We start from the raw sequence: 57671 nt of genomic DNA, 5'->3' as shown, positions 1-57671 counted from the left end.
GAACTTTGTTCACTGATACTGGGCTCTAAAAAGGTAGACAGTGAAGTAGAAAAGCCTCCCGCTATTTTCCACAAGGTGGCAATAGTAGGGCTAGATTCCCCACGTTCTATTTGGCCTAGCATAGCCTTACTCACGCCAGTTTGTTTGGCTGCGGTGTCTAAGCTCCACTTTTTTTGTTGACGTTGTGTTTTTAAGGCTTGAGCGAGGTATTGGTTGAGCGCGTGCAATTAGCCACCTAATGAATTCAAAAAATAATTTGTACGTTATAACGCACAAGTGCTAGGCTTGTCCACGCTGTGCGCTATAGCGCACGCAAGGTTAACTAGCAAAAGGAGTGCTTAACAATGCGTGACTGGTTTGTTGCTTCCCGTGTTTCAGCGGGTTTTATTGTGGTGTTGGTTGGCTATACCAGTTCGGCGGTGATTGTGTTTCAAGCTGCTGCTGCGGCAGGAGCCAGTGAGCAGCAAATAAGCTCTTGGTTATGGGCCCTGGGTGTGGGCATGGGGCTGAGCAGCATTGGCTTATCTTGGTATAGCAAAAAGCCAATTCTTACTGCCTGGTCCACGCCTGGAGCAGCCTTGCTGGTAACTAGTTTACAAGGATTGTCGATTAACGAAGCGATTGGCGCATTTTTGTTTAGTTCTTTGCTGATCACTCTGAGTGGATTGAGTGGCTTTATCGATAAGTTGATTCGCTGGATCCCCCAGTCTTTAGCTTCGGCCATGCTAGCCGGGGTGTTACTGCAGTTTAGTTTGCAATTGTTTAGTGCTTTAGAGAGCCAGTTAATCTTGGTAGTGGCTATGATTGCGTGTTATCTCATTGGTCGCCATATTGCTCAGCGTTATGTCATGTTGCTAACTTTGTTGGTGGGATGCGGCGTAGCTTATCAACTAGGTTTGTTAGATTTATCGTCAGTGAGTTTTCAGCTTGCTAAGCCCGAATGGGTAAGCCCAGATTTTTCTTGGCAGGCGCTGATTGGCGTTGGTTTACCTTTGTTTGTTGTGACCATGGCTTCACAAAATATGCCGGGAATAGCCGCTTTGCACGGTAATGGCTATCGCCCTGCCATTTCACCTATCATCACTTGGACTGGCGTTACTGGCTTGATTCTGGCCCCGTTTGGAGGCTTCGCGTTTAACCTTTCAGCCATTACTGCGTCTATTTGCATGGGTAAGGAGGCCGATAGTGATCCAAGTAAGCGTTACCTAGCGTCTATTTGGGCTGGTATTTTCTATATCGCTATTGGCTTGTTAGGAGCAACGGTGGTGAGTTTATTTGCGGCATTTCCTCAAGAGCTAGTAGCAGCAGTAGCTGGTTTAGCGCTATTAAGCACTATTGCCAATAGTTTGGCTGGTGCACTGGCTGATGTAGAGGGTAGGGAAGCGGCGATATGCACCTTTTTATTAACTGCTTCTTCGGTGAGTTTCTTTGGTATTGGCAGCGCATTTTGGGGGTTAAGCTTAGGCATGTTGGTGCATTATTTCACGCAAGCTGTTAGTAAGAAAAAGCAGTTAATGAAGACTGAAACAGGTGGAACCTAAGACCATTTAGGTATACTAGGGTGATGAGTTGACTCAAGACTATATGTAAACAATATGCTGATAAAAATAGCGGCTAAGATTGGCTACGGTTTGCTTATATTCATGGTGACTGCTGAACTAATGGTATTGAGCTTACGCTGGATCGATCCCCCGATGTGGTCTTGGCGATTGCATAGAAGCGTATACCCACCCAGCAGTTATCCGGAGGATGTTGCTCATCAATGGCGAAATCTGAATGCGATTTCGCCGAGTATGGTGTTAGCTGTGGTGGCGGCAGAGGATCAGCGTTTCCCCCAGCATTGGGGAGTGGATTATTCCGCTATCTTGACGGCGTTTAAGAATAATCAGCAAGGTGGCAAGTTGCGTGGCGCGAGTACCATAACCCAACAAACCGCTAAGAACCTTTGGTTGTGGCCTGCTCAGAGCTATTGGCGAAAAGCTTTTGAAGCTGGCTTTAGTCTGCTGCTTGAGTTGAATTTACCCAAACAACGAATACTCGAAATTTATCTCAATGTGGCCGAGTTTGGACCAGGTATCTACGGAGTAGAAGCTGCCAGCAAGCATTATTTTAAGCAGCCTGCTGCCAGATTAAGCCATTATCAATCTGCTAGTTTGGCAGCCTTATTACCAAGTCCCTATCGTTACAGTTTGTGGCCAAAAACGCCATACATGCAAAAGCGAGTTACCTGGATTCAACAGCAAATGCGCCAGCTAGGTGGCGCATACCTCAGTTTTATAAAGTAACGTTATAAGGCTGCTTGGTACAAACCTATCGCGAACTGCGACGACAACTTAAGCGCCAGCAAAATTAAGAAAATTGATAAAGAAATGAGAGTAGCTTTAGACAGCGTTTTTAGGAATCCGATGAACATAATGACCTCACTTGTGTTTAGCCATCCTTGGAAATAATTCACTAATAATTATACTTAAGCGCCAGTGAATACTGAACTTATCAACTTGTCTTAGATCAATTTTTTCTGCTGTTTTTTTGTACGATTAATAACACTGTGATCGTTAACTCATAAGGGGTTAAATACGACACGATTACTTATTGTGATTTAAATCTAAATGATAACGCTTGTTATTACTTTTATCGTAAGTTAATGAAATGTAAATATAATATGCGAAATTTTTTGGATAGGTGTATACTTTTTCGATAGCTTAAATGGCAGTATGGAGTGAAAAAATGAAAGCCGATCCGAGCATAATAGCCTTACTAAATAAGGTGTTAACTACCGAACTCACATCAATTAATCAGTACTTTTTACACGCCAGAATGTACCGCAATTGGGGCTTAGAAGCGCTCAATGAGAAGAACTATAAAAAGTCGATTAAAGATATGAAACAAGCCGACAAAATCATGGAACGCATATTGTTCCTAGAAGGCTTACCTCATGCTCATATGTTGGGTACATTGCGGATTGGTGAATCAACGGAAGAGATGTTGCAATGCGATATGGACTTTCAGCTTGAGCAGCTTCCGGTACTAAAAGATGCTATTGCCAGTTGTGAAGCTGCCAAAGATTTTGTAAGTCGTGATTTATTAGAAGAAATTCTAGATTACGAAGAAGATCATGTTGATTGGATTGAAACTCAGCAATATCAAATTGATAAGATGGGCATTGAAAATTACTTAGCTGCTCAAATTACTGAAGGAGACGACTAATGAAGGGTAATAGTGAAGTAATTGACGCGTTAAATCGCCTGTTAATGAATGAGCTAACAGCAATGGATCAGTACTTTATCCACTCTCGTATGTACGAAGATTGGGGACTAAATAAACTTTATGAGCGAATCGACCATGAGTTTGATGATGAGAAAGGTCATGCTTCGTTGTTGATCCAGAGAATTTTGTTTTTGGAAGGTACTCCTGATTTAAGTCAGCGTGAGCCTTTACGCATTGGTAAAGATGTACCAAGTATGCTTGAGAACGACCTTAAAGTTGAATATGAGGTTGATGCCTTACTTAAAGAAACGATGGCCTTGTGCGAAACTAAACAAGACTACGTAACGCGTAACATGCTACAAACCTTAATTGACGATACAGAAATGGACCATGCTTACTGGCTGGAACAACAGCTTGGTTTAATTAACAAGATTGGATTACAAAATTATATGCAAAGCCAGCTGTAAAGTTACTGGTTTTATTTAGAAGCCGAAAGCAGATGCTTTCGGCTTTTTTGTATGTTTCACTACTATGTTTTCTATAGTTGCCAACTCAACATTGACCACGATTTCTCCATAGCAAGTTGTTTTAGTTTAGGGCAGGGGTTTACCACATAGGCCTTGTCTACATGTTCCAATAACGCTCGGTCGTTAATAGAATCAGAATAAAAGTAGCTTAGCTGGTAAGCTTGTGGCTTGTTTTTCTGCCATTCGAGTAAACGAATTACCTTACCTTCTCTAAAGCTGGCAACACCGTCTATATGTTCGCTATAGCTGCCATTTTTGAGCTTTAAATCTACCCCTAGAAAGTCTTTTACGCCTAGCTGCTTGGCGACTTGTTTGACAATAAAGCTTACCGTTGCAGAGATAATAAGCACCTGATGTTGCTGGTAAAGGAGAGCATCGATTAGCTTTTGACCTTCAGGGTAAATAATTTGTTGAATGTGTTGCTGTACAAAGTCTTCGACTAACCGATCTATTTGACTACAGCTAAGTGATTGAATAGGACTGAGGCTAAAACGGATGTATTCTTCAAGTGCCAGCTCTCCCTGGGCGTACTGCTCCATCATTGCGGCATCCTGCGCTAAGAAGCCGGCTTGAGTGACAATACCTTGTTCTACTAGGTACTGATGCCACAACGCTCCACTATCACCCGCTATAAGGGTATCGTCTAAATCAAATATATGTAGGTCCACTCAAACATCTTCCATTTTCAAGGCTGCTAATTGCCATGCTAGATAAATTGTTGGGGGAGGCTCAATGATATTGGGTGAAGCAGATAAAGAAAAGGCCAGCTAAGCTGGCCTTGGTTGATTATGCAGAGTCTTTCTTGAGATTCTCTGGCAAGCTGTCGGGTAACGGTGACCAACTGCGTTGCTGAGCTTCTCCATGCAATACCTTACGAAGTTTTTCGTTAGCGGCAGCTGCGTAGATTTTCTCTGTTTTAATTTCTTCTTCTTTACGTTTTAACGCATCTTCCATATCTAACTGAAGATCTTTATGGCGTTTGCTTGTGGCAAAGAATACTAAACCTATAAGTGCTACCAATACCGCAACCACAGCTCCAAATAACCACCAAGCAATGCCTGATTGTTCTGGTTGACCTGCATCTTCGGTACGTTGCACCAACTCAACAATATGAGCACTTAGCTTATTGTTTTGGTCACGTAACTCGTCACGCTGAGTCTGCATTTGGTTGAATTGGTCTTGTAACTGTTTCTGTTGTTCTGAACTACCAGTATTCTCAGAAATTGTTTTTTGAAGACCTAATATTTGCTCGTTTACACCAGCTAGTTGATTCTCTAGCTGTTGGTTACGCTCAAGTAGTTGAGCTTCAGCATTACTGCTACCAGCTTGCTCTACTTGGCTGTACAAACTTTGGTTAGATGCAGTTAAAGTACGGTTCTCATTACTGATCTTATCGTTTAGCTGTAACAAAGCTTGGTAATCAATTAGTTTGCTATTTAAGTCATTCTGCAAACGTTGGTTGATTTTTTGGGTATCGTTAAGTGCCGATTGCAACTTATTAATACTACGATTCTTTTTCGTTAAATCGTCTTTTAATACCGCTAACGTGCGCTTCATTTCAGGGCTTGGACCAGAACTCTTAGCTACTGATTTTGCTTTCGGTTTTGGTTTTGGCGCTACTTTAGCTTTAGCGGTAGTTGTTGTTGCTTTTACTTTAGGTACCGGTGGCGGCAACACAGTTTTAGCTTTAGGTGGGGTAGCGGTCTTTTTCGCTGTCGCTGTTTTAGCACTATTAGCGAATTGTCTAGGAAGACCCGTGTAGATTTTTGGATCTTTTTCTACAATCCAAATATCCATACCATGTTTGCTTTTAATCCACTTCCACTCTTCAACTTTCATATGGTGAAGTTCACCATTAGTTAAAGTGTAAGAAAACTGTTTCGCATCAGGGCGAACAGGGATAGTAAATGCCACACCAAAGTCGTCAAACTTGCTTGGCATTAGTGGATCGGCAGGGGTTGTACCTTTACGCAAGCGAAAATCGGTTCTGGCACCTACTTCTTTGCCATTAACCATTTCTTCGCCAGCCCAGATGTGAAGACCCCAACCATCATAGTTGTTAGTGATACTTTTATAATGCACTGTGACGTTGGCCGCAGTGGCAACTGTACTCACACACCAGAAAAGTAATATAAATATTGATGCTCTTTGCACAATTACTCCATTAACTTGTTAAGTCGCATAACGCCATAGTAACTAAAAAAACAGTAAAGAAGTAGCAACTAGATCACCAATATGGTGTTAAATTTTAAAGAAAAATAGACCTAGCTCCAATTGCAGTCGATTTTTGTATAAAAAAACGTCATTTTTTGCTGTTGATAAAAATTACAAGAAAGCAATGAGTAAGATCTTTAGAGGAACAAACTATGAAATATCGTCAACTCGGCGACTCAAATTTAAATGTGAGTGAAATATGCCTAGGAACTATGACTTGGGGTGAGCAAAATTCTCAAGCTGATGCCTTTGCTCAGTTGGATTACGCCTTAGCAAATGGTGTCAACTTTATCGATACTGCTGAAATGTATCCGGTTCCTCCGCAGCAAAGCACTCAAGGTGCTACGGAAATCATGATTGGCAACTACTTCGCTCAACGGGATTGCCGAGATGAGGTTATTTTGGCATCTAAAGTTGCTGCACCCTCTAAGAGTGACCGCGGTGGCTACATTCGCAACGATATGAGCTTAACTTGGAATGGTATTCATCAAGCGGTAGAAGATTCATTAAACCGACTACAGACAGATTATTTGGATTTATATCAGGTGCATTGGCCAGATCGAGCGACTAACTTTTTTGGTCAACTGAATTATCAACACCAAGAAGACGCCGCTCAAACACCTATCATCGAAACCTTAGAGGCTTTGGCTGATCTCGTTAAAACCGGTAAAGTAAGATATTTGGGGATCTCAAACGAAACGCCTTGGGGAGCAATGCGGTATGTTCAGCTAGCTGAGAAGCATAACCTGCCTAAGATCGTGTCGATCCAGAACCCTTATAATTTGCTAAATCGTAGTTTCGAAATCAACTTGGCTGAAGTCTCTCACCGTGAAAACTTGCCCCTGTTGGCTTATTCGCCATTAGCATTTGGCGCACTAAGCGGAAAATATTTAAATAATCAATGGCCTGAGGGGGCGCGTTTAACTATTTATAAACGTTTTGCCCGTTACGGGAGCGATATCGCCGAAGGGGCTATTCAGCGTTATGTAGATGTGGCACGTGAGTTTGATTTAAGCCCTGTTCAACTCGCACTGGCATTTGTTAATCAGCGCAGCTTTGTTGGTTCTAATATTATTGGTGCTACTTCTTTAGCGCAGTTAAAAGAAAACTTATCGAGCACTCAAGTGGTGATCTCTGATGAACTCGAGCGGCGTCTTCAGGAAATTGGCGACGAGTTTCGTATTCCTTGTCCTTAAATAGGTGAGTGAGATGATCAGCGCTGATCGAAAAAATAACTTGGTACCTTTACTTGAACAAGTAAGGGCGTGCACCTTGTGTAACGCTCAGCTTGATCCTCGACCTGTTATTCAAGCGAGTCCTGAAGCGCGTTTGTTGATCATTGGTCAGGCACCAGGCAGTAAGGTTCATAAAAGTGGCATACCTTGGGATGATGTGAGTGGTGATCGACTACGCCAGTGGCTTAACCTAGATAAAGAGATATTCTACAACCCCAAAAAGGTGGCTATTGTGCCGGCTGCATTTTGTTATCCAGGGAAAGGAAAACAAGGTGATTTACCGCCACCTAAACTGTGTTTTGACACTTGGCATAAACGGGTATTGGCTGAGCTGCCTAATATAGAACTTACCTTATTAATTGGCCAATATGCGCAAGCCTTGTATTTGAACACGCCCAATAAAACCTCGTTAACCGAAAATGTCGCTAATTTTGCATATTACAGTGAGCAGGCCTTATGGCCTTTGCCCCATCCTTCACCACGCAACCGCCATTGGATAGCGAACAACCCTTGGTTTGAGCAGTCTTTAGTTCCGCAGTTACAAAATGCACTAGCAAAGCTGGCGCTTAGCTAGCAGCATGCTTGAGATTTTGGCCGTCTAACCATTGTTTAGGTGACATTTGGGTTTTACTGCGAAAAGCTCGGTTAAATCCCGATAGGCTTTGGTAGCCAACAGACGATGCTACCCACGCTATGCTTTTACCTTGTTTTAGTAGTTGTTGAGCGTGGTGAATCTTCCAATCTACCAGGTAATCCCCCGGTGAGCTGCCAATTACTTTGGTAAAGGTTTCAATGAAGCTAGTGCGAGACATGGCTGCTGCGTGGGCTAGAGTCTCTAAGGGATACGTTTTACTTGGGTCTTCATGTAATAAAGCCAAAGCTAGGCTGAGCTTAGGATGTATTAAACCGGCTAATAGGCCAGTATCAAGGTTTTGCTTATTAACGCTGTAGCGCAACAATAAGCTAATTAGCACCTCTACTAAGCGGTCCATAATCACTAATGAGCCATCGGCAGGCTGAAAGGCTTCACTAAATAGTAAATCGATTGTTTTTGAAAACTGTGGGTGTTCAGCTAGCGGCAATACTATTTGCTTTGGGAGGGCGTTGGCTAAAGGGCTACTGTTAACATTCCCATATCTTATGGTTGCGCACACTAGTTCTGCGGGTTGTTCTGAATCAACCACTAAACGATGTGCAAGGGGTTTAGGAAAAAACACCAAACTGGGCTGAGTCACTTCGATTTTTTTATTGGCTTGCAGAATGCTTAATTTACCTTGGTTCAACACATGAATATGACCCACTAAGTCATCACCGGTTTCCACATCAGATAAGCCACATAATTGGCCTGAATAAAAAACACCAGCAGTAACAGAGAACTGCCTTAGCAAGCCAGATAATTGGTCCATCAATAACACTCCGTACTTTTCGCACCAACAAGCGGACGATTGTATCCCAACAGACCGGACTAAGCGGTTAAATTTTCACTATCGCAGTTAGCGGTTAATTTATGGAGAAATAAAATGAACAGTTTGAAAGCCCTAATCAGAAATACCACCTTAGTTACAGCATTGGCATTTAGTGGCGTAAGCGCAGCTGCAGATATTGGAATGAGCGTAGATAGCAACGATTTAGCGATACAAGGTTACGACCCAGTTGCATACTTTGTTAGTGGCCAACCAACTCAAGGTTCTGGTGATTTTACTGCGAGTCATAACAACGCTATTTACCATTTTGCTAGCGCTAGCAATCGTGATGCATTTAAAGAAGACCCTGCTAAGTTCGCGCCTCAGTATGGTGGTTACTGTGCCTTTGGTGTAGCCATGGAGAAAAAGTTTGAAACTGACCCTACGGCCTGGAAAATTGTTGATGGAAAGCTTTATCTAAACTTAGATAAAAAAGTGCAACAACGTTGGTTAGAAAACACTAACGAGCTGATTGTGGATGCTAATCAACATTGGCCAGAGATTAAGCCGATTGATGCTGCCAAACTATAATCTTTTTTGAGCCATTGAAGCCCAACACTTCGATGGCTCAATAATATTTTTGGTAAAGCTCTTCGATCAATGTGGCCAATTTAAAATCTCGCTCGCTTACTCCGCCTAACTCATGAGTGGTGAGTGCGATATTGACGCGGTTATAGCAATTACTCCAATCCGGATGATGGTTTTGTTGTTCGGCGTAGTCAGCGACATGGCCCATAAACTCAAATGCTTGTACAAAATCTTTAAAACGGTAGCTGTTTTCAATGCTATTGTTGCTAAATTGCCAGTCAGGTAAATGTTTTAATGCCATTTGAATAGCCGATGGACTTAAGGCTTGTTCATCACTCATAGTATCTTCCTAAATCAATCATACTTCTATTTAGCCTAGGTTAGCTGGGGCGAACTGCCAGTTTCACCAGCATTGGCAAGAGATAAATGGGCAATTGAATTGCGCCCATATATATCATGTATTCTAAGCCTAAAAAGCTGCCAGTAATGCTGTAGGTTAGCAATACATTGCGGTTGGTTGCGGTAATGGCGCTGATAATCGCCAGGTTTTTGCCTTGTCGGTAATACAGCAAAAAACTACTGATAAACAATACCAGGCACACCCCGCTGGCAATGAGCAAATATTCCAGTGCTTTACTGGGAGTTTCATCGAATATTTCTCTAAAAGCTCCCATCAAACCTAAAGGAAAGAAAAACACTAACACGATGGTAAACGGGCGAATTTGCTTTAAAGCTTGTTCAATCAAGCTTTGTTTTAGTAGCTTGTGGACTAACAAACTGATCATGATGGGTAAAACAATAAAGATAGCTAAACGCAGACTATATGTTTGCATATCAAGCTGTAACTGCTCATTGCCGTTAAAGCGACTAAATAGCCAGCCGTTGAGTAGCAATATCAAAGGCATCAGCAAGGTTGAGGCAATGGTCATGGCCATACAGCGCTGCGCATCTAACCCTAAGGAACGCACAATAGCTGGGCTGGCAAATAAGGAACCGGTTGCGCAAGTAGCGGCAATAGCGAGGTAGAGTTTGCTATCAATATTAAGTAACCACGCTAACGTCATGATCAAAATAGTAACGCCAAACGTATGCCAAACAGCGTACAACCAAACAGAGGCTTGAGCTAAGTCGGTTACCAGAGTTTTAATGTTGAGGCTAACAATGGTGAGCAGCATCAGAAAAAACAATACCGCGGGTAATAAGGGTAATAAAGCATTTGAAAAGTTAGGTAGGGCAAAACCTACTAATACGCAGCTAGCCAGTAACTGTGTTGAGAATCGAGAAATAAATGCCAGCAAATCCTTGCCTCTTGAATGGGTAAACTAAGCCCTGTTTACTCTGGTTTACATTATTAAAGTGTAATTGCTAACTCAGTTCAAACAAGTGTTTGAAAAATACTATCAAAGAGTTGTATGATTGCAAATGCTACGTTTGGCCAATTGTTTATCTAGGGCCTTATATGGGATGCTAATCTGACAATTATTGTAGGTCGAGCTTCGAACCTGCTGCAAGAAACTAAGGGTAACATGAATTAAAGCGCGAGGTTGAACCCATCGTGCAACACATAATAACTATAAAATAAGGGACAATTGGATGACTAAACCGACCACTGCGGCATCAAGCTACCACAAGCTAGAACACTTCCAAGTATCTAACTTGCTGTACCAGTTTATTAACCAGGACGTACTACCAGAAACCGGTGTTGACCAAGCCTCGTTTTGGTCAAGTTTAGAAAGCTATCTGCAACACTTCATACCTAAAAACAAGTCTTTGCTGGTTAAGCGTGAACAGCTACAAGCCCAAATAGACCAATGGCACCAACAGCATCCATCCCCGTTTGATGCCAACCTTTATCAACAGTTTTTAAGCGATATAGCCTATTTAGTTGATGCTCCTGAAAATGTGACCCTAAGCACCTCAAAAGTCGACCGAGAATTAGCCTTGTTAGCTGGCCCACAATTAGTGGTGCCGGTTATGAATGCGCGTTATGCCCTTAATGCAGCCAATGCCCGTTGGGGGAGTTTATACGACGCACTTTACGGCACTGACGCTATTGACCAAAGTGGGGAGTTGGAACCTGGTAGCAGTTATAACCCACAACGCGGCGCCGCCGTTATTGCTTATGGTCGCGCTTTGCTCGACCAACATTGTCCGCTTGCTCACGGCAGCCATGCCGACGCCACGCGCTACAGTGTATTATCTGGCGGCTTGTTAGTGAGCCTAAAAGATGGCTCTAACACTACCTTAGCTGAAGCGTCTCATTTAGCGGGTTTTCAGGGAGATGCTGAACAGCCAAGTGTTATTTTGTTGCAACATCATGGCCTTCATATTGAGATTCAATTTGATGCAGAGCATCAAATTGGTGAGCAAGATAGCGCCAATGTTAAAGATATCGTTTTAGAATCCGCGCTAACCACCATTATGGACTGTGAAGATTCTATTGCGGCGGTTGATGCTGAAGATAAAGTCGAAGTATATAAAAACTGGCTAGGATTAATGCGTGGCAGTTTACGTGAATCCCTGAGTAAAAATGGCCAAACCATCACTCGAGAGCTAGAGCCAAATCGCCACTATGTTAACAGCCAAGGCCACGGTTTTAGCTTAAGTGGTCGCTCACTTATGTTTGTGCGCAATGTTGGCCACTTAATGAATAGTGATTTACTGCTCGACGCCGATGGTAATGAAGTGCCAGAAGGGCTGCTTGACGCCGTATTTACTAGCTTAATTGGTAAACATGATTTGCTTGGTAATAGCCCTTATCGCAACTCGCGCGAAGGCTCTATTTATATAGTAAAACCTAAAATGCATGGCCCTGAAGAAGTCGCTTTTAGTAATCAGGTATTTGGCGCGGTTGAGGAGTTTTTAGGTTTAGCGACTAACACTATCAAACTCGGCATTATGGATGAAGAGCGCCGCACCAGCGTAAACTTACAGGCATGTATTGCTGAGGCAAACCAACGGGTGGTATTTATTAATACCGGTTTCCTAGATAGAACCGGTGATGAAATTCATACCAGTATGCACGCAGCAGCGATGGTGCCAAAAGGTCAGATTAAAGAAAGCGCGTGGATTAAAGCTTACGAGTTAAACAACGTAGAAGCAGGTTTAGCATGCGGTTTACAAGGTAAAGCGCAAATAGGTAAAGGTATGTGGGCGATGCCTGAAATGATGGCCGCTATGATGCAAGCTAAGCAAGCTCACCCACAAAGTGGTGCTAGCACCGCCTGGGTACCGTCGCCTACTGCAGCAACTTTACATGCGATTCACTATCATCAGGTGGATGTGTTTTCTGTTCAGCAGCAACTTGCCCAGCATCTAGAACAACACAGTACTCAGCGCCTAGCTGATTTACTGACTCCGCCATTGGCCGAGCAAACAGATTGGTCTGAACAACAGCTTATTGCAGAACTAGATAACAATATCCAAGGTATTTTGGGTTATGTGGTTCGCTGGGTTGAGCAAGGTGTAGGGTGCTCAAAAGTGCCAGACATTAACGGTGTGGGCCTAATGGAAGACCGAGCCACCTTGCGTATCTCTAGCCAGCATGTGGCTAACTGGTTAAAGCATGGGGTGGTGAGTGAAAGTTTAGTTAAGCAGCGTTTTGAAGTTATTGCTAACTTGGTTGACCAGCAAAATGCAGGTGATCCGCTGTATTTAAATATGGCTGGTAAGGCGGAGAGTAGTTTTGCTTATCAAGCCGCTTTAGATTTGGTGTTTAAAGGGTGTGAGCAACCTAGCGGTTATACCGAACCTTTGTTACATGCCTGGCGACGCAAGTTTAAAACTAGCTAAATTAGAACTTGGCAATGAAAAAGCACCTAAGGGTGCTTTTTTTATATTTAATCGGTTTACTCTACATTTAATCTATTGATTCTTATCAATATAAGATCAATAGAATACTAGACTCAAAAACAAATAATGGTATCGTAGCGGCGCTATTTAACCAGTAATAGCTCACATCAACGATTAGGCATGGATATGCCGTAATGTAGAAAGAGTAAAGGATTAACATGTTGTTTATAAGGCTATTATTTGTATTAGTCGCGGCCTCGCTCAGCGCTTGTTCAAGTATTAAAACAGATCAACTTGAAGCTAGTGAGTCGCTATCGCTGGCCGATAAAACCCTCGTTTATACTCGCTATGAGTCACTACCTGATTTTACTGCGCAAACTGCCGCTGGTGTTCAGTTTGGTTTGTTAGGTTTAGCCACGGCTATATCTAACGGTAACGCGATGATTGTAGATAACAAGGTAGAAGACCCCGCGCTAGATATTGCTCGAGAGTTAGCCAGTGGTTTAAGCAATAGTTATAAGGTTAAGGTGGTTGATGATGCATCAAAAAGCCTAACCAGCCCGGAGATTCCACACATCATCCAATTATACAGTGACTATGACTATATTTTGGATGTTCGAACTCTAGGCTGGGGATCAATCTATTACACTAGCGATTGGGATAACTACCGAGTGAGCTATCAAGTGCATGCCCGTTTAATTGATAGAGAAAAAGGCAGTGTTATTGCCGAAGAAGCTTGCGGAAATTTGCCTGAATATGCAGATACTGAGTTGGCTCCATCTTATATCGATCTTCAAAATGGTGATGGCTTGAAACAGGAGCTGGCACGTTCGGTTGAGTTTTGTGTCGCGCATATTCGTAATATGGCTAAGCTAAATGATGATACTAATGCAAGTAGCGTAAAAGCTAAACAACTGCAGAGCGAAGCTGATTCTACAACCTTGTAATACCTCTACAGCCTCTTAACTCTAAGAGGCTTTTTTGTGACTAAAAATCGAGGCCTATGCCAATCACGACCCGGTAGTCATTTTTTTCTGGCGTAATGTCATCTGCATCCGGCGTGGGGGAGGCGGTGTAATCCCAGATGAAATCGATATCTAAATCTAAATCGTCGGTAATATCTATCGCAAAATTGAGGAGGTTATGGTGTTGATAACCACCTGTTTTGGTTTGTGATAAGGTCATTTGATAATCATGATTGAGCTCAATATCTTTCGTTATATCGATTTCAAAGTTGGAACCAAAAGATAAACCTAAACTGCTTTCTTTATTAGAGGTGCCAGCGGTCACTTCTTCAAAACGGGTTTGTTGCCATGACGGACCCGCCGACAACTCCCACTTTTTGTCATCATCCTCAACCGCAATGTAACCCACTTGAGAAGCGAGTTGGCTTTGTAACTTAATGTTTTTAAGGGGCGCGTGATAAAAGTCGGCTAATACCGGACGAAAGAACCAATCTTGGTGCTTGTATAAATCGTGAGATAACGTAACGCGGTGATTGCGTGCCGTGGTTTCATCGTTAGATTCCGACACAACGCCTAGGTAAGTAATAATGGTACGACTTAGGGCGGTTTTGCGTTCGCTGTTTAATTTTCCGTTAATCTCGAGGGTATTGGTATTGCCGCTTGCAATGTTTGCACTCAGTGTGGCTTTGTTTTCCCATCGGTCGGCTTCGCTTTCTGCCACTTGATAGACCGAGATAACGTCGTAACGTGAGGCAAAGTGGGTATCTTTACCTACTATGGTGACTTTTTCTTCATCTACCATTAAGCGGCCTCGAACCACGCCTAATCCTCGTAGATTTACTTGAAACCATTTAGCTGTGCGTAGTCGCTGAATATCTTCAATGTCGATGGATAAGTCATCTAGCTCGTCACTGTCGAATAAGGCTTTTTTCTGATAAAGCTCTTCGAGTTCACCTTGAATCACTTCACCAGAATCTAACTGGATCCAGTCTTTGTCCTCATCTAAGTCCAAAGCACTAAAATAGTCCTGTTGAAACTGCTCGCTGACTGAGGGAATATCTTCAGGTGGGGCTGCCGGCTCATCTTCTGCTCTTAAACAAGAGCTAAACATAAGACTACAGGCAAGTAAAACAAGCAGACGCATCAATTTTGCAAGTGCTCCATTAAGCAAAATGAGAATAGTGCTTTGATATTAGCGGCTTTTTACTCATTACGAAATAAACTCTTTAAGGACAGCGTGTTTTGTTTAAAAACGTTAAGTGATAGTGGCCCTTAACGTTTTTAACAGCGCTTAGCTCTATTTTACTTCGGCGTGACGCATCCATTCGCGATACTGATCTGCCCCTTCTTCACCTTCTGCCGGAGACCAAGGCGCAAAGTCGTCGCTTGGTGTTGGTACGTAAGCACCTTCTTTTATCTCTAAGCCAACGGTTCCTGGTTGCATGCAGGCGTAACCATGCCAAGTATTGGGTGGAATTTCGATAGCACGGTTAGTGTCGGGCGAAAGGCTATGGCGCTGGGTTAGCTCGCCTTCATCATTAAAAATAAGTAAATCTAATTGCCCTTGTAATACCAAAAAAAGCTCCCATTTATGCGCTTCACTGTGGCGGTGAGGGCGCATATAGGTATTTGGCTCAGTAGCAATAAACAAGCGCTGTACGTTGGCATCGAGAGTCTCGTGGAGGTTGTGGTGGCTGCGCTGGCGCGGTGCGGCTTTGGCATTATCACTAAAGTTTGCAAAGTCTTTAGTACTGATGATTTTCAACATCGAAAATAGTCCTAATTTATTATGGTGTCTGTGCGATATTCAGCACGAGCAAATAATTGGCAATATGGTGGCACAATTACCTTCACTCAACAAATGCTTGTTTTGGGTGTAGGGTGTATAGATGTGCAGCGTTAGCATTAGCGAAGAGGAGTTAACATGGATGGATACACTGGACAGTGTTTATGTGGTCAAATCTGTTACCGAGTAGATCACTTAGAGCCTAGAATGGGGCATTGCCATTGCAGTATGTGCAGGAAATTTCATGGTGCTGCTTTTGCCACTTATGGCGAAGCGAAAGCTGAAAATTTTCATTGGTTAAGTGGTCAAAGCAAATTGCAGCAATACCAAGCCGAAAACGGTACGGTGAGACAGTTTTGTGGTCATTGCGGTTCAAGCTTAACCTTTGCGCCAGCGAATGATAGCGGCGAGTTTATTGAATTTAGCTTAGCAAGTTTGGACAGCGAGGTTACGCTAAAACCCGACGCGCATATTTTTGTGGAATACAAAGCCTGTTGGCACGACATCACCGATCACTTGCCTCAGTTTAAAGAGGGCAGAGAGTAAACGCCGTTAGCTTTTTTACAAGTATTAGTTGCGCCTAATGCCACCGAGGCGTTTGTTTTGAGTAGAGAAAACGCTCAGTGGCTTACTTCATTAGCCTTTATTATTTAGCTTTTGTAGGTATTGGTTCGGGGTAATACCTCGCAGCCGTTTAAAGGCTCGCGAGAAGCTTTGTTCATTGCTGTAAGCTAAAAGCTCTGCAATGGCACTAATGGAGTAGCCTTTAAACATATATTGAATGGCTTCATTACTCAGCACATAGCTGGTCATTGAGGAAAAATTCCAGCCGTGAACTAATAAACGACGCTGTAATTGTTGTCGTGACATACCCAAACAATCGGCTAAAAAATCCACTGTAGGTCGGCCATAATACCGAGAAAAATTCACCAATGAATAAAGAGATTTGGCAATATCATGGGGTTGAGGGATATTGATTAAGTCGTCTAGCTGAGCATCGTTAAGTCGCAAAGGAGATTGTTTTTTCCATTGATTATTATCACTGGGTTCTACTACTGAGGCGTTAATCCAAACTTCGGTTTGTGCGCTGGAGACATTCACCTTACAACCAAAAAACGCCTCTAGCTTGGCTTGGTTGCTACTTGGGCCAGTAAGGTTGATTTGCAAGGGGACATAGTTATCTCCGTGGTAATAAGTCAGCATGTTTACCATCATCAATGCGATACGAATACTGTCGTGCAGCCGTCCCTGTTTGTTCAAGTATGGGTTGTTGTAACACCACTTAATAATGTGACCCGATTGTAAACCGTGGAAGGTGGAACCCGATTGTAAGCAAGAGGTGCCGTAATTCACTCGACGAAAGGTAATGGCCAGATCTGGAGTGAAGTAGACCCAATTACTAAAGTACTGAATGTTTTCAAAGCGTAAATAATCAGCCAGTTTGAGCATAAATAAGGGGTCGTTAGTGAGTTGCTCTGCTCTTTCTAACCAGCTGTTCAAAATGGTGACAGGAATGATTGATAGAGGCTCTTCTAAAAGCTTATTAGGAATGCATAAATCTTGGCTAGTAATGGCGAACTCGGCTTGCAAGCCATCAATAATAGGCTTGATAAAATTCAGTCGTATAAACGAAATGTTAATGTCTTTCATCAAGCCCTGCTCTTTTTATCGTTAATATAAGTACACTTTAAATCAATATTTTATAGATATGTACTCAAAGTGTACTTTATACGGGCATTTTCAACTCTCGGCAAGCCCTGGGCGCAGGGATAGTTAAATGTAAAAATCGAGAGGATGAGTCTGGTCATATTTTTTGCTCTAATGGCTAATAAGGCAGTCTTTTGACCACGGGTTTTACTCAGGGTAGGCTGGTTACAAGTAAGTTGGTTCACCATCAAGGACTGTATGAAACCGCTAGACATCGTGTTTGCTCTGCTTGTTGCCAGTATTTGGGGCGTAAACTTCTCGGTGATAAAGCTTGGCTTGTTAGAGCTTCCGCCGGTGCTGTTTTCTGCGTTACGTTTTGCCATTGTTGCTATTCCGGCTGTTTTGCTAGTGCCTTTTCCCAAAACAGCTTGGCGTAATGTTCTAGCGGTGGGCTTTTTTCTCGGCGTCATTAAATTTAGTTTGTTGTTTGTCGCGATGAAAGTGGGAGCGTCAGCCGGGCTTTCATCACTGCTACTGCAAGCTCAGGTCATGTTTACCATTGTGCTTAGCGCTATTTGGTTTAAAGAGAAGGAGACTAAATATCAGCTTATCGGGATCCTCATTGCTTGTACGGGTTTCTTGCTGTTTTTTACCGCTAGCTCAGAAAACTTAAGTTTAACTGCCTTGTTATTACTGCTGCTGGCGGGGTTATCTTGGGCAGTGTCTAACCTATTTATGAAGCAAGCGGGCGGAGTAAATGTATTGCACTTTATGGTGTGGGTGAGTTTAATTCCTCCTCTGCCTTTGTTGCTGTTTTCTTACCATTTTGAAAATGACCAGCCGCTACAATTACTGCTGAATGCAAGCGGGACTACTTGGCTGGCATTAGCCTATGTAGGCTTTATCTCTACTTTGTTGGCGTTCGCATGGTGGGGGCGTTTACTGGCTAAATACAGCGCAGCCACGGTTACTCCTTTTGCTTTGTTAGTGCCCGTGGTGGGAATGTTTACCGCAAGTTTGGTTTTTGATGAGCGTTTAACAGGAAGCGAATGGGCGGGCACTAGCTTGGTATTATTGGGATTAATATGCTGTGTATTTGGCGCAAAATTACGCGCTCGTTTAGCGCGATGAGTTGTTGCACTAAATAGCAATTGAAAGCGAGGGCGCTAGGCTCTAAAGTGGCGCTATTGTTACCAAGAGATTTTATGATGTCTGGATTTAAAGAGCTGAATAAACGCAGTGCTAACTCTTATCAGCAGCAACGCCAATTGATTAAGCAAGTATTGGCAGGTAAACCAAAACAGTGTGAAAGCTGTAAGCAAGCCTTGTTTGTGGTATTGCCTGGGCAAGAAAAAGCCCCAGGTGTTTATTGCACCAAGGGCTGTACCGCGATTGAATTAGAAATATCTTTACCTAAGTAAGCTAGTTGCGAGGTCCTTGGCGGCGGTCTTGCTCTAGAAACTGTAAACACTCTTCAATAGCAACTTTAGTTTTCTCTACTAGTTGCTCACGTTCGGCGTCGCTAATCGCACTGAGCACGTCTACATCGTGTCTTATGTAACGTGGCGGCAAGCGGTTAAGCACCAGGCAGCATAAATCCTGTAGAGTATCTAAATCACAGCGCTTGTGAATTCCTAAAGCATGCAGTTGTTCACCCACTAGGAACTCAGTAAAGTTATGAATTTCCTCTGATAAGCGCATGTAATATCCCTCAAATAAATGTATACATTCAGGTTATATAAGAATAGCCAGAGTCGCCACTCTCTGGGCCATTATTGTTATTGTTGTTGAACCGGATTCACATTTAAGGCGTCATTGTATAAAGCTTCGTATTGCCAAACCGATTGTTGCCAGTGAAATCTAGATTGCATGGCGCGACGACGCATGGCTTGAAATTCCTCTGGGTGCTCTAGATACAGCAACAGCGCTCGGCGCAAAATATTCAGTAAATCGCTGGGTTCAGGATCATAAAAAATATGGCCAGTGGCTTGGCTAGGATCTTCATCATAATCTGAAACCGTATCTCGTAACCCACCCACGCCGCGCACAATAGGTAAAGTGGCATAAGCTAGGCTGTACATCTGGTTTAAGCCGCAAGGCTCAAACAATGATGGCATTAAGAAAAAGTCTGCCCCTGCTTCTACTAAGTGAGCAAGCTCGTTGCTGTAGGCGTGAATAAAGCGCAGTTTGTCTGGCCATTGCTGTTGTAAGGCTTCTAGTTCGGTAACAATACCGCTGTCGCCAGTACCTACAATCACAACCTGTACGTTGTGACGCAAAAACTGTTGCAGTGCCGGTAGTAAAAGATAAAACCCTTTCTGCTCGGTTAAGCGACATACCATGCCAAAAATTGGCACATCAATTTGCGCCAGTTGAGTCTCTAATTGCAGAGCTTGCCGACAAACGGTTTTTCCGCTTAAGTCACTACTTGAGTAGTTGGCAGGAATTAGCTTGTCGGTTTCGGGATCCCAATCTGCATATTCACAGCCATTTAAGATCCCCACTAAATCAGAGCGTCGCTGTTCAAAGTAGTCACACAAGCCGTGAGAACCTAAACGGGTGAGCAACTCCTGGGCGTAATTAGGGCTTACCGCGTTAATTTTGTCGGCAAATCGAATCCCTGCTTTCAGCAGGTTGATGCAGTTATAGCCATCTAGAATTTGATCTACTAAGCCATCAGCTAAACCTTCGAGTAACTGGAATTGATGTTTCTCAAAAATGCCTTGGAAGGCCGCATTGTGAATAGTAAGAACTGATTTACTGTTGCAAAAAAATGGATGATGGGCGTATTTTTGCTTGAGTAAGTAAGGCACTAAAGCGGTGTGCCAATCGTTACAGTGGAATACGTCAGGTCTGAAGTCTAAAGCTTCAGCTACTTGAAATACAACGCGAGAAAAAAAGGTGAAGCGTTCGCCATTATCATCATAAGCAAACTCGCCTTCACTGTAGAGTTGGTCGCGCTCGAAATAGTCATTATGCTGAATCAGGTAAACGGGAATATCTTCCAGCATTAGGCGGTAAACCGCATAATCTATATCGGCACAGCCTTCTGCTGTAGGTAAGCGTAAATCGAGAATCTTCTCGGCTTCGTCGTGGCGTTTTATGGTTTTATAAAACGGCATAATAATTCTTACGTCTTGTCCGTGTTCCTTTAGGGCAAGCGGTAAGGCTTTAGCTACGTCGGCTAAGCCGCCAGTTTTTGCTAGGCTTTCAACTTCTGAGGCTAAAAACAATATCCTGACAGGATGGGCTGTCACAGAGAACTCCTTAACGATTAAGGCACCAAAGGGTGCCTTATATGGTTCAATATTAGAGTAATTGCTTATGTGTTATCAAGGCAATTTAATGCCTAGAAACCAACCTTGGCGTTTTTCGGTATCACTACAATTCCTTCTGGAGATACCGTAAAGCGCTTGCGATCTTCTTCCAAGTTTTCACCAATGATGGTACCTGGAGCAATTTCAGCGTTTTTATCAATGATGGTGCGGCGAATCTGACAGCCTTCACCAATTCTACAGTTGCCAATTAATACCGACTCACTGACGACTGAGCCTGGGCGTACGTGACTTCTGAAACCCAATACACTGCGATTCACTTCTGAGCCTAAAATAAAGCTCCCTGCAGAAATCAATGATTGGCTCACACTCACTTTTTTGTCGCCAACATCTTTAAAGGTGGCTGGTGGAAGTGGTGGGTAATGGGTGTGTAATGGAAACTTAGGGTTGTACAACGAGAACGCAGGTTCTTCGTCTAACAAATCCATATGAGCAGCCCAGTATGCATCTAGGGTACCTACGTCGCGCCAGTAACCACTGGCGGTTTCTCCTGGAATATTGTTTTGAGTGAAGTCGTAAGCGAACACTTTACCTTTGGGATAAAGCTTAGGAATAATGTCGTTACCAAAATCGTGGCTAGAATCATCTTCTTTGGCATCATCGTGCAGCGCGTCCAGCAAGACTTTTCGTTCAAATACGTAGTTACCCATAGAGGCGAGTACGTGGTCTGGATCACCGGGAATTGTTTTCGGGTTTACCTTAGGCTTTTCTTCAAAGCCTATCATTCGGCCTTCGGTATCAACTTCGATAATACCAAACTGATCGGCTTGGTCTTTAGGCACTTTAATCGCAGCAACGGTGAGGTCAGCTTCGTTATGTTTATGGTTATCAACCATCTGGCGCACATCCATTTTGTAGATGTGGTCACTACCAAAAATACAAACATGGTCAGGTTCGTTAATCTCAATGAACCGAGCGTTTTGATAAATCGCATCAGCCGTACCGTCATACCAGCGTTTACCTACGCGCATTTGTGCCGGTACTGCATCAATAAAGCGGTCGGTAATGCCGGATAAATGCCAAGCTTGGCGAAGGTGAATGTTGAGTGACTGCGACTTAAATTGGGTAAGTACATAAATCTTAAGAAAATCTGAGTTCACAAAGTTGTTTAAGGCAAAGTCGATTAGCCTATAACTGCCTCCAAATGGAACCGCGGGCTTAGTACGGCTGTCGGTGAGTGGATAAAGGCGCGTGCCTTCACCACCGGCGAGAATCATCGTTAATATACCTGCCATGGGACTTTGTACCTCTAATAATTATGTCAGTTTCGTGAAATCGTTTTCAAAGTGGCTTGGCTTAGTTTCCAGATATTTACCTTAATGTAAATAGCAGAAACTAGGGTTTTATTAAATCCACAATAAAAATAATGTTCTTACTAAACACAACAACGCAAAATTTTAAATTTTTTGTTGTCGAGTATGCTTTCGTAGCGCGCGAAGTGTTGCTTTATTAGTGCTTCGTACTGCAGGAAGCTATTGGCAACCAACCATAATTCGCCTTGGGCATTTAAGTGCTGTTTGGCTTGGGCAAGAAACGTTTCAGTGGTTTCGTACTGAGTATCTATTCCAGCATGAAATGGTGGATTACTCACGATGAAATCAAAGCGTTGGTTTACTTCGCTTAATCCATCAGAAGCAATTACTGTTCCATTCAACTGGTTTTGTTTTAGCGTGGCTTTAGTGCTAGTCACGGCGTATGCACTTACATCGAGCAGAGTAATGTCTACTTTGTGTAATAAGGCTTGGCTTGCACCAATAATGCCCGCACCACACCCAAAGTCGAGCACGCTACCGTGCAAGGCTGGTAAATTATCTAATAGCAGTTGACTACCGTCGTCTAGTTTTCCGTGGTTAAACACACCTGGCAGTGACATCACTTGCAAGCGAGTATTTGGCAAAGCGACTTCAAATTGGCTTAACCACTGTTCTGGCTGAAAGGCGGGAGCCGCTTTAGTGAGAGAGCCAAAATATAAACCACAGCGTCGAGCACTGTCGATTTTGTTCATTTTAATGCCAAACTCAGCGAGCAGTTTTTCGCAGCTTTTAACTCCACCACGGTTTTCTCCCACCACAAATATGTCGGCATCATCACTGAGTTGCGGCAATATGCTGGCAAACAAGTAGGCGGCTTCTTGCTTTGCTTTAGGCATAAAAAACAGCAGCGCATTGCTGTTTTTGGCTAACCGAGGTTCAACTGAAAACTGACAAGAGAGTTTGTCATCATCCGTTTTCTTAAAGTGCGTAAAGTGACCGTAATGACTACAGCAAATTTGCAACGACGCGACTTGCTCAAGCAGGTTAAGCGGGTAGTTGTCGGCGAGTTGGCCAGCTACCACTAAATGCCGCTCGGCAAAAAGTTGGTCGTGGCGGGCGAGTACTTGGCTGGTAGCGTGTAGCGAGGTGTTCATAATAGGGCTTTATCGCGGTCATAATTGGCTGCAATAATAGAAAGTTTTCGTTGAAAAGGCTATCTCATCGCCGCTTCTAAGTATTTATTTTTAAGGTTACTTGACTTTTAGTGCGTGCTAAGGAAACTAGCTAGCAAGAATTTCGTTTGTTAAGGACACATCTGTGATGTCGATTTCTTTAAAGTTAAAGAAATATAAACGGCCCGAATTAAAACGCGGGTGGTTAACGGCTGGGTGCAACTAAATCGAAATAGTATTTTTGAACCCGGCCACTGTGACCGGGTTTTTTTATTTTAGAAGTAAGTGATGGAGCGGGCATGTTTAAAGGATCGATAGTAGCGTTGGTTACTCCCTTTATTGAAGGTGAGGTTGATTATGCGGCGATTCGCGAGTTAGTTGAATGGCACATTGGCCAAGGGACTCATGGCATTGTGCCAGTGGGGACTACTGGCGAAAGCCCAACCCTAACTCACGATGAGCATATTGCTGTAGTGAAAACGGTAGTAGAGCAAGCTAAAGGGCGTGTGCCTGTTATCGCGGGTGCTGGCTCAAACAACCCTATTGAAGCTATCGAGTACACTAAGGCTGCCCAACAAGTGGGTGCCGATGCAACTTTGCATGTAGCGGGTTATTACAATCGCCCTAATCAAGATGGTTTATTTCAACACTTTAAGATGTTGCACGACGCCACTGATATTCCGATTGTGCTTTACAACATTCCACCACGCGCGGTGGTAGATTTAAGCCCAGTAACCATTGCTAAACTGGCGCAATTACCGCGTATTGTTGGTGTGAAGGACGCTACCGGCGATTTGTCACGTCCACTATTTGAACGCCAATTGATTGAGCAAGACTTCTGCTGGTTAAGTGGTGAAGACGCTACGGCGGTTTCTTACAATATTAGCGGCGGCCAAGGTTGTATTTCAGTAACAGCGAACGTAGCCCCTAAACTGTGTGCGCAAATGCAACAAGCCACTTTAGACGGTGACTATGCTAAAGCTAGCGAGATTCAAGATAAGTTGATTCCTCTGCACCAAGCAATGTTTGCTGAGCCAAGCCCAGCTGGCGCTAAATATGCGATGTCTTTACTGAACAAGTGTCGAGCAGAATGTCGCTTGCCAGTTACCGAATTGTCGGACTCTACCAAAACGCGTATTCGCAATGTTATGCAGAGTTTAGAGCTAATCTAATATTATTGTTTTTGTTTATAAGGCCGAGCTTGCTCGGCCTTTTTATTAACTTAGCTTTTTCCTGCATGCTGCTTGGCTGACTTAAGCTAAGCCTATGATTTAACTTTGCTATAGTTAAGTTTACGCAAACTAAAGGGATGTGTTGTGGCAGAGCTAGATCTAGTCAGTTTTTTCCATGGAATTGTTGAGGCCGATAGTGGCTATTGGTTATTGCAGCCAGAAAATGGCAAAGTTTCGGTGCGCTACCCTTGGCAAGACCAACAGTCAGAACACCTCGATGTAGAGCAGTGGTTAGAGCGTATTGATTCTCGCTGTCGAGCTGCCTTTCAGCAAGCCATGCACGCAAGTTTAGCTAATAACCAAGCGTTTTTTTGCCACTACTGCCACAGCGAAGATGAATGGTTGCGGATCCATGGTATGCCGGTTGAAATCCAACAACAGCAATATTTGCTGGCCAGTGTGCTTCCACTCACCATGCCAGTGATTAACGACGAAACTAACCTTCGCGATCCAGAAAGCGGTTTGCTGTCGGCGCCATTGTTTAGAGAGCTGTTGATTCAAGCAATGCGCTTAAGTAAGCGAAATCACGAGCCCTTTGCGATTCTCACCTTACATTACGCCAGCCATGACTCGTCTTTAGTCTGTGCAATCGTCGCCCAAGTGCTTCAGCAACAGTTACGTCGTTCAGACAGCATTGCTCAGTTTAGTGAGGGTGAGTTAATTGCTTTGTTATACGGAGCGAGTCGCACGGCGGCTGATAACGTTGCTAAAAAGCTTACGGGCGAATTACAAAGGCAGTTAGAGGGCGTGGCCTTAGATAGCCTTAAAATTGGTTGGGCTTATTACCCAGAGCACGGTGATAACGTAGACACCTTGTTAGCGCACCGTTTAGACGCGGTTCAGCAATTATCGCCTTAATCACATTTGCTTGGCTGTTGTTAAACAAAGAACGCTAAACAGTGTTTAGCGTTATTTGTGGTAAACCTAATTAATAAGGCTTACTTCGCGTTCTGAACAATAGTGGCGCTGTCTTTCAACATTTCTAAGTACAAGTCTTCATACTCAGTTGGGTTTAATATGAGACCATTCGCATCGCTATACTGAGTCACCGTTCCAGTTTCAGCAATACTGCGACTGTCGATGAAGTTAGCCATAAAATAATCTTGCTGATCTGCAGAAAGCTCGCTGTCGATTAAGGCGATTTCAATACTGTCGATTTGGCTTGTGGCTAGCTCTAGGGCACTACTTTGCATTAAGGCTTGTTGAGCTTTAGGCGCAGCGTAAATTGATTGATAAAAGGTGCGGCTATTGTTGTGTGAACGCAATCTTACTTGGCTGCGTTGTAAGGCAAAGTCGCTGCTGTTAAAGCTGTTAGCATTATCGATACAATGATTAGCGTGGCTAAGCTCAACCGAGCAGTTCTCTATCAAATCTAAGTTATCAATGCTGTTTAACTCTGCAAGTTCTAGGTCTAAGGCCGCGTTATCAGCGTTAATAGCCATTACGCTATTAAACTGCCAATTACTGTCGTTGGTGGTACCTGAAAACAAGCCTACCCAATGGCTTACTTGGTCATAATTAGGGGCAATGGTGAACTGGTCTACATCTTTGTATAAGGTTTGCCACTGGTAACTATTGTTATTGTGAATGGCTAGTACAGAGCTACCATCGTCTACTGCTAAGTTGCTAGCCACTTGCCAATACATTGGCTCTAGGTCAGCGTTACTTAGGCTAGCGGCTACGATGTCGTTATTTTCATCGGTATCGTAAACGTAGCTAGGTTCTAGGAAACCGAAGTAGGCTAAATCGGTATGTTGGCCGTTTTGGCTTGAATAAAAGGCGGTTACTAGGGTGTCTTTTACTGCTGGTAGGGGAGAGCGTACAGGGATGTGAGCGGATAGATCATGGCCGCTAACCAAATCAGCGGAGTAACTGGTTTGATAGTAGCTAACGCCACTTTCTTGCAGTACCGATAATGCTGCGGTATCACTAATATCGGTGACCGAACGGTAGTCTTTACCCGCATAACAATTGCTACCGGTTTGTGATGAGCGAACATTTAGTACTTTGTTACCTAAATACTGTTTCTGCACGCTATACATATATACATCGGGCTCTCCGCTTAAGTTACGATCTACTTCTTCTAGAGAAACATAGCCTTCATCGGGTACCCATCCGCTATCAAAATTCACGATACCGTTGCTTGGTACATCGGCAGCTTGAATGGTGTGTTCTTCAATAATTGAACCGTCAGCATTGTGGAATAAAACGTTATAACCAGTATTCGCTATCGACGCGGTAATCACTCGGCTGTTGTCGGTTTCAGAGGTTCCGTAGATGACACAGCCCGATTTAACATCGCTTTCTTTTAGTGTTTGTAACTGAATGATCTGCCAGTTGTAACGTGGAGTTGAAGGACCAGGTGATGAGCTATCGCTACCCCCACATCCGCTTAACAAAAAAGTGGCGACTAAACTGGGTAATATGGCTTTTTTCACTACTGCTTCCTCAAACTACGAGTCAAAATATTGTTGTTGTCGCTTTATTAGCAATATCCGCACCGTTTCTTGCTCATTCATTGCCTTTGAATATGTGTTTTATTTTTATTTTGTATTTTTGTTTGCTGTTGATTTAGGGTTTGGCTTTGCTTTGTTACAGAGTTGTTAGCTAAAACTGTGCCTTGGCAAGCATTTGTGGTGTTAATTGGTTTTTCGGGTTTGATGTTTGTTTTATATTGCCTCTGTGTAGAGCAAAGGAGCCTGAAATGCTGCGATGGGCTAAAAAAGGATGGTGTTTGTGTTTACTAATGTGGCCAATAGGTCTTTTTGCCGCGCCCATTGAAATAAAAGTTGGCGGTTATGACTTCCCTCCCTATGTTAGTCACAACGTTTCAACTAACCGCTACAGCGGGGTGAGTTTAGATATACTTCGCGCGCTTAATCATCTTCAAGACAAGTTTACCTTTCGATTTGTGTCGACTTCTCGGCATAACCGCCATGCCGCTTTTACCCGTAAACGTTTCGACCTGATTTTGTTTGAAAACCTAGAGTGGGGCTGGCAGCGCCTCAATGTTCAGCAAAGCCTTCCATTAGTCTTAGACAAAAATCTGTTGCTCACTCATCAGCAGAACCTTGGTGAGCAAGACCAGTTGTTTGCACCAGGACACAATTATACTGTGGTGCTGTTTGACGCGGCCTATCAAAGCCAGCATTTATCCGATGAAGGGTTTGCGGTAAACAGCTGCTCCCATGTCATGAACTGTATTAAGTTAGTGGTAAAGCGGCGGGCTGATTTCACCATGGTAAACGAGAGTTTTTATTTACCCCTTACTCGGCAAAAACCGAGTTTACTTCAATCACTAAAAAGCATTGCGCATTTTAGTCCGGTGCATAGCTTACATGCTCTACAACGGGCAGACTCTTCGTTAAGTGTTGAGCAGTTAAATTTCTTCTTTAAGCAGTTGAGTTTATCTGGGGAGTTGCAAGCCATATTGAGTCAGTATGACTTAGCAATTGCAGAATAAGCTTTTAGGCTCTTGCTAATAGCTGTGGGCCGCGAGTGCCTTTTTCTTCCATATACTGAAAATACAAACGAATATGGGTCGCTGATTGATCTACGCTGCGTCCCATTGCTTCGCGAATAGCTTTGCGATTGGCTTGTTTAGCATCATCACTATCGCGCAATTGAGTGGCGCTTAAACCTGGCTGAACGTCGTTATTGCCAAACACCGCCGTACCGGGGTTAGTCATTTGGCGTTGCGCGGTATATTCAGTGATGGTTTGCCGTGGTGCGCTGTTTTCTATGCGTTGGCGAGCGGCATAAGTTGATTCGAGTGATGCAGCTTGAAGGTTATTATTCACCTGCATAAATCTTCTCTCCTTAAGTTAAAAAAACATAGCCTTACGTGTTTATCGGCCAGCATTATTTAATCTTTAACTACAGGCTAAGTATCGTGCAATGTGGGCATTGCTTGGTGAGGTTAATAGCTCTGCTGGGCTGGCAAATTGACGAGTGGTTCCGGCTTCAATAAATGCAACTCGCTCGGCCACACGCTGGGCATCTTGCCATTGATGAGTGACCATTATTACCGCCAGTTGCCACTCTTCGGCCAATTGCTTAACCAGCTCTAAGCACTCTAAACGTAACATGGGATCTAATGCGCTAAAGGGTTCGTCTAGCAACAAAATAGGCTGCTGACGCACCAAACAACGGGCCAACGCAGCACGCTGCTGTTGACCGCCAGAAACTTGGTCGGGGCGTTTATTTAGTAAGCCAGCAATGCCTAAGTTGTTGGCAATTTGGCTAAGCTGCTCTCGCTGTTGTGCGTTAAGTTTCAATGACGGTGAAAGCCCCAGCGCAATGTTTTGCTCAATGCTTAAGTGGTGGAACAAATTGTGATGTTGAAACAAGCTGGTAACGGGGCGTTGCTTAATCGGTAAGTTTAATAAATCTTCACCTAACCACGACAAGCTGCCACTACTGGCGGGAACAAAGCCAGCAATAAGCTCTAACAGGGTACTTTTACCGCAGCCACTGGCGCCCAATAACGCCACCACTTCACCGGGGTTCACCTCCAGTTGGTAATGAAACTGCTGTTGCTGGCGAACACAGCATAGTTTAGAGATGCTTAACATGGTGGCGTCCTAGGGTAAGTTCGAGCAAATAAAATATTACCGTGCAGAGCAGCAGCATAATTAAACCGGTAGCGCTGGCTAAAGCATATTGGTAGGTGCTTAGTTGTTGGTACAGCAGCAACGGCAAGGTTACCACGTCTACACTGCCAATCAGCGCTATTACGCCCATGTCACCTAAAGACAAGACCATACATAAACTTATGGCTAGTGCTAATGGCCGACGAATAAGCGGCCAATAAATTAAATGCAATTGGCTGAATGCCGGTAAATCTAAGCTTTGGTTTAGCTTAGCGTATTGTTTAATGGCATCACTTAAGGCGGGTTTTAAGCTGCGAATAAAAAACGGCAGGCTCATTAGTGCGTTAATTAGTGCCACCAAAGGTGCTGTGTAGGCATTGATGTCGGCTCGGCTGATCAGCAAGAAAAACAAGCCGGTGGTGATGACCATTGCGGGTGCAAGCAACATGACTGAGGCCAATAGCTCTTGGCCTCTGCCGGCTAACATGCGCCGTTGTTTGACAACATTGCTACTGTATTGCCATAAAATAGCCCCGCCCAATATCACTACCCACAAGGTGCTTTGTAAGGCAATGAGCAATGACCAGCCAATGCCGCTAAACCATTTATCCCAAGGTAGTTGCTGCCAATTAAGTTGGCTAAGTGGGCTTAATATGCCAAGTAAAATGGAGCCTATAAACAGGTAGTAACCCAGTACCATTACTTGATGAAGTCGCCGCTGAGTTTTACTGAGTTGATGTTGAACAAGAATGTTCTGTTGAATGCGCTTTGCTTCTTGTTGTTCGCGGCCCAGTAACAACCAACCTAGGCTAACTGCAATCAGCAGTTGTAACACCGCACATTGCAGTGCAAATAGTGGGTCGAAGTCGTAGCGTAGGGCTTGATAAATGGCCACTTCAAGGGTGGTGCTTTTAGGCCCGCCACCCAGTGCTAATACAATGGTAAAACTGCCAAAACACAACAAAAATACTAAGCCAAAGAGTCCGGCTAAACGTGAGCGCAACATGGGCCATTCTATTATCTGCCAATTGCGCCATTGGCTAAAACCAAGTTGCTTGGCTTGGCGCCAGTAGCTGGCGGGAATATCGTTATATTGCAAGTAACAATATCGTGCAATAAGTGGCATATTTAAAAAACAGTGGGCAATTAAAATACCGGGTAAACCGTATATCTTCCATGAAAAGGGGCTTATTTGCTGCCAAAAACCGTTAATGCCAAAGCTACCTACGCAGCCCAGTACCACCAAGATTACTGGGCTTACAAAACATAAATTGGCCAAACGCAGCTGCCAATTTATCGATTTAGGCTGTAAATAAAACCAAGCTCTCGCAATGGCCACGCCACCTATACAAGCAAGGCTTGCCGATAATAACGCCTGCCAAATACTAAAGCGCAATACGCGCCATAGGTAAGGGTCGTTAAACGCCGACCAGCTTAGCTCTTGAGCTTGTTCAGCCAAGCCCCAAAACGCTGCCGCTACCACTAGCGCTATAAATACGCTGGCGCAGTAACCGACTATTGAAGCTGGCTTAATCATTGAGTAGTTACTGGCTTACCGAGTTACGCCACTCTTTAGTCCATTGCTGGCGCTGTTGGCTAACGGTGTGTTGCTCAATGCTTAATGGCTTAGGTTGGACTAGCGTAGAAAATGCTTCTGGTAGTTCGGCATCAGGATTAACCGGTAGCATCCAGTTTGTTGTGGCAATAATTTTCTGCGCCGGAGCACTCACTAAAAAGCTGAGGAATTGCTGAGCAAGCTCTACTTGTTGGCTGGTGGCACTAATCGCGGCCACTTCTACTTGGCTCATGTGACCCTCGCTAAATTCAGCAGCTTGGTAACGGTTTTCTTGCTCGGCCACCATGTGGTAAGCCGGCGAGGTGGTGTAGCTTAGTACCAAATCAGCTTCGCCTTTTAGGAACATGCCGTAGGCTTCGCTCCAGCCTTTAGTTACGGTGACCGTTTTATCTTTTAATTTGCTCCAAGCTTGGCTTGAATCATCACCATAAAGGGCTTTAACCCACAACATTAAACCTTGGCCGGGTGTGCTGGTGCGTGGATCTTGATACAAAATACTGCCGTTAAATTCTTCTACAAGCTGCTTCATCGAGCTTGGCGGGTTTTTGAGTTTTTCGGTGTTATAAATAAATGCAAAGTAGCCATAATCAAAGGGTACAAAGTTGTTGTCTTGCCAGTCTATGGCGAGCTTAGGAAGGGTAAGCTGATGGGCTTGAACCGCGTTAATCGCTTCAGTCTCTGGAATGAGGTTAGTATCTAAGCCCAAAATTACGTCGGCTTTGTTGCGTTTACCTTCTAATTTTAGGCGATTTAAAATGGCTACGCCGTCGTCTAAACCTACCCAATTAATGGTGCAGTCACATTGCTGCTCAAAGCTTTTAGTTAAGGCTGGGCCCGGGCCCCAATCGGATACAAAACTCTGGTAGGTGTACACCGTTAACTCGCTGTTTGCTTGGCTGTTAAAGCCCACAACACTCATCGCACAGCACGCTAGCCATAGCAATTTTTTCATCTTACACTCCTTGATAATAGATTTATGACCGTTGATGGAATCACTCGCTTTGCCTACTTCCGCACTAGAAAAAAACCTACTTAGTTACCTTGAGCGGCACCTAGGATGCATCTTAAAGGTAGACCGTTTAGCGGGAGGGCATCAGCATTCTTGGTTGCTAGAAACCAATACAGAACGTTTGGTATTACGCTTAAATCAACAACAGCCTTGTTATGGCTTGGATTATCAACGCGAAAGAGAAGTATTACAACAGCTTAACCACTTGCCTTGGGTAATTAACATGCATCCATTGAGCTTAAACGGTGAGTTTTTGCTGTATCAGTTTCAAGAGGGTGAAGTAGTAAGCCTTACACAATGGCAACAACCCACGCTTTGGCCGCAATTATTAAAGGTATTGCAGCAACTTCCCTCAGCCGGTAAGGGCTTACCGCATTTTGATATGCTCAAGTACCTACAACGTTATGTAAATGACATTAGTGCCAGCGAGGCTGCAAGCTTTAGACGCCAAGCCTTGCAGTGGATTAAGCAGCAAAATTGGCCGCAGCAACAGGCGTTTAACCACCACGACTTACATCTTGATAACCTACTGCTGAGTAGCGAGCAAAAGTTGTTGGTGTTGGATTGGGAGTATGCCGCAACGTCTATGCAAGGCTGGGATGCCGCCAGTGTTGCGCAAAGGTGTCCGGTAACGGCTGAGCAGCGCGCAGATTTAATCGCAATATCGGGCTTAAACAGTGAGCAATTTGAGCTACTAGTTGTTGCAGTAGCCTTATTAGATTTAGCCTGGTATTGGCAATATCAGCCACAGTGGCAGGGTTTACATATGCGCAGTCAGCAATGGCTGAATGCGCAAGGTTTAGCTAATTCAATTTAGCCGCTTAGCTTACTCTTCAGCTAAGATTTCGGCGCGCCAATTACCTTCACCGTTTTCACCTAACGTTTCTGCTAGGTAAGGCAGCACTTCTTGCATCTCTTTCATTAATGTCCATGGCGGGTTAATCACAATCATACCGCTGGCAGTCATACCAAATTCGTCACTGTCGTGTTGAATACCTAACTCGAACAGTTGAATGTTACTAATGCCGCTGCGGATCAGAGCTTTTTCAAGTTTGTCGATACGGAAGCGTTCAACAACTGGGTACCACAATGCATAAGTGCCAGACGCAAAGCGCTTATGCGATTCAACCAGCGTTTTTACTACTGTTTGATACTCGTCTTTTACTTCGTAAGAAGGATCAATTAACACCAAACCGCGGCGTTCTTTTGGTGGCAGCAAGGCTACACAACTTTGGTGGCCATTCTCTTGGCGAATTTTGCAGCGGCGGTCGCGTTGAAACAAACTGGCAAGCGGTGCTTGTTCGCTTGGGTGTAATTCGTGCAAGAACAAGCGATCGTCGCGGCGTAGCATCATTTTGGCTATCCACGGTGAACCAGGGTAATGCTGGCGGGTTTTCTCAGGATGAATTTGATTCACCAGCTTGAGATAGTTCTTTAATATAGGAGGTAAATCATCAGCGTCCCACAGCTTACCAATACCGTTTTCGTACTCACTTTTCTTTTTCGCTTCTGGGCTATTTAGGCTATAAGCACCTGCTCCAGCATGGGTGTCGATATAGCAAAGCGGCTTATCTTTTTGGGTTAGGTAAGAAATGATCCGTTGTTGTACTAGGTGTTTAAGTACATCGGCGAAATTACCCGCATGGTAGGAGTGGCGATAGCTTAGCAAAGTGTTATCTCGATATTGGTAGAAAAGGGCGCGCAGCAGTGGCTGGCGATATTGCGCTAGTCTAGGTAGAGACTGGCGCAGATGCAAGTTTAACCGCATAAAGCAGCGGCTTAGATGATCTGCTAACGAGATCGCAAAGTAGTTTTTGGCAACGAGGCTATTTTGAGCAGAGCCTTGAGTGTATTTAGCTTATTTACTGACGAGAAATGAGAGGGGGACATTAAGCTGATGTATACGTAACTTACTTTTGTGCAGATCTGAGTTAACCCAAGCGTGCTAAGAAGTTATTGGACAGGAATGAGTTTAGACTGAGGGTGTTGTGTGCCATACTCGGTCGTTCACACCCAATATTGGATCCACTAATTTTCCCTCCAAAGCGGTCACTGGAGGCTCCCATTGATCAGTACCTTCGAATGCTAACAGATGTCTGTTTGACTGAAAGGTACACTCCACAAACGCCAGGAACAGCCCCCTTGACAGGTTTAATCAAAACTCTCGGACACAAAAGGCTATGAGGTTGAGTTGCCGCCCGGCGTCGAGTATTTCTACAAAGATGGTAACCGCCAATCAGCAATGCGTGCCCGGTGGTGGGACGATATGATCGAAGCCTACCAAGAAACTTATCTCGGAACTCTAGAGTATCTCTAGCTCTTCTATGGGGCGAGTAGAGACGTAATACTGCTGCCTCCCATATTCAGCGCAGAAGACCCTGCATGATATTAGCGCGATTTAATAATTCATAGTTGTACAAGCTACGGAAAGTCCCGCAACGAACGCCACAGTAACTCTCTCGTTAATATAGCTTTAAATGGCTAATTCTCGATTTGAAAATCCGCATTTCGCTTCTAAGTTTGTGCCCTGACAATAGACACCCAAAGCCCCTTGAAGAGGGGCTTTCGTATCTCTGGCCAAAGTAAATCACCATCGATGGCAGTGACGCAGTATGCCACTGATTATGCTGCCTTTAGTTGAAATAGTGAAGGTTTAGAACCGCGTTTGAGAACTACAAAATCCTACAGCTACTCTTCAGAGCAATTCTTCCGCGACTTTGGCTCTATCTTGCTCCCGTCTGCTCTTACGATAGTCACACACATCTCGTCTGAGAATTTCTGATCTTCACTGTTAAAGTGATCATCGATGACTTCAGCAACCGCGTTTTTTGCGACCTGCGTGCCGTAGACGCAAGCGCCACCTGCCGCTACCTGCAGCTGTGGGTTTATAAGGAGGCTTGCTAATATCCCACAACCAGTCGCCCCCGCTATATCGGTTGCGGTATCGTCTGCCGCTGCCGAAGCGCTATGGAGAGTTAACGTGAAAAATAGAGCTGTTGCTGCAGCGTACTTACTTAGCATGTACTGATTCCTTTTTTTACTTACATTGAAAACTAAAAAAGTGCCGAATCGAAGATACCCACATTAACGCTGCGGACTCTTCACACCGCAAACTATCACTTGTAACAATTGATCAAATATGGTGAGAGTGCAACATCTAAAGCTCAAAGTGTATACGTTGATGCGCATAAAAATAGAATACCGCGCCTCAATATTGCGGTTATTGTTACAACAATCTAGTTGTTTGTTTTAAGGCAAGCAACGTAAAGGTGTTTGATTGGGTTTAAGGAAGATCGGTAGGAAAACTTTGGTCGCTTACTATCGTCGCAGCTTTAATATTCATTGGCGCCAGCCCGGAAAACCTTTTGCGGAAGAAATAAACTGACAAACCTGAACAGAACTGATTGAGCGACACCTAGCGCTTTCAGACTACGTCAAATTCTGGTCCCGCGAGACGCCCTACAAGTCGTTCAGTGAGGCGGTGACCAGCGAGTCCATTGTAAGTAGCCATACAGAATCTGTCGCTCGATCGCTCGCGGAACTTGCGTCTCGCTAACACTGACGGAATTGATAATCTTGACTATATTCAAGTTTTCGTTATGACGATCTGCTTGTTTGTTGTGAGGTAAGCAACGTAAAGGAGTTTGATATGGTTCCAAGAAGAGCCGCAGGAAAACTTAGGTCGCTTGCTATCTTCGCAGCTGTAATATTCAGTGGCGCCAGTCCAGAAACTCTTTTTGCGGAAGAAATAAACTCACAAACCGGAACAGAAATGATTGCGCTACACAAAGTGCTTTCAGACTACGTCAAATTCTGGTCCCGCGAGAATCCCTACAAGTCGTTCAGTGAGGCCGCGGCCGGCGAGTCCATAGCAAGTAGCCAGACTGAATCTGTCGCTCGAGCGTTCGCGGGGCTGGCGTCTCGCTATCACTACGGAATTGAACATCTTGACTATGACTCAGCTCCAGGCTGGTTCTGCGGCGATGGAGAGAATGTCCTGGAAGTCGAGTGTTTCGATCTTGACAACAGCCTAATGGAGCTATGGGACTATTGGACAGAGGAAGTAGTGATAGGCGCCAGAGGCCGAATAGACGAGGAAAACAGTGAATCTGAGTTCTGGCGCCTGCGCCGCGACCTTGAGACCGCAAGGTTGGAACAGGTCGTCAAGGTTATTTCGCCCTGGATATTGGGCATTGACGAATATAGAAGCGCATTCGTATCCGGTCTTGCTGGTGTTGATCCAGACTCGGGGTTTGACTTCGATGTCGCGCTAGTGGGTGCCTGCCAAGCAACACATCAGCCCAGTTGCGATCGATCGGACTTCGAAGGCGTTGAAGCTCAGTGTACTATCCGTACGAAGAACAATAAAGACACATGCGCCTGGGTTGATGCATACTACGGAGCACATCTTTCGCACCGTAAAAATGCTTATGCTGACTTCTTTTCTGCCGAGTTTTCGGCGGCATACCAACGAAGCCTGCTGGTGTCAGATTCAGATTACGCCCGCTACATTCAGCTGTACGGAATTTTGGAGACTGCAGGCTCAAATGTTACCAATTGGCTAAACCTCGACCTGTCTGGTGTTGAGGCTACGCGACGCGACGCACTCCCGGCCCAGCGGGGCGCTGTTGATCTGCTTGAATCACTTTCGTCAAACGCGATCGACAGTCGTGTGGACTGCCTTGACCCGAACGAAGATGAGCACGCTTTCGATGAGGCCTACTTCGAAGCCTGCTTAGATCCTCTGCAAACAGAACTTGCTGACGTAAAAAAGAGCACCGACGTTATGACTGCCTACTCGACCTCCAAGGTAGAGTTTCTGCTCGCGTTTCGCGACGCTATGGTGCGTGGTGTCACGCAGTTCGAGTCCCGTTTTCCAGGGGTTGCTTCGTTAAACGACCCAAGCGACAAGGTATTGCACAGCTACGTCGCCGCGTTAACACGCCTGTCCTCGATCGGACTGCATGTATCGCGCATTAGCAACATCACGCAAAACAGAACGCTTTGCGACACGGGTGGGAGCGCCCAGCTTGACGAGAAGTCACCCGTCGACTGCGTATTCTCCCCGTCTGGTGAAGACGTTAGTAGTCTTAGCTTGCGCACAGAGCCGCTTCGCTACCTGAAGGTGAAATACAGCGATCCGGCGATCCGGGATCCGACTCTAAGTATTCAGCGAGGCTCCAACGGTGGCTACTTACTCGCGAACAAGGTGGGGATCAGTACGAGTTTTCTTAGGGAATCCCAAAATGTCGGCTCGTTGAATCAATACCGTATATATGATTTTGGCGCCTATGCCCATGGTTTGAGTTCGACCTACGAATTTTCGCTGGACTGCGGCGTCTGGAGCGAAAACGCATTCAAGCTCTGCAGGGAGCCTGCACCTGTCACACTGTCTTGGAACAACAGCAGTCGGTGGTTGCCTCTCGATAAGATCGACGCCGTCAATAGCTTCATCTGGGATCTCGGTGTTTCTCGACTATTCGACGCCTACGTCCCGGAAATAAATTCGCCGCAGGGCAGATTTGATCCGCGGTTGGTGTTCAGCCTGAAGCCGAGCGCGATGCGGCTGAATATTGGGTTCGAGGTTGAGTTGGCACTTTTGTCAGGTGACCAGCAGTCATGGCTGAGGAGTCTCGACGATGTGTCCCGGCAGGTACTGTCGCGCGCTGTATACCAGGTCAATGCGCTGATTGGTGGAGGCCGGCTGAATCCAAAGTGGATCAATACGCCCAACGGATTGGTTGTTGCGGCGTTCGGCATTGAGTCGGTCGCCCCTCTGAAGCTCATGCTGCTCGCATACCCGGCCGGAAAATTCCAATTGCTGACGTCGTATGTCGGCGCCATCGAGTATGAAACCGGTAAGAACAGGGCCAGGATAGCCTGGAAAGAGGGCAAGCCGGTTCTCCCACCAGAGCTGAGCTACGCAATTTCCCTGGCAGGGGCCCAGGTTCCGCCTTCAGCTCTTTCAAACGCCGTTTCGGAACTGCTATTTGGTGCCAATCCGGTGGTCGAGAGTGATGCCGATATTCTGCTTCTGTCCGGCCTGATCGATGACTTGATCGCGGAGCTCTACACAAGTGAAGGCGATGCCCTGCCGCAAACGAGATTGCTGATCGCACAAAGGGTGTACGTTGATGAGCATCTCGAACAGTTGGAAAAAACACTGATCGATGAGTTTACGGAAAGGGTCAATGCTTTCCCTCCCGCGAACGCTCAGAGTCTGACCGCTGATCTTCGGACACGACTGGAATATTTGGTTCGGAGCAGTGCGCTTTTCTCGGAGCAGTTTCCGGTCGGCTCGAGCCCGATTCAGAGGATTATCGGCAACGGCCAGCAGATTCAGGCAAAGCTGATCGACGCGCTCGTCGCCAGTCTTTCTAAAGCGATTGGCGATTACGCCGCAAAGACCTGGACGTACGATTGCATCGCTTCATCACGGCCTGCGACGGCTGTATGCGGGATGCCCAGTCACATGAGTGCGTCCATTAAGGCCTTGGTCAGACGAACGACCAGCTTCGACATCGACGATGACGAGTTTGATAAGATACTCGGCGACGTCCCTCGAGCGGATTTCTTCAAAGAGCTCGAAGATCTTCGAGTCGCCTATGAATCGGCCCTTGTCTCGCAGGCCGATACCCTTTGGATAAGACTTGTTGATGACCGGAGCGCATTCATCAGGCGGTCGGGCCAGGATATTCTTGGAGACCTGCTGCCCGATGCGGTACCGCAATGCCAGCTCCCGGCTAATCAAGGCGCATGCAATACGATGGCAGAATGGCTGGGCGCGTTGGCCTGGTCCATGGTCAACCGTGACGCCGATGCTGGTTACGCCGCGCTCATCGCTTCGCAGCGCGGACCATTCCGGCAGCTTCTGCAAAACATACTGGTTTCCTATGCACTTGATCCTATTAATCCATGGGATCTTGAAAAGGAGATCCCCGAGCTTGCTTCCCGGGTCAGCACGGCCCTGGGTGATCTGCTCGGTGATACGTCGCGGCTACCGACATTTGACCTGGAGTTCGGCGACGCGTCGGTTGAGCGATTAGTACGATCGCAACTGGACGTGTTCGAGTCAGAGACCGGCGAGCTGGTCGTAGCTGCGAACCAGCTGATGCTCCGGGCAGGCGACATTCTGCTTGGGTTCGACTGCAAGGAAACACGGCCTGTCAAATGTCGCTTCTTATCGCCTAAACATGATGATCTTCAGTTCACCCTTGAGAACTCGACGAGCGAGGTCGTGCTCATCAAGCGTGAGGGCCGAGAGACGACAGTCGCCCTCGGTTACGACTACGAGTTTTTCTATTCGATTGCCCCGGCGATTGATGATGTAGTAAACACGCCGGCGCAACTGTTCACCCGTATTGCAGCGGAGTCTGATGAGCTGCAGGCGCAGCATCAGTACGTGGAGTCCGCGTCGCGGGAATTGCGAGAGGCGACCAGGATGGTTGAAGAGCGCGCTTTGAACTATGCGCTCGAATCGCTGGCCGACACACAGTCAATGGTGAAGTCGCTCTGCACCAGCAGTGTGCCCGGCTTCGCCCAGTACTGCGATAACCTGGGTGATCTGCACGAAGCCCTCTTTCCGTCCAATGCTCACATACGCCTGAAAAGGATCGCACAAGCCTACATCGATGCGGAAATCTCCAACGGCAACCTGATTGAATTCTGTGTGCAGTCTTTGCCGGACAGCGGAATAGTATTGTTCCAGGCTGCAAGTGCAGATAGTTGCGATGTATTCGCGGCGGAGGTGAAGGCACTGCTGCGGCAGAGCAATCCACAGGGAGTCACGACGAAAGAAATCTACAAGATCGTTTCGAGAGTTTTCGATGCCTTTGGCAGCAGCCTCGCCGGGAATGCGAATGACGAGCGGTGGATAACCGTTGCAAGAGCGTTGTTCGTTATCGACCAGAGCGTCCTTAACTCGGTGAAATCGATTGCCAATTTCATCCAGGAGGGCGTCTGTCTCGACCTGAAATCTGGCACAATCGCACTGCCCATGACTGGCGCTGATGCGGGAGAGCGGTGCGCGGACAGTTTGACCTACTTCGACTCCATCGAGACCGCTAAAGCAGAAATTCTCGAGCGCGGAGCCCAGGTTGCAAGGCCATTCTTTGAAACCTACGAGCAGCAGCTAAGGGAGCTCGACACGGTCTGCCTCGACCTCACGACACCGGGCTTCGGCTCACAAGCAGACCAGGCGCAGATCTGTGGTTCCCTGCAGGAGATTGTGGAAGCGCCGGAAGACTTTGTAGAAGCGCTCTCCGAGACCGCCGAAACGCTAGCTGTGATGAGAGCAGAGTCATTCGCACTGGGCTACCTGGAATCGTTCGGCGTTACGCAGGAAGTCGGCAACTGGTGCATCGAGCTGGACGGAATAGGTAAAAGTTGTTCGGAGGATCCGAAGGAACTGGTTGAGCAAATAGCGGAATTGACGGAACAACAGGTCACGGCCGAGATTCGCAAGCGAGCAGGGCGGACACTCGAAGAGATTGCGACCCCGGTTCGCAGGGCGATTGAGCAGGAAGCTGCGCGGTTTTGCGAAGAACTCAATGCGTTTGTCGCGAACGACATCAGCCTACTCGGTGGAAAGCTCACATTGGATCCACGCTACGACTGCCCGTCCTCCGACTTCTCTCTAAGAGGCACGTTGGTTGTGGATTCGTTTTCAGAAAAGAACCGCGAAATTCGCATTGAGAACGGGCTGTCCATCGACGTAAAAGGGTTCCGCGCTGCGTTAGCTGCGGGCCAAGTGCCGTCGGTGGACACCATTTCCATCAATTGGTCGCAACTAAAGTTCACTCCCTCTCTGGAGGCTGTTATTCAGGACGAGCTTCGGATCAACAACCGCTACGTAGAGCTTACGGATGTGTTGTCGTCCCAAGATGGGCTAGACATCCGGTTTTTACTTAAACCGCCCAGTTTTGATTTACAGCTTCCGGCTTCGATACGAGTGAACCGAAACACGTTCAACCTTGATCCGTCGATCGCCGGAGATGTCGTAATTGCCAGGCTGTGCGGCGAGATTGACCGGTATGTGACGAGGAGCAGGTTGAGTCCAATTGATGGATTCGTAATTACGGGGTCATCCGAGAACTATTGCGTACAGAGGAAATTTCGCGGATTTGAGTTCAAAGCGAACGTCGACTTCGCCGACCCAATCGGCACTCAAGAGGTTGGCATCATCGTCGATCTCGATCGCGATGTTAGAATCGAACCGCCCGACTTAGAAGTACTAGCGGCCGCCGGAGTCCTGGCCGAGCTGGACCTCGATTACATCAGGCCTGTTCCACCCATCTATAACTATGACGATGGTTTGACGCTGTTCCTCGAGGGGACGATTGAAACGCCGGTCGGACTGAGCCTTACAGCTGGTTTCGCTGTCAGCCCCGGCAGGTTCCGTTTTAACGGTCCAGTCGGGTTGAAGATTCCAGGATGGTATGACACCGGCGTGCTGTCATTCGGCAACCTGGGGCTTTACTTCGATCCGAACGATTCAGTTGTCAGATTCGACGGTTCCCTGTCGGTCGTACCTGGGGCCAGTATGAGCAACCTCGTGGTCATGAAGGGGTCTGCTTCGGCTCTGCCGCGAGAGCAGGAAATCTTAATGGAGAGCACGTTGGTCCTTCTTAGGGTGATTCCGATGGGCTCGTCGGTAACCAGGCTGTCGTTCAAGGAACGACTGTTTGAACATACGATTGAGTCGGGGCCGGCACTCTCCGACGTTGTCGCCATTAACGGGCTGCTAAGGATTCAGGACAGGGTGCCATTTCCGTTCTTCGTCGCCAACGGCGACGGCGATTTGTTCGGCGCCGATATCGCAGAGATGCAGGTCAGGCTCGATCGTGACTTCAGCGGCCTGTTTGGCGCTAAACTGAGAGTGCCGGCACTGGACGACTCAATCGATTTCTCCGTGACGATGGAGGAGAAATTCAGTAACCCGGAAGCGCAAGGCAAGGTTGAGACAAACTCCATACGTCCGTTCAAGTTCGAAATCGAAATGCGGGCGGATACCGAGAGCGTAACGCTTGGCTTGCAGGCCAAACCGCCACCCACCAGCGTCTCCATCACGCTACCGACCTTTAAGCTGCTCACGGCGGACTTTCTGATAAGCCTCATTACCGATATCAAGCTCCGCTTCGAAGTCCCGAGCAACATCGACTTCTCGAACAGTGGCGGGGAGAAGGGTGGCGGGGGCGGTGGCAACGGCACCGCGGACGATGCCAAGCTCGGCGGGGAAGCGGGGGATCCAACGCAGCCAGAGACGGAAAATGGCAAGTACTCTTACTCGCCCGTGTGGAAAATGCATCGTGAGCGGTACAAGAAAACCAAGTGGTTTGGCATCAAGATTGGCTATGAGTGGGCCTATCGGTGGGTAGAGCGGTTTCGCGATTCTCGGTCCGCGCAGCTCAGCCGCTTGATTGGCGTGAGTGCGGCGCAGGCGAAGATCCTCAATCTGTACTACGCCAACATGACCGCATCTGAAGGACAAGCGAAGTACGAGATTTTGGCTGAGAACAAGTCAGCTGGGAGAATCTGGATTTTCGACACGGAAACCAGTAGTCGAGTCTGGAGCGGTCAGTTTTCCGGTCTGTTACAGGACTTCAACGGCCGGGTCGTGACGCACAAACTGGCTGACAAGGACTCGTTCGTCGTTATGCGATACGGCTCGGAAGACCTGAGCATCGCGTTAACAAAATCTGCCATCGATGGCCGGAGACATTTGATACCCGAGACAAGGGAACAAAAAGACGACAGCGCATTTGCACGTTACATCATTCGCGAGAGCGCGAGCGAGATTCGCTGGAAGGGCAACAAAGCGACACCGATACCGATCGGCAACAAAGAGCGCAGTTATCTCGTCGCTATCGGGGACGCAGCAAATGAGGAGGAGTATCGATATGTCAATTTTAATCCGGAACGCAAGGTAAACATCGTGTCTTACGCGATTGGAAGTGCGTGGAAGATGGCGGGCGAGCGGGAATTCATACGCAGGGCGCTGACAACGCAGGAAGAAGGGTTGCATCAGGTGATGCTCACGGCATGTAAGTCCAGGGCGTCGTCGTCGTTCCGCAACCCTTGCGGCCATTTCGCGGTCGCCAGCACGCAGAGCCTGTTTGCGCTTGAACCACAGGATACGACGGTAAGAGTGGCTGACTACTCGGTGAGAGCGCGAGCCTTTGCTGTCGGGCCAGGTGCAAGCACGCTTACCGAGCAGGTCTTTACGCGGGACGGTATGCCTACGGCCGCGATGCTTGAACGCCGCGGTGAGGAGCTGAATTCGCTGCTCGAAAACTACCTTGCCGGTTTGAGCTCTGGTACAGAGATAACGAAGCTGTCGATAGACCTCGACGGCCAGATGCGGATTGCCTCGTTTGCCAACACACAGGGAGGAAAGAAAGTGTGGTCAGTTACCGGAGACCTGGAAATCGAGGGGGAGCGATACAAGTTACGCAGTGCGAGTGGCGACTGCACCAAGGTATTCTGGAAACCGGAATCGCAGAACGGTGCGTTCCTGGCTCCGAGCGCGGAGTCTTTGAAGGCAAACAAAACAAACATGGATACCGCGTTGCTGTTGGGCCTCGGCTTTGCAGGCGCGTATCAGGACATGGGTTTCAGAGCCGACCCGCTTGGGGTTACGTTCAATCAGTGTGGAGAGGGATTATGATCCTTGTTTCGTTATTAACCCTGGCGTCTATAATTGTCGCCGGTTTCTTACTCGTCCTTTTGGTACAGAACTTCACGCGAATGCGGTTCATCGAGACAGATGAAGGCCTCGTATGGTGGACCCGGTTGAAGCTGGTGAAGCTTTATCTATGCGGACTGGCAGCCGCCTTTATATTTGTCGGCCTGTTTTTCTGGGTCGTCGTGTGGAAAGCAAACTCGGCCTACGAAACGGCATCGACGATTGATTATATCTTCTCAAGGATGGACTACGAACGTCGACCGTCGGATAGCGAAGAGCTCAAAAGCTTCTACGACATGTTCGCCTCCTATTTCCAAGCGGAAGAGTTTGAAGAGGATGCTGCCTACGATCCGTCGGTCGCGAACGCCAACATCAATGCGGTTATCATCCGAGAGCGGTTTCTCAATAGCTACATCGTGGACCCTAGTCCGGAAATAATGGTTCAGAACCCCCATCGCATGATGGAGGATGTTGTCTCTGAGAAGATTTTTCCTGTAGAAGCCTGCCAAAGCACCAGCGGCATCCTGCTGGTGCTTTGGGCGAAGGGCTACGGCGGGGCCGCTTTTGACGAGTGGAACCCTCTAAGTGACGGCAGCAATCAGAGTTGCGCAAGCCTGCTGTCCTTCGAGAATGTGCCAGCGCTGGCGAAGTGCGGGGTGGGTGAGCACCTGGGGAACGTCGCGAGCCATGTCAGGGAACGCATCATTCCGAGCCTGGGGGATGCCATGTCCGCTTTGCTGTCTGGCACCTTCCAGGTTCCGTCCGTGGAAGCTATCGTGACAAGCGCGCCCGAGGAGTCGAACTGTGGCAACCTGTTTTCTTCGAGCAGCGGTCAGCAGAAAAGAGAGATCATCGATGCACAGATAAGCGTTCTACGCGAGTCCGTGGGGGTTCCGATGCGGATGGGCGCAGTAGTATTTGGGCCAATTCAGGTACTGCTCCTGACGATCTTCTTTTCGGCCTGCATTGGACTGGGTGAACGACGAAGGCTAGTGAAGTCGAATTCTGAGAAGAACCTGGAGTTGCTTATTAAAGAACGGTGGGACCTGGTCAACGTGCCAGGTGAGAGCGTCGACAAGGTGGCGTTTGAAATCGTCTTCCAGAAGGAGCTGGAGGATGAAGCCGGGTTCCCGATTACGTTTGCGCAGTATGTTCTTGGTATGATCGGTTTTATCGGAACGGTGATAGGCATCGCGGCGTCATTGAGCGATGCCGGATCCGTGGTACGGGCATCAAGCTTAGGCGTGGCCGCCCAGGAAGAAGCGATCTCCAATGTCACCGGATTACTGGGCGTCGCATTTGACACCACGTTGCTTGCGCTTGGGACAAGTGCGGTCGTTTTCTATATCCACGGCTACCTGAGAACGACAGAGAACTCGCAGCTGAGACGAGTGGTCGGCGGTCTGGCTGCAGCTCAGGACGAGTAGTTTCGCAATGCAGGCCGACGGCAATTCGACTTCGTTTCTTGACGTGATGGCGTGTGCGCTGGGCGGCATGGCGATGCTGTTCCTGATCCTGTCAGTGCTGCCGCACTCCGGCGAACCGCTAAAGGTGGAGTCACGCCAGGGCGCCGAGTCCATCATTCCCCTGAGCGCGCCGGCAAGCGACGGCAAAGCCGGCATCAAGACACCCGTGCTGGTGCGGGTCTCTCATCCGTATTGCGAGGTTATAACTGGCATCGACTATGACAATGTTGATTATGTCTCAGGCATCAGGTGGTCGGCGCTGGAAGACCCGGAGCTTGGACTTCGAGTCGGCTTGCTCAGAATCGCGCCCGCAAGCAGCGGCAAGATTGAATTTCGCAATTGCCGACAGCCGGTCGAGATATCAGCCGAGTATATTTTTCATCCGACGCTTGTCGGGACGATCGAGCGGTTTAAAGATGTCGAAGTGCACTATAGCGATGGAAGGTTAAGGCGATGATGAGATTCTTCCGGTTTGTTCGTGATCTTCCATCTCAAGGGGAGAGGGTAAGGAGATTGTACAGCGACGGTTATGTAAGCATCGCGGCCAAGACGATACCGATTCGACGCGAGGCGAGCGCGGTGCTGGGGATGTCGACGCTCGACATTATTGCCTGTGGCCTTGGCGCGGTTGCATTCATTGCGATCCTCAACATGTTGATCAAGGTACCGATCCCGCCGCCACTGTCCGAGGACTTTATTCTCGCAGAGGTGAGAAGTGATCAATCCGGCATTTTTGGCTTTGCTATCCGGCACGACAACGGCGACTGGGTATACGTAAACGAACAAAAAACTCGGCGCACATATGGCGAGGAGAACGCGGCGGCGGAGCAGGGATTGAACGCCGCGGATTATGTGTATTCCGTGGGCGTGGATAATTGTAAGAAACCGCACGAGTTGGAGGGCTGTGGGCACACTGTCGCGCATCTCCTACTGTATAAGCCGGCTATAGGGCGATGGGAAATCGAGCCGTTTTTCAGAGCGTTTCGTCAAGAAGGAGGAGTTAGCAAGGGCAAGGATTTGGATAGAGTCAGATGCTTCTACTGGACGAGAGACGCGGAGTATTCAGACTCGGGCAACAACTGTACTAACGACTTTCTGAGTGCGCCCGCAAAGCGGCCCGGGGTCTTCGCTACTGAGATAACTCACTGAGTAACTCGGTTAAGTCGGAGTTCAGCAATCTCGGCTTAGAATGGACATATAATCTTAATGCAAAACGGGAGAAACCTGTGTGAGTGGCTGTCTACTTGATCACCCTGAACGCATTTATCAGCAGCGCAACAGCTTTTCACAGTAGATAGTGAGCATCGGATAATCACTCAGCTCTAGGCGGGTTTTTCGGTCAGTTCCACGCTGCATAATAGCAGCGTCAACTGGAGAGACACCTTGATAATCTATGGTTGTGTATCTCTCATTCAGGAACTTAAAGTATCAGGTATCTGTCTGGTTGGTTCACATCTAGGGCGTAACTCGATAATGGACAGAAATGAGTTAGGAAAGCGGAGACTAACGCTTCCGATAAGCGGAGAACGGAGCGTACTTGGTTTGTTTATATGCGAAACTCAAAGTCGTGTGAATTTTTCCCTTGATGACCTAAGTGCTTTGTATAAAACTTTGTATACTGACCATCAATATCCAGCAAGACTTTGATGTTTGTATACTTTTTCTTTTTTAGCACCTTTCGATGCTTCCATCCATCTGCGCCAGAATCATCAACATAATGTGTATTATCGCGTGGTTTGAAATAGTTTATCAAACAAGCTTCTGCCGTAGAAATTGCATCAGAATTTTTGATGTTAGAATTTCTATTTGAAAAGCCAATGGTCTCATAATGTTTAAAACCTAACAGGTGCACTACATTTGACTTGTACTCATCTCTCAAATGTAACGCATTTAATTTGTTGAGTTTATTGTGAGCAGACAGTCTATTAAAATCATCTTGCTCTGTTTTGCCTATGTAAATTACTTCTTGACCGCCAACATCTACATCTAACAAATTGACAACTTGATCTACCATAAATGTAGCATTGTACGTTTCGTTGAAACCCGGTAATTCATCAAAGTTTACTTCTTTTTTCTTTTCGAGATCCCAATTGGCATCGTTTAACTCATAGCGCCTAGGGTTTTTCTGACGTGCTAATTTTGCTTTCTCGTTATCAGTTGTACATTCAATGATTGGGTCGTAAACACTAACTTCATAGGGGGTTTTATGCTCAAACTTAATTTCGGTTGAGTAGACTAACATGAGAACTTTGAATAAGGCCTTGTCAGTCAGAATTCCTCTTCTATGCAAACCTTTTGCGATTTTTACAACTGTTTTTTTTCTGTCAGACCTTGGTACATATTGACGATAAAGCAACGTGGCAAAGCACTCTTTCATTGATGAGAATGTTTCTTTAACACTTGGAATGGTATACGTTGAAATAATAAGAGGAAATTTCAATTTAATCTTATCAAATTCTTTTTTTTCTTGGTTGCCTACATGCAAGACCATAGACAAACTACCATCACGAGTAACTCTCGTTTTCTTAGTGTCAAAAAAAACCTTGTTCATCTTGGTTAGCATGTAAAGGTCCGCATTTATATAATGTTTATGCGCTGCCCTTAGCTTGGCTTCTTCCCCGAACATTTGCTCAGGAGTAAAAAAAGCCCAGGTTGGCCCTTCTAAGTTAAACGTCTTCATTTTTTGTAACCAGCAATTGTCTAATCTTTCGCACATATCCACTAATGAACCTAAAAGTTAACACCTCCAATGGTGGGGTTCAATCATATGGTTGGCTGATTCTGTGCCTTACAAGCCTGCGCGAAAGATGGATCAGTCATACGGATACATGGAAACAGCAAGAGCTGGGTGTTTAGTTAGTCTTTGTGCTGGCTTTCTTAACACGCAATGGGGCAAAGGCGAGTTACGACGCTCGCTGAAACGCCTCTGGACATTTATGAGTTAGCACTTTGAACAAGCTGATAATCAGCCAAACTGCCTATGTCCTTAGAGCAAAATTGATAACCTAAAAATCAAATACCGGGTAGATAAACGTCGTCAAATAGCCATGTGTTAATTTTAGCTATTTATTCCAACAGTACGTTTGTAAAGTAAGCGGATAAGCATCACAAGCTAGAGTCAGACTGAAACCAGTCTCAAGCCTAAATTGAAACAAAATTAAACACGTAACTTTCGACCTTAAGCTAAAATTTGCATTGTTTTTTCAATACAAATTGATAATGAATGTATACTTAAGGTGAAAATTTCACTTGAAGGCTTTATCATGCTTGTTTATTTCTCAGCTGAAAACTTTAGATCAATCAAAGAGGAAATAGCCCTCGATATGAGGACTGCCCCAAGGTTACGTAGGTACTCACACCACGTAGCAAGACCAGTATCAAAAGAAAAACAACTTTCTGTTCTTAAAGGTGGGGTTGTGTATGGTGCAAATGCTTCAGGTAAGTCTAACCTAGTAAAAGCATTAAAGTTCGTTCAAAACAGTGTACTTACCAGCCATAAAGCACAAAACGGGATCAAATCAGAACCTTTCAAGTTAACCGAAACTATTAACGAAGAGTCGAAGTTCTATATTGAATTTACATCGTTTGATGAACGCTATGGATACGGTTTTTCCTTAGATAAAGAAAACGTAACAAATGAATACTTGTACCTTCTTTCTAACAAGAAACAAGTTTGCATCTACGAAAGAACTTATGATAGCCATAGTGATTCATACGAGATTACATCACAAATCGACGAGTTCATATTTGTTGGACCGGAAGACCCAAGCGAACAAGACAAATTCAATGAAGCTCAAATTTCAGAGTTCTTACTTTTAATTAAGTACACTGCTAATAACTCTTTATTTATTAGTGAGGCAATAGATAAAAACCTAGAAAAAAAGATCCCGTTGATTCGTCACCTTGTGACACCAATGTTCTATTTCTTCAAATATAAACTTACTGTAATCTTCCCTGATACTTCATACGGAGGAATTACAAGAGACGTTCGAGAGCATAATGATGAAAAGCCAGAATATGCGGAACTATTAAATAGATTCGATACTGGTGTATCTGGCGTATCTTCTGAAGAAGTTGACCCCAATTCACTCCCAGACGCTATGGTTGAGGCAGCGGAGCAAAAATTAAAAGCTCGAAACTTCGTCCCTATGGAATATAAAGGAGTTAGGTACGGTTTTGAATACGATAAATCAGACAACTTGTTGATATCCAAAGTTGTTACGTCGAGAAAAATATCCGAATCTAAAACCGTTACATTTGATCTTGAAGAAGAATCAGATGGAACGTGCCGCCTATTAGATTTGCTACCAGCAATAAGCTCTAGGCGTAGGAACACTCCAGAGGCTGGTAAAGTCTATGTCATTGACGAATTTGATCGCAGTTTACATCCGAATATATCAAAAGATCTCATAAGCCTATTTTTCAATGGCGGTGCTACACATGACGAAGACCAGCTCATTGTAACTACACACGAATCTAACTTACTTGATAATGAACTATTGAGAAGAGATGAAATCTGGTTTGTACAAAAGGAAGATGATCAATCCTCTATTTTGTATTCACTCAACGACTATAACGAACGTTTTGATAAGGATTTAAGAAAGGCATATTTAAGTGGAACCTATGGTGCTGTTCCTTTCATCATGACCGACTACGAGCGAGATTAATAATGCCACCACCGTTAAAAAAAGAATCAGCTCGTGGAATAGGAAGCGGTAGTCAATACGCAAGAAAAGTCAAAGCTCAAAAAATAGACCCTATAATTATCCATGTTGCATATGAGGGCGAGAAAGCCGAAAAGGATTATTTTGAAGCGCTAGCAAGCTCTATTAGTAAGCGATTTAGAAATCTCGTAATCCTTTTTCCTGTGCCTAAAAGTGCCCAAGGTTCCGCACCGGATAAAGTTGTTGGGGATCTTGTTGAGCACTTGGACTCAAAGAGTATCAACTTAAAGAAAACAACTAGCCACGCAGGGTTTATCGTAATAGATACAGACCATCACTTTACTGGTACACATAATAGAGGAACGCAAGACGCACTAAAGCTCTGTAAGCAGAAAGGGATAGAAATCGCTATAACAAACCCATGCTTTGAGCTTTGGCAAATGTGTCATCTTGCAGATATAAGTGGTAAGGATGCCGAGTTCAAAGAGAAGCTATTTCAAAATAGAAAACACCCAACAAGTACGACCCAAACATTTTCCAAAGTCGAATACTCGAAACTTAGGGAGGGACTATCAAGCGAAGAACTCATTAAGCTTATCCCAACAGCTTTAGAGTATGAAAAGAAAGTAAACGACGAACTAGAAGACGAAACAAACTTATCTCCCCCTAAAGGCTTATATTCTGGCATAAGCAAAATCATAGACAAAATGGTAGAGGCTGGGTTTATTCTAAGTACCTAATTGCTCCGCTCACGCCCCATATATTTGGGGCGTTATTGTATTGGTATGAAAAAGCAATCACTCTACATGATAGCTTTATAACTCGGAACGGGTATAAACGTTTTAAGAGTCTGCAAAAACAGTTCACCTTCGGTAGCCTAAATAATCTGCTGGCTGGGTTGCGGCGCTGTTTTTAGCAACTTAGCTAAAATGGCTAAACCTTGGTCGAGTTGTTGGTTCGATTCGGCTTGTCCTAGCGAGATCCTTACCGCATTAGGGCTGGCTTGATTGTCTACCACAAAGTGTTCGGCCGAAGCCACTTCAACTCCTTGCTGTTGCGCTGCTTCTACAAACTGTGCACAACGCCAACTGGCAGGTAAACGCAGCCAGCAATGCAAGCCACCTTCTTGGTAGGTGTAATCTAAACCCGCCATATAGTGATGCAGCAATTGGGCGCGTTGGCCTACTAATCTGCGCTGTTCAAGCAGCGCCTTATCGGCTAATCCGGCTTGAATCCATTGAATGGCTACATCAACCAGCAGTGGGCTAATGTTCCATGTGCTGCCTCTAATTGCGCTGTTTATGGCAACTTGAAGGTGCTGCGGGGCGTGTAAGTAGGCAAAACGTAAACCTTTAAAAGCACCTTTGGAAAAGCTGTTTAGGTAAATCACTTGCTCTGGTGCCAGTTCTACAAAAGCTTTAGGGCGTTGGTCGGGCAGTAAACCACATACATCGTCTTCAATAATAATCACTTGGTGTTGTTGGCAAATATCAATAATTTGCTGGCGGCGTTGCTGCGACATAATGGCTGTGGTGGGGTTTTGCAGCGTAGGGGTGAGGTACAAGGCTTTAGGGTGGTATTTTTCAATGTGATTAAGCAGGCTGTTGGGGCAAATGCCGTCATCATCTAAGGTTACACCTTTTAGCTCTATTTTTAGCTGTTTAGCTAAGGTAATTAAGCCGGGGTAACACAAGGCCTCACACAGTAACCGTTCGCCTACTAACTCCATGGCGATTAAACATAGATTTAAACCGTGTTGAGCGCCGTAGCTAAAAAACAGTTGCTCAGGCTTAAAGTGGCCGCCTTGCTGGTTTAGCCATTGGCAAACCGCTTCTCGTTGGCTGGGCAAGTTTTGGCTGTGGTCGTTATCTAACAGCGTATCGAGCTGATCGCCCGCGAGGCTGTAGCTTTGCAGTAAGGGTGTTAAGTGTTGGGCGCGTGATTGAGTAAACGCGGTGTTTTGCCATAACTCAATATGTTGGCTATTGCCCTTTAAGCTTCCCCATTGTTGTTGATAATTGGTGGGACTTTTTACGTAACTGCCGCTACCGGTTTTTGATTCAATTAAACCCTGTTGCTCTGCCTGAGCATAGGCTCGGCTAATAGTGCCTACGGTGACCGCTAAGTGCTCGGCGAGATGCCGCTGTGGCGGAAGTTTATCGCCAGCCTGTAGGTGTTGCTGCTCAACCTGTGTTCTGATTTGCTCCACAATTTGAGCGGCTTTGTTGCCTTTGATTTCTAATTCTTGCCAAATTGTCATCATGACAATAAACCTTTTGATCTCTTCTACACAGTATATTAGCGTGAATATTGTGAGTTGTAGACGGTTTTTTACGTTTTTTGCTATTTTGTATCGATACAATTTTTTGGAGGAGTAGATATGGATATTGCGTTGTTTTCATCAATGATTTTGTTTGGGGTAGTAATGGCTGGTACTCCTGGGCCTAACAACATGCTGCTAACTTTTTCTGGTGCCAACTTTGGTTATAAGCGTTCGGTGCCTCAGATGGCGGGGATCCCAACAGGAATTGCCACCATGATATTGCTGATGGGATTAGGCTTAAGTTGGGTTTTTCAGCAATACCCCAGCGTACATTTAGCTTTAAAAATCTTGGGCAGCGCCTATTTGCTTTATCTTGCCTTACGTATTTTGCGTCAAAGCAAACTGGCCAAACAAGAAATGGCTAAACCGCTGAGCTTTTTCGAATCATTGGGCTTTCAGTATTTAAATCCTAAAGCGTGGATGATGACATCTTCTGCAGTCGCCAGCTTTGCAATTCCGGGCGAGGCTTATTGGGAATCAATTTGGGCCTTAGTATTAACTTTCTTTTTAGTTAATCCGGTTACGGGCTCAATATGGGTGAGTTTTGGTAAGTTCATCTCTCGCTGGTTAAGCGCGCCTATTGCTAGGCAGCGATTTAACTTCACTATGTCTTTTCTTACCGCTGGCTGCGTAGTGCTGTTGTGGGTGTAGCTCTCACACTAACTAATTAGCTCAGCCTTAGTGTCTATTGGCGTAAATTCACTAAGGCTAAGTTTCCAACTTAAGTCCTGTCTTATTGATCTTCCTTAATAATAATTATGTAAATAGTTGATAGAGTTTTTACTTTAGCTGGCCTATGGCTAAGCAAAACAATTATTTACTACAAGGATTGTGTAATGAGAAAGATACTGGGATTGTTATTATTTGTTGTTATGGGGTCGGCAAATGCTGGGGTGTTGCACTATGACGAAGCGTTAGATGGTCATTTTAATAGGCAGCAGTTAAGCACTTTACAGCTAGGACAAGGCATAAATGTAGTTACGGGGACATTTGCTACTTCAGCGATAACTAAGTTGGATGCTGAATACGATGCTTACTTGGAGTTTATTGGTTATGGGCGTTTACGTCCCGAAGGCTTTGATTATTCTTCACTGGCTTATGACGATGGCGATATCTTCGATGTACTATTCGAGCTTGAAAGTAATTACAAAATCAGCAGTATAAACTTTAGTATTTTGGGCCAAGAAGCCTTAGTCGAAGGAGGTCATAATTCTCTAGTTGTTCAATACACTTTTGATGATCTTAACAGCGAAATATATGGACCTAGGGATCGTACGCACTCAGGTCTAGATTTAGGCGCATCTGACCAACGTTTGTTTCGTTTTCAAGCAACGGGCAGGTCGGCTGATATTTTTCCTGGCTGGGAGGAATATGTTGGACAAGAACGACTAAGTTACCAGCTATCTTTAAACGTAGTAAAGGTTACAGAGCCGGTGAGTGCTGCACTGTTTGGTTTATGTATGTTGGGGATTGCGTCAAAGCGTAAAAAATTCACCGTTACTTCTTTAATAAAAGCCTAGTGTTTGGTGAACAGTTTTATTGAAGATTTAATGTGATTAGAGGCAGATTGATCAACTTAAGTACATTGAGCCGAATTGCCACAGGGAATACGGCCGAGGTATTTGCCTTTGAAGATAGCAAGGTGCTGAAAGTGTATTTTTCGGGGTATCCGGAAGATGAAGCCGAGAATGAGGCGGCGAAAGCTCTGTTTGCTTATCAGCAAGGCCTGACTACGCCAAAGGTGATTGATGTACTGGAGGTGGAATCTCGCCCAGCGCTGATATTTGAAAGGTGTTTAGGGCCAAGCTTAGATAGCTACTTGCTCAAGCACCCTAATGACATTGTGCCTATGGGTGAGCTATTTGCTGGTTTGCATGCTGATATTCATCGCTGTCAGGCTCAGCCTTTGGACACCACAGCACAGCGTTTGGCTTTAAAGATTCAGCGCTCTAATATCGCAGAGCCTCTCAAGCTAAAGGCGATTAACCAGCTTAACCTGCAAGCCTTGGATAGCCGCTTATGTCATGGCGATTTTCATCCTGCCAATGTACTGTTGTCGAGCAATGGACCGGTGACTATTGATTGGGTAGACGCGACTCAGGGGCAGCCAATTAGCGACGTAGCGCGAACTGTGTTGTTGATTTCCACTAGCCAAATAGCCGGCAGCCAAGTTGAGCAGCAAGCCTACCAATTGAAGAAACAACAATTTTTAGCCGCTTACCAGCAGCACTATCATCAATTGTGTTCCACCAATAACCATCAACTCAGCACTTGGACGCCAATAGTGGCTGCAGAAAGGCTGTCTGAAAAGTTACCTGATGCCAGTGCAACACAAACTTTAGAGATTGCCCAACAACTTGTTTAGGGTTTATTGCGGTGAGTTAGCCGATGAAAAACAGCTTTTTACTACTTTTTCTAACCACAAATATTTAGCGCTACGATGCTGGTTGTTACTGAAGTTCAGCGAAATATCTAGGTTTAAGCGCTGCTCAGGATCTTCAAAGTGAATAAAGGCATAGTCATCTTTAGCTAGGCCTTCCATAGTGGTGTGCGGCGCTACACATACTGCATTGGTTTGTGAGGTATATTTCAAAATATTACTTAATTGCTGGCTTCGGAATTTGGGCTGCAGTTTTACACCCTCAGTAAACAACTGCTGGATTTGCATAAACTGGTTGTTGTATCCGGGTAAAATCATCCCTGCTAATGGATAATCAAGTAACTGGTTTAGCTTAATGGTGCTACCTGCCAGTTGGTGGCTGGCATTACATATTCCGCCAACAATGGCTTTGGCAACCGGGATCTGGCGCAGCTCTTTTGAGACTTCAATGGGGTAAAAGCTAATTCCCGCATCTAACTCTTGGTTGATCAGTTGGCTTTCTGTGGCCGGGCTGTAGCTATATAACTCAAATTCAATGTTAGGCGCATCTTGCATGATCGCCAGAGCAATTTTAAGCCCATGGCTTTCAGACAAATAGCTATTTATCGCTAAACGAAAGCGTCCGGTGAGTGTCGCAGGGTTAAACTCATCGCCTTGTAAAGTAGCCTCTAACAAACCCAATATCTTAGGGAGCTGCTGTTCTAGTTCAACGGCTTTATCGGTGAGTTTTAAGCCTCGCGCTTGGCGCACAAATAAGGGGTCGTCAAAACTACCGCGTATTTTTGCTAGTGCTCGGCTAACTGCTGCTTGGCTTACACCTAAGCGTTCAGCGGCTTTACGGGTGTTTTTTTCTTGTAGTAATACCAACAAGGTCTTCAAAAGGTTTAAATCGAAGTCGGCGAGATTCATGGCTTTCCTTAACGAAGAGTGTGCGCCTCAATACCTAAATGTACCGCATTTTGTTAGCGTGTTGTTAACTTGTCCTCTGAGCACATTTATTAAGAGGCAAATCTGCTAGTGTAAAGCTTGGCTAACAGGGGCAAGGAAACCACATGTTAGCAAGTTGTTGATTTGTATGAGTCAAATCAAGAGAATCTACTTTTTTGTCAATTAGAACATGGACGTATTAATGCGAAATCTAGTTACTATCGCTTTATTTCTGTCGCTGTTTGCTTGTGGTGGAGGTGGGGGAGATGAGTCAAGCCCAAGCCAACCGCAAAATCCCAGTGTTGAAGTAGAGCTAAGCCAAACCGCACGTAAAGGCCAACCAGTTACTTTGCGCGCTAAAGCTTCTGGCGTAGGTACCATTAACAAAATTGAATGGCGCCAAGTTGCTGGGCCTATCATTAGTTTTGAGCAAACCGACAGCTTAGAGTTACCTATTACACCTGCCAGCAACGCCGAGTTAGCGGCCGATAGTTACACTTTTGAAGTTGCTATTACTAACGACCAACAACAGGTGACTCGCCAGCAATTAAGCTTTGAAGTGAAACGGGCGATGAGCTCGGCACAAGCCGCACGTTTGCTACATCAAGCCACGCTTGGGCCAAAAGGTAGCGAAATAACTCACGCTACAGGAGTTAGTGAGGAAGAATGGTTAAGCGAGCAAATGCAGCTGCCAATCACCGAGCATTTACCCTTAGTTCAAAACTATCCCGATAGAGACGAACCAAACCAAATCAATCGCATTGACGCATGGTGGAAAGCATCGCTGAATGCCCCGGACCAATTGCGCCAGCGAGTGGCATTTGCCTTGAGCGAAATTTTAGTGGTGTCTGACAGTAACAATGCCTTGCGCGGCGAGCCTGAGGGCATGGCGCAGTACCAAGACATATTGTTAAAACATGCTTTTGGTAATTACCGAGAACTACTGGAAGAAGTAACGCTATCGCCAGTAATGGGGACGTATTTAAGCCATTTGGGGAATGAGAAAGCCGATGAAGCTTTAAACATTCGTCCAGATGAAAACTATGCCCGTGAAGTGATGCAGTTGTTCACCATTGGTTTAGCTGAGTTGAACCAAGATGGTAGCCCTAAACTTGACGGTGAAGGCAACACCATTGCCACTTACGGCCAAGATCAAATTGAAGGTTTTGCCAGAGTATTTACTGGCTGGACCTTTGGCGCGAGTGCCCGCTGGAAGCGACCAAGCCGTAACTTCACCATTCCCATGGAAGCCTATTCTGATTACCACTCAGAAAAAGAAAAGGTCTTGTTAAATGGAGAAGTATTGGCTGGTGGTCAATCCGCTGAGGATGATCTTAGCGCGGCATTAGACAATTTGTTTAACCACGCTAATGTTGGTCCATTTATTGGTAAGCAATTAATCCAACGTTTGGTCACTTCTAACCCAACGCCACAATACGTAGAGCGTATTGCCAATGTTTTTGACGACAACGGCAGTGGTGTGCGAGGCGATTTAGGAGCCGTTGTTAGCGCGATATTATTGGATGAAGAAGCAAGGCAAACCTCTGGAGTATTAAACTATTACGGCAAAGTGCGTGAGCCTTTGTTACGTACTGTACAGTTTTGGCGTGAGCTAGATGCCAACAGCCCTGCCAATTTGTACTTTACTTGGTCGTTAAACGACAGTCATGGTCAAACACCTCTTGGTTCTCCTTCGGTATTTAATTTCTTTAGACCTGATTATCAGCCTGCTGATTTGTTGGAATTAGGAATAGTGGCACCAGAGTTACAAATTGCTAACGATGCCGCGTTAATTGGCCAGTTTAATAACCAATACAGCAACTTCTTATGGAATATTAAAGAGGTGATTACTGAGCCAAGTGATAAACGCATTTTGCTTAGTATGCAAAATCATGCAGATATACTGGAACTACAAGGTTTAGAAGCCTTACTCGACTATTACGATACCCTGTTTTATAGCGGTAGTATGAGTACGGCACAGCGACATACCTTGCGTGAAGTACAAGATATTTATGCTGATTGGGGTTTATACCACCAAGTGGCACTTTTGTTATTTACCGTGTCGGTTTCACCCGACTACGTCATTCAGCTATAGGAGCCTGAGATGAATTATAAAAACAGGCGAGAGTTTCTGTCGCTGTGCCTAAAAGGCGGCGTATCAATGGCTGCGCTTACCAGCATGCAGCTAAAAGCAATGACGAGCTTGGCAACACCAGCCGCTAGCGCTGGCGACTTTAAAGCGTTGGTGTGTATTTTTCTCAAAGGAGGTAATGACTCCTTTAATATGCTGATCCCTCAAAGTGGTGATCCGCTCGATGCCTATTTAAATAGTCGCCAAAACTTAGCGGTAAGTGACGCTATTGCGATTAACCCGACTACCGCGGTAGACGGTGGAATAGGCCTTAACCCCGCGCTTTCGCCAATAGCGCCGCTATTTAATGCGCAAAACTTGGCGGTGGTTTCTGGGGTGGGTAGCTTAGTGGCCCCGATCACCTTGGATCAATACAAAGCAAAAAGTGCGGCTATTCCTAATAACTTGTTCTCACATAATGACCAGCAATCAACGTGGATGCAGGGGCGCGAGAAAGAAAGTATTAACTATGGCTGGGGCGGACGTGTTTTAGAGATGCTTAATCAAAATAATAATTTTGGTTCTAACATCTCGTTGTCGGGTAATAACCTGTGGCAAACCGGC

49 protein-coding genes (2 of these 49 only partly in view) are annotated in these 57671 nt (G+C 45.6%); 27 read left to right on the top strand and 22 right to left on the bottom strand.

Annotated elements, in window-relative coordinates; translation table 11 throughout:
• Positions 1 to 227, bottom strand: the beginning of a protein-coding gene (locus Q4549_RS06370) for a helix-turn-helix domain-containing protein (protein ID WP_303550284.1). 343 nt of this gene lie to the left of the window's left edge; the window shows 227 of its 570 coding nt (coding positions 1–227); the start codon lies at positions 225 to 227; its stop codon lies beyond the left edge, outside the window.
• Positions 228 to 344: 117 nt separating this feature from the next.
• Here Q4549_RS06370 and Q4549_RS06365 point away from each other — a divergent pair, with 117 nt between their 5' ends.
• The 4 genes from Q4549_RS06365 (at position 345) to bfr (Q4549_RS06350) (ending at position 3674) form a co-directional block, all read left to right on the top strand.
• Positions 345 to 1541 carry a benzoate/H(+) symporter BenE family transporter gene (locus Q4549_RS06365; protein ID WP_303550281.1) on the top strand — a complete coding sequence of 399 codons (1197 nt, stop codon included), beginning with the start codon at positions 345 to 347 and terminating at the stop codon, positions 1539 to 1541.
• A gap of 54 nt (positions 1542 to 1595) precedes the next feature.
• Entirely contained in the window at positions 1596 to 2285 is a 690-nt protein-coding gene (gene mtgA / locus Q4549_RS06360; protein ID WP_303550278.1) for a monofunctional biosynthetic peptidoglycan transglycosylase, read from the top strand.
• Between the two features lie 442 nt (positions 2286 to 2727).
• Entirely contained in the window at positions 2728 to 3207 is a 480-nt protein-coding gene (gene bfr, locus Q4549_RS06355; RefSeq protein ID WP_137671833.1) for a bacterioferritin, read from the top strand.
• Positions 3207 to 3674 carry a bacterioferritin gene (gene bfr / locus Q4549_RS06350; RefSeq protein WP_137671832.1) on the top strand — a complete coding sequence of 156 codons (468 nt, stop codon included), beginning with the start codon at positions 3207 to 3209 and terminating at the stop codon, positions 3672 to 3674. The genes bfr (Q4549_RS06355) and bfr (Q4549_RS06350) overlap by 1 nt, the downstream gene beginning before the upstream one ends.
• 71 nt (positions 3675 to 3745) lie before the next feature.
• Here bfr (Q4549_RS06350) and Q4549_RS06345 read toward each other — a convergent pair whose 3' ends face one another.
• Entirely contained in the window at positions 3746 to 4402 is a 657-nt protein-coding gene (locus Q4549_RS06345; protein ID WP_303550275.1) for an HAD family phosphatase, read from the bottom strand.
• 118 nt (positions 4403 to 4520) lie between these two features.
• Entirely contained in the window at positions 4521 to 5888 is a 1368-nt protein-coding gene (locus Q4549_RS06340) for a pullulanase-associated domain-containing protein (protein ID WP_303550270.1), read from the bottom strand.
• A 212-nt stretch (positions 5889 to 6100) separates the two neighbouring features.
• Here Q4549_RS06340 and Q4549_RS06335 point away from each other — a divergent pair, with 212 nt between their 5' ends.
• Both Q4549_RS06335 and Q4549_RS06330 read left to right on the top strand, forming a co-directional pair.
• Positions 6101 to 7144, top strand: a complete 1044-nt coding sequence (locus Q4549_RS06335) for an NADP(H)-dependent aldo-keto reductase (protein WP_303550267.1) — start codon at positions 6101 to 6103, stop codon at positions 7142 to 7144.
• Positions 7145 to 7157: 13 nt separating this feature from the next.
• Complete coding sequence (locus tag Q4549_RS06330; RefSeq protein WP_303550264.1) at positions 7158 to 7757, top strand: uracil-DNA glycosylase family protein; 600 nt, start codon at positions 7158 to 7160, stop codon at positions 7755 to 7757.
• On the opposite strand, the gene Q4549_RS06325 is transcribed toward Q4549_RS06330, so the two are convergent.
• Positions 7750 to 8589, bottom strand: coding sequence for an AraC family transcriptional regulator (locus Q4549_RS06325; RefSeq protein ID WP_303550261.1), 840 nt, complete (start codon positions 8587 to 8589; stop codon positions 7750 to 7752). The genes Q4549_RS06330 and Q4549_RS06325 overlap by 8 nt on opposite strands.
• Before the next feature lie 114 nt (positions 8590 to 8703).
• Here Q4549_RS06325 and Q4549_RS06320 point away from each other — a divergent pair, with 114 nt between their 5' ends.
• Positions 8704 to 9177 carry a YHS domain-containing (seleno)protein gene (locus Q4549_RS06320; RefSeq protein ID WP_137671826.1) on the top strand — a complete coding sequence of 158 codons (474 nt, stop codon included), beginning with the start codon at positions 8704 to 8706 and terminating at the stop codon, positions 9175 to 9177.
• Positions 9178 to 9214: 37 nt separating this feature from the next.
• Here Q4549_RS06320 and Q4549_RS06315 read toward each other — a convergent pair whose 3' ends face one another.
• Positions 9215 to 9514 carry a 4a-hydroxytetrahydrobiopterin dehydratase gene (locus Q4549_RS06315; RefSeq protein ID WP_303510575.1) on the bottom strand — a complete coding sequence of 100 codons (300 nt, stop codon included), beginning with the start codon at positions 9512 to 9514 and terminating at the stop codon, positions 9215 to 9217.
• Between the two features lie 40 nt (positions 9515 to 9554).
• Positions 9555 to 10472 carry a hypothetical protein gene (locus Q4549_RS06310; protein WP_303550259.1) on the bottom strand — a complete coding sequence of 306 codons (918 nt, stop codon included), beginning with the start codon at positions 10470 to 10472 and terminating at the stop codon, positions 9555 to 9557.
• Between the two features lie 295 nt (positions 10473 to 10767).
• Between Q4549_RS06310 and Q4549_RS06305 the strand changes: the two genes are divergently transcribed.
• Both Q4549_RS06305 and Q4549_RS06300 read left to right on the top strand, forming a co-directional pair.
• Positions 10768 to 12966 carry a malate synthase G gene (locus Q4549_RS06305; RefSeq protein WP_303550258.1) on the top strand — a complete coding sequence of 733 codons (2199 nt, stop codon included), beginning with the start codon at positions 10768 to 10770 and terminating at the stop codon, positions 12964 to 12966.
• A 218-nt stretch (positions 12967 to 13184) separates the two neighbouring features.
• Complete coding sequence (locus tag Q4549_RS06300) at positions 13185 to 13913, top strand: hypothetical protein (RefSeq protein ID WP_303550256.1); 729 nt, start codon at positions 13185 to 13187, stop codon at positions 13911 to 13913.
• A 40-nt stretch (positions 13914 to 13953) separates the two neighbouring features.
• Here the strand turns inward: Q4549_RS06300 and Q4549_RS06295 are convergent, their stop codons facing one another.
• On the bottom strand, positions 13954 to 15075 hold the full coding sequence (locus tag Q4549_RS06295) for a DUF481 domain-containing protein (protein ID WP_303550254.1): 1122 nt from the start codon (positions 15073 to 15075) through the stop codon (positions 13954 to 13956).
• A gap of 153 nt (positions 15076 to 15228) precedes the next feature.
• Positions 15229 to 15699 (bottom strand): WbuC family cupin fold metalloprotein, encoded by a 471-nt coding sequence (locus tag Q4549_RS06290; RefSeq protein ID WP_303510586.1) that lies wholly within the window; start codon positions 15697 to 15699, stop codon positions 15229 to 15231.
• A 156-nt stretch (positions 15700 to 15855) separates the two neighbouring features.
• On the opposite strand from Q4549_RS06290, the gene Q4549_RS06285 reads away from it, so the two are divergent.
• Positions 15856 to 16263, top strand: a complete 408-nt coding sequence (locus Q4549_RS06285; RefSeq protein WP_303510589.1) for a GFA family protein — start codon at positions 15856 to 15858, stop codon at positions 16261 to 16263.
• Positions 16264 to 16353: 90 nt separating this feature from the next.
• Here the strand turns inward: Q4549_RS06285 and Q4549_RS06280 are convergent, their stop codons facing one another.
• Positions 16354 to 17367, bottom strand: coding sequence for an AraC family transcriptional regulator (locus Q4549_RS06280; protein WP_303550251.1), 1014 nt, complete (start codon positions 17365 to 17367; stop codon positions 16354 to 16356).
• A 255-nt stretch (positions 17368 to 17622) separates the two neighbouring features.
• Here Q4549_RS06280 and Q4549_RS06275 point away from each other — a divergent pair, with 255 nt between their 5' ends.
• On the top strand, positions 17623 to 18495 hold the full coding sequence (locus tag Q4549_RS06275) for an EamA family transporter (protein WP_303550250.1): 873 nt from the start codon (positions 17623 to 17625) through the stop codon (positions 18493 to 18495).
• 74 nt (positions 18496 to 18569) lie between these two features.
• Positions 18570 to 18785, top strand: coding sequence for a hypothetical protein (locus tag Q4549_RS06270; protein WP_235836139.1), 216 nt, complete (start codon positions 18570 to 18572; stop codon positions 18783 to 18785).
• Between the two features lies 1 nt (position 18786).
• Here Q4549_RS06270 and Q4549_RS06265 read toward each other — a convergent pair whose 3' ends face one another.
• The 4 genes from Q4549_RS06265 to rsmC form a co-directional block, all read right to left on the bottom strand.
• Positions 18787 to 19065, bottom strand: coding sequence for a late competence development ComFB family protein (locus tag Q4549_RS06265; protein WP_137671816.1), 279 nt, complete (start codon positions 19063 to 19065; stop codon positions 18787 to 18789).
• A gap of 77 nt (positions 19066 to 19142) precedes the next feature.
• Entirely contained in the window at positions 19143 to 20621 is a 1479-nt protein-coding gene (gene glgA, locus Q4549_RS06260; protein WP_303550249.1) for a glycogen synthase GlgA, read from the bottom strand.
• A gap of 92 nt (positions 20622 to 20713) precedes the next feature.
• Positions 20714 to 21934, bottom strand: a complete 1221-nt coding sequence (gene glgC / locus Q4549_RS06255) for a glucose-1-phosphate adenylyltransferase (RefSeq protein ID WP_137671814.1) — start codon at positions 21932 to 21934, stop codon at positions 20714 to 20716.
• Positions 21935 to 22074: 140 nt separating this feature from the next.
• Positions 22075 to 23106 (bottom strand): 16S rRNA (guanine(1207)-N(2))-methyltransferase RsmC, encoded by a 1032-nt coding sequence (gene rsmC / locus Q4549_RS06250; protein ID WP_303550246.1) that lies wholly within the window; start codon positions 23104 to 23106, stop codon positions 22075 to 22077.
• A gap of 317 nt (positions 23107 to 23423) precedes the next feature.
• Between rsmC and dapA the strand changes: the two genes are divergently transcribed.
• Both dapA and Q4549_RS06240 read left to right on the top strand, forming a co-directional pair.
• Positions 23424 to 24296, top strand: coding sequence for a 4-hydroxy-tetrahydrodipicolinate synthase (gene dapA, locus Q4549_RS06245; RefSeq protein WP_137671812.1), 873 nt, complete (start codon positions 23424 to 23426; stop codon positions 24294 to 24296).
• A 144-nt stretch (positions 24297 to 24440) separates the two neighbouring features.
• On the top strand, positions 24441 to 25214 hold the full coding sequence (locus tag Q4549_RS06240) for a diguanylate cyclase (RefSeq protein ID WP_303550243.1): 774 nt from the start codon (positions 24441 to 24443) through the stop codon (positions 25212 to 25214).
• 80 nt (positions 25215 to 25294) lie between these two features.
• On the opposite strand, the gene Q4549_RS06235 is transcribed toward Q4549_RS06240, so the two are convergent.
• Positions 25295 to 26794: a hypothetical protein gene (locus Q4549_RS06235; protein WP_303550240.1), complete on the bottom strand. Its 1500-nt coding sequence runs from the start codon at positions 26792 to 26794 to the stop codon at positions 25295 to 25297.
• A 266-nt stretch (positions 26795 to 27060) separates the two neighbouring features.
• On the opposite strand from Q4549_RS06235, the gene Q4549_RS06230 reads away from it, so the two are divergent.
• A complete protein-coding gene (locus Q4549_RS06230; protein ID WP_303550237.1) occupies positions 27061 to 27819 on the top strand; it encodes a transporter substrate-binding domain-containing protein in 759 nt (252 codons plus the stop codon).
• Between the two features lie 4 nt (positions 27820 to 27823).
• Here the strand turns inward: Q4549_RS06230 and Q4549_RS06225 are convergent, their stop codons facing one another.
• The 4 genes from Q4549_RS06225 to thiB form a co-directional block, all read right to left on the bottom strand.
• Positions 27824 to 28162 (bottom strand): hypothetical protein, encoded by a 339-nt coding sequence (locus Q4549_RS06225; protein WP_137671808.1) that lies wholly within the window; start codon positions 28160 to 28162, stop codon positions 27824 to 27826.
• A 66-nt stretch (positions 28163 to 28228) separates the two neighbouring features.
• On the bottom strand, positions 28229 to 28930 hold the full coding sequence (gene thiQ, locus Q4549_RS06220) for a thiamine ABC transporter ATP-binding protein (protein WP_303550234.1): 702 nt from the start codon (positions 28928 to 28930) through the stop codon (positions 28229 to 28231).
• Entirely contained in the window at positions 28914 to 30485 is a 1572-nt protein-coding gene (locus tag Q4549_RS06215) for an ABC transporter permease subunit (RefSeq protein WP_303550231.1), read from the bottom strand. Before Q4549_RS06215 ends, thiQ begins: the two co-directional genes overlap by 17 nt.
• Positions 30486 to 30492: 7 nt before the next feature.
• A complete protein-coding gene (gene thiB / locus Q4549_RS06210; RefSeq protein ID WP_303550228.1) occupies positions 30493 to 31476 on the bottom strand; it encodes a thiamine ABC transporter substrate binding subunit in 984 nt (327 codons plus the stop codon).
• A 34-nt stretch (positions 31477 to 31510) separates the two neighbouring features.
• Here thiB and Q4549_RS06205 point away from each other — a divergent pair, with 34 nt between their 5' ends.
• The gene (locus Q4549_RS06205) at positions 31511 to 32350 is read left to right on the top strand and encodes a phosphotransferase (protein ID WP_303550226.1); all 840 of its coding nucleotides are present in this window, start codon (positions 31511 to 31513) and stop codon (positions 32348 to 32350) included.
• A gap of 9 nt (positions 32351 to 32359) precedes the next feature.
• Here the strand turns inward: Q4549_RS06205 and Q4549_RS06200 are convergent, their stop codons facing one another.
• A complete protein-coding gene (locus Q4549_RS06200; protein WP_303510625.1) occupies positions 32360 to 33202 on the bottom strand; it encodes a 23S rRNA (adenine(2030)-N(6))-methyltransferase RlmJ in 843 nt (280 codons plus the stop codon).
• 1980 nt (positions 33203 to 35182) lie between these two features.
• Between Q4549_RS06200 and Q4549_RS06195 the strand changes: the two genes are divergently transcribed.
• The 4 genes from Q4549_RS06195 to Q4549_RS06180 are packed head-to-tail and all read left to right on the top strand — an operon-like array spanning position 35183 to position 45831.
• Complete coding sequence (locus Q4549_RS06195; protein ID WP_303550223.1) at positions 35183 to 43198, top strand: hypothetical protein; 8016 nt, start codon at positions 35183 to 35185, stop codon at positions 43196 to 43198.
• Positions 43195 to 44643 carry a MotA/TolQ/ExbB proton channel family protein gene (locus Q4549_RS06190; RefSeq protein ID WP_303550221.1) on the top strand — a complete coding sequence of 483 codons (1449 nt, stop codon included), beginning with the start codon at positions 43195 to 43197 and terminating at the stop codon, positions 44641 to 44643. Before Q4549_RS06195 ends, Q4549_RS06190 begins: the two co-directional genes overlap by 4 nt.
• Positions 44644 to 44650: 7 nt before the next feature.
• The gene (locus Q4549_RS06185; protein ID WP_303550219.1) at positions 44651 to 45139 is read left to right on the top strand and encodes a hypothetical protein; all 489 of its coding nucleotides are present in this window, start codon (positions 44651 to 44653) and stop codon (positions 45137 to 45139) included.
• On the top strand, positions 45136 to 45831 hold the full coding sequence (locus Q4549_RS06180) for a hypothetical protein (RefSeq protein ID WP_303550216.1): 696 nt from the start codon (positions 45136 to 45138) through the stop codon (positions 45829 to 45831). The genes Q4549_RS06185 and Q4549_RS06180 overlap by 4 nt, the downstream gene beginning before the upstream one ends.
• A 397-nt stretch (positions 45832 to 46228) precedes the next feature.
• On the opposite strand, the gene Q4549_RS06175 is transcribed toward Q4549_RS06180, so the two are convergent.
• The gene (locus tag Q4549_RS06175) at positions 46229 to 47362 is read right to left on the bottom strand and encodes a hypothetical protein (RefSeq protein WP_303550213.1); all 1134 of its coding nucleotides are present in this window, start codon (positions 47360 to 47362) and stop codon (positions 46229 to 46231) included.
• Positions 47363 to 47918: 556 nt separating this feature from the next.
• Between Q4549_RS06175 and Q4549_RS06170 the strand changes: the two genes are divergently transcribed.
• Positions 47919 to 49349, top strand: a complete 1431-nt coding sequence (locus Q4549_RS06170; protein ID WP_303550210.1) for an ATP/GTP-binding protein — start codon at positions 47919 to 47921, stop codon at positions 49347 to 49349.
• A 2-nt stretch (positions 49350 to 49351) separates the two neighbouring features.
• Positions 49352 to 50086: an RloB family protein gene (locus Q4549_RS06165; RefSeq protein ID WP_303550207.1), complete on the top strand. Its 735-nt coding sequence runs from the start codon at positions 49352 to 49354 to the stop codon at positions 50084 to 50086.
• Positions 50087 to 50223: 137 nt separating this feature from the next.
• Here the strand turns inward: Q4549_RS06165 and Q4549_RS06160 are convergent, their stop codons facing one another.
• Positions 50224 to 51609, bottom strand: coding sequence for a PLP-dependent aminotransferase family protein (locus Q4549_RS06160; protein ID WP_303550204.1), 1386 nt, complete (start codon positions 51607 to 51609; stop codon positions 50224 to 50226).
• Positions 51610 to 51726: 117 nt separating this feature from the next.
• Between Q4549_RS06160 and Q4549_RS06155 the strand changes: the two genes are divergently transcribed.
• The 3 genes from Q4549_RS06155 to Q4549_RS06145 all read left to right on the top strand — a co-directional run bounded on the left by Q4549_RS06155 (position 51727) and on the right by Q4549_RS06145 (position 54034).
• Positions 51727 to 52320 (top strand): LysE family translocator, encoded by a 594-nt coding sequence (locus Q4549_RS06155; RefSeq protein ID WP_303510636.1) that lies wholly within the window; start codon positions 51727 to 51729, stop codon positions 52318 to 52320.
• Between the two features lie 185 nt (positions 52321 to 52505).
• On the top strand, positions 52506 to 53189 hold the full coding sequence (locus Q4549_RS06150; RefSeq protein WP_303550201.1) for a hypothetical protein: 684 nt from the start codon (positions 52506 to 52508) through the stop codon (positions 53187 to 53189).
• 32 nt (positions 53190 to 53221) lie between these two features.
• Positions 53222 to 54034 (top strand): phosphotransferase, encoded by an 813-nt coding sequence (locus Q4549_RS06145; RefSeq protein ID WP_303550198.1) that lies wholly within the window; start codon positions 53222 to 53224, stop codon positions 54032 to 54034.
• Positions 54035 to 54037: 3 nt separating this feature from the next.
• Here Q4549_RS06145 and Q4549_RS06140 read toward each other — a convergent pair whose 3' ends face one another.
• Positions 54038 to 54958: a LysR family transcriptional regulator gene (locus Q4549_RS06140; RefSeq protein WP_303510644.1), complete on the bottom strand. Its 921-nt coding sequence runs from the start codon at positions 54956 to 54958 to the stop codon at positions 54038 to 54040.
• Positions 54959 to 55178: 220 nt separating this feature from the next.
• Between Q4549_RS06140 and Q4549_RS06135 the strand changes: the two genes are divergently transcribed.
• Positions 55179 to 57071 carry a DUF1800 family protein gene (locus Q4549_RS06135; RefSeq protein ID WP_303550195.1) on the top strand — a complete coding sequence of 631 codons (1893 nt, stop codon included), beginning with the start codon at positions 55179 to 55181 and terminating at the stop codon, positions 57069 to 57071.
• Positions 57072 to 57080: 9 nt separating this feature from the next.
• A protein-coding gene (locus Q4549_RS06130; RefSeq protein ID WP_303550192.1) for a DUF1501 domain-containing protein crosses the window boundary here: on the top strand, positions 57081 to 57671 show its start. The gene runs 756 nt beyond the window's last position; 591 of the gene's 1347 nt are visible here — the first part of the coding sequence; its start codon is at positions 57081 to 57083; its stop codon lies off the right edge, out of view.

This window comes from Agarivorans sp. 2_MG-2023, assembly GCF_030548085.1.
Lineage (GTDB): Bacteria > Pseudomonadota > Gammaproteobacteria > Enterobacterales > Celerinatantimonadaceae > Agarivorans.
Note: the sequence above shows the minus strand (reverse complement) of the source record. Positions and strands in the feature narration are given on the sequence as shown.

What these genes read in the sequence shown, in the direction of transcription:
- Q4549_RS06230 (WP_303550237.1), top strand. Translation starts at nt 27,061, where the DNA reads ATGCTGCGATGGGCTAAAAAAGGATGGTGTTTGTGTTTACTAATGTGG.
- Q4549_RS06315 (WP_303510575.1), bottom strand. Translation starts at nt 9,514, where the DNA reads ATGAGTGATGAACAAGCCTTAAGTCCATCGGCTATTCAAATGGCATTA.
- Q4549_RS06290 (WP_303510586.1), bottom strand. Translation starts at nt 15,699, where the DNA reads ATGTTGAAAATCATCAGTACTAAAGACTTTGCAAACTTTAGTGATAAT.
- mtgA (WP_303550278.1), top strand. Translation starts at nt 1,596, where the DNA reads ATGCTGATAAAAATAGCGGCTAAGATTGGCTACGGTTTGCTTATATTC.
- Q4549_RS06160 (WP_303550204.1), bottom strand. Translation starts at nt 51,609, where the DNA reads ATGATGACAATTTGGCAAGAATTAGAAATCAAAGGCAACAAAGCCGCT.
- bfr (WP_137671832.1), top strand. Translation starts at nt 3,207, where the DNA reads ATGAAGGGTAATAGTGAAGTAATTGACGCGTTAAATCGCCTGTTAATG.
- Q4549_RS06195 (WP_303550223.1), top strand. Translation starts at nt 35,183, where the DNA reads ATGGTTCCAAGAAGAGCCGCAGGAAAACTTAGGTCGCTTGCTATCTTC.
- rsmC (WP_303550246.1), bottom strand. Translation starts at nt 23,106, where the DNA reads ATGAACACCTCGCTACACGCTACCAGCCAAGTACTCGCCCGCCACGAC.
- Q4549_RS06280 (WP_303550251.1), bottom strand. Translation starts at nt 17,367, where the DNA reads ATGAAAGACATTAACATTTCGTTTATACGACTGAATTTTATCAAGCCT.
- Q4549_RS06190 (WP_303550221.1), top strand. Translation starts at nt 43,195, where the DNA reads ATGATCCTTGTTTCGTTATTAACCCTGGCGTCTATAATTGTCGCCGGT.
- bfr (WP_137671833.1), top strand. Translation starts at nt 2,728, where the DNA reads ATGAAAGCCGATCCGAGCATAATAGCCTTACTAAATAAGGTGTTAACT.
- Q4549_RS06285 (WP_303510589.1), top strand. Translation starts at nt 15,856, where the DNA reads ATGGATGGATACACTGGACAGTGTTTATGTGGTCAAATCTGTTACCGA.
- Q4549_RS06215 (WP_303550231.1), bottom strand. Translation starts at nt 30,485, where the DNA reads ATGATTAAGCCAGCTTCAATAGTCGGTTACTGCGCCAGCGTATTTATA.
- Q4549_RS06175 (WP_303550213.1), bottom strand. Translation starts at nt 47,362, where the DNA reads ATGAAGACGTTTAACTTAGAAGGGCCAACCTGGGCTTTTTTTACTCCT.
- Q4549_RS06165 (WP_303550207.1), top strand. Translation starts at nt 49,352, where the DNA reads ATGCCACCACCGTTAAAAAAAGAATCAGCTCGTGGAATAGGAAGCGGT.
- Q4549_RS06335 (WP_303550267.1), top strand. Translation starts at nt 6,101, where the DNA reads ATGAAATATCGTCAACTCGGCGACTCAAATTTAAATGTGAGTGAAATA.
- Q4549_RS06140 (WP_303510644.1), bottom strand. Translation starts at nt 54,958, where the DNA reads ATGAATCTCGCCGACTTCGATTTAAACCTTTTGAAGACCTTGTTGGTA.
- Q4549_RS06205 (WP_303550226.1), top strand. Translation starts at nt 31,511, where the DNA reads ATGGAATCACTCGCTTTGCCTACTTCCGCACTAGAAAAAAACCTACTT.
- dapA (WP_137671812.1), top strand. Translation starts at nt 23,424, where the DNA reads ATGTTTAAAGGATCGATAGTAGCGTTGGTTACTCCCTTTATTGAAGGT.
- thiB (WP_303550228.1), bottom strand. Translation starts at nt 31,476, where the DNA reads ATGAAAAAATTGCTATGGCTAGCGTGCTGTGCGATGAGTGTTGTGGGC.
- Q4549_RS06300 (WP_303550256.1), top strand. Translation starts at nt 13,185, where the DNA reads ATGTTGTTTATAAGGCTATTATTTGTATTAGTCGCGGCCTCGCTCAGC.
- glgC (WP_137671814.1), bottom strand. Translation starts at nt 21,934, where the DNA reads ATGGCAGGTATATTAACGATGATTCTCGCCGGTGGTGAAGGCACGCGC.
- Q4549_RS06325 (WP_303550261.1), bottom strand. Translation starts at nt 8,589, where the DNA reads ATGGACCAATTATCTGGCTTGCTAAGGCAGTTCTCTGTTACTGCTGGT.
- Q4549_RS06135 (WP_303550195.1), top strand. Translation starts at nt 55,179, where the DNA reads ATGCGAAATCTAGTTACTATCGCTTTATTTCTGTCGCTGTTTGCTTGT.
- thiQ (WP_303550234.1), bottom strand. Translation starts at nt 28,930, where the DNA reads ATGTTAAGCATCTCTAAACTATGCTGTGTTCGCCAGCAACAGCAGTTT.
- Q4549_RS06270 (WP_235836139.1), top strand. Translation starts at nt 18,570, where the DNA reads ATGATGTCTGGATTTAAAGAGCTGAATAAACGCAGTGCTAACTCTTAT.
- Q4549_RS06365 (WP_303550281.1), top strand. Translation starts at nt 345, where the DNA reads ATGCGTGACTGGTTTGTTGCTTCCCGTGTTTCAGCGGGTTTTATTGTG.
- Q4549_RS06265 (WP_137671816.1), bottom strand. Translation starts at nt 19,065, where the DNA reads ATGCGCTTATCAGAGGAAATTCATAACTTTACTGAGTTCCTAGTGGGT.
- Q4549_RS06305 (WP_303550258.1), top strand. Translation starts at nt 10,768, where the DNA reads ATGACTAAACCGACCACTGCGGCATCAAGCTACCACAAGCTAGAACAC.
- Q4549_RS06320 (WP_137671826.1), top strand. Translation starts at nt 8,704, where the DNA reads ATGAACAGTTTGAAAGCCCTAATCAGAAATACCACCTTAGTTACAGCA.
- Q4549_RS06180 (WP_303550216.1), top strand. Translation starts at nt 45,136, where the DNA reads ATGATGAGATTCTTCCGGTTTGTTCGTGATCTTCCATCTCAAGGGGAG.
- Q4549_RS06225 (WP_137671808.1), bottom strand. Translation starts at nt 28,162, where the DNA reads ATGCAGGTGAATAATAACCTTCAAGCTGCATCACTCGAATCAACTTAT.
- Q4549_RS06150 (WP_303550201.1), top strand. Translation starts at nt 52,506, where the DNA reads ATGAGAAAGATACTGGGATTGTTATTATTTGTTGTTATGGGGTCGGCA.
- Q4549_RS06275 (WP_303550250.1), top strand. Translation starts at nt 17,623, where the DNA reads ATGAAACCGCTAGACATCGTGTTTGCTCTGCTTGTTGCCAGTATTTGG.
- Q4549_RS06295 (WP_303550254.1), bottom strand. Translation starts at nt 15,075, where the DNA reads ATGCGTCTGCTTGTTTTACTTGCCTGTAGTCTTATGTTTAGCTCTTGT.
- Q4549_RS06330 (WP_303550264.1), top strand. Translation starts at nt 7,158, where the DNA reads ATGATCAGCGCTGATCGAAAAAATAACTTGGTACCTTTACTTGAACAA.
- Q4549_RS06155 (WP_303510636.1), top strand. Translation starts at nt 51,727, where the DNA reads ATGGATATTGCGTTGTTTTCATCAATGATTTTGTTTGGGGTAGTAATG.
- Q4549_RS06185 (WP_303550219.1), top strand. Translation starts at nt 44,651, where the DNA reads ATGCAGGCCGACGGCAATTCGACTTCGTTTCTTGACGTGATGGCGTGT.